The sequence below is a fragment of the Paenibacillus thermotolerans genome (genome assembly GCF_028745515.1).
GTDB lineage: Bacteria > Bacillota > Bacilli > Paenibacillales > YIM-B00363 > Paenibacillus_AE > Paenibacillus_AE thermotolerans.
On sequence record NZ_JAQZSG010000038.1, the window covers coordinates 1 to 42,957 of the forward strand.

The 42,957-nt window shown below is 48.5% G+C and carries 36 protein-coding genes and 1 riboswitch; of the genes, 10 read left to right on the forward strand and 26 right to left on the reverse strand.

Annotation, left to right across the window (positions count from 1 at the left end; translation table 11 throughout):
- Positions 1-118 precede the first annotated feature (118 nt).
- The 3 genes from thrS to PT964_RS22415 form a co-directional block, all read right to left on the reverse strand.
- A complete protein-coding gene (gene thrS / locus PT964_RS22405) occupies positions 119-2,032 on the reverse strand; it encodes a threonine--tRNA ligase (protein WP_274365589.1) in 1,914 nt (637 codons plus the stop codon).
- Between the two features lie 713 nt (positions 2,033-2,745).
- On the reverse strand, positions 2,746-3,294 hold the full coding sequence (locus tag PT964_RS22410; protein ID WP_274365590.1) for a histidine phosphatase family protein: 549 nt from the start codon (positions 3,292-3,294) through the stop codon (positions 2,746-2,748).
- Positions 3,295-3,307: 13 nt separating this feature from the next.
- The gene (locus PT964_RS22415) at positions 3,308-4,189 is read right to left on the reverse strand and encodes an aminoglycoside 6-adenylyltransferase (protein WP_274365591.1); all 882 of its coding nucleotides are present in this window, start codon (positions 4,187-4,189) and stop codon (positions 3,308-3,310) included.
- Between the two features lie 235 nt (positions 4,190-4,424).
- On the opposite strand from PT964_RS22415, the gene PT964_RS22420 reads away from it, so the two are divergent.
- Both PT964_RS22420 and PT964_RS22425 read left to right on the forward strand, forming a co-directional pair.
- A complete protein-coding gene (locus PT964_RS22420) occupies positions 4,425-6,203 on the forward strand; it encodes an ABC transporter ATP-binding protein (RefSeq protein ID WP_274365592.1) in 1,779 nt (592 codons plus the stop codon).
- Positions 6,196-7,971, forward strand: a complete 1,776-nt coding sequence (locus PT964_RS22425; RefSeq protein ID WP_274365593.1) for an ABC transporter ATP-binding protein — start codon at positions 6,196-6,198, stop codon at positions 7,969-7,971. Before PT964_RS22420 ends, PT964_RS22425 begins: the two co-directional genes overlap by 8 nt.
- Before the next feature lie 78 nt (positions 7,972-8,049).
- Here PT964_RS22425 and PT964_RS22430 read toward each other — a convergent pair whose 3' ends face one another.
- From PT964_RS22430 to PT964_RS22475, 10 genes are all read right to left on the reverse strand, one after another.
- Positions 8,050-10,818, reverse strand: coding sequence for a sulfatase-like hydrolase/transferase (locus PT964_RS22430; RefSeq protein ID WP_274365594.1), 2,769 nt, complete (start codon positions 10,816-10,818; stop codon positions 8,050-8,052).
- Positions 10,819-10,915: 97 nt separating this feature from the next.
- Entirely contained in the window at positions 10,916-12,475 is a 1,560-nt protein-coding gene (locus tag PT964_RS22435) for an extracellular solute-binding protein (protein WP_274365595.1), read from the reverse strand.
- A 58-nt stretch (positions 12,476-12,533) separates the two neighbouring features.
- Positions 12,534-13,412, reverse strand: a complete 879-nt coding sequence (locus tag PT964_RS22440) for a carbohydrate ABC transporter permease (protein ID WP_274365596.1) — start codon at positions 13,410-13,412, stop codon at positions 12,534-12,536.
- Positions 13,412-14,371 (reverse strand): ABC transporter permease, encoded by a 960-nt coding sequence (locus PT964_RS22445; protein ID WP_274365597.1) that lies wholly within the window; start codon positions 14,369-14,371, stop codon positions 13,412-13,414. Before PT964_RS22445 ends, PT964_RS22440 begins: the two co-directional genes overlap by 1 nt.
- Positions 14,372-14,565: 194 nt before the next feature.
- Positions 14,566-16,842, reverse strand: a complete 2,277-nt coding sequence (locus tag PT964_RS22450) for a helix-turn-helix domain-containing protein (protein ID WP_274365598.1) — start codon at positions 16,840-16,842, stop codon at positions 14,566-14,568.
- 165 nt (positions 16,843-17,007) lie between these two features.
- Complete coding sequence (locus tag PT964_RS22455) at positions 17,008-17,649, reverse strand: DUF2306 domain-containing protein (protein WP_274365599.1); 642 nt, start codon at positions 17,647-17,649, stop codon at positions 17,008-17,010.
- A 481-nt stretch (positions 17,650-18,130) separates the two neighbouring features.
- Positions 18,131-19,177 carry an AI-2E family transporter gene (locus PT964_RS22460; RefSeq protein WP_274365600.1) on the reverse strand — a complete coding sequence of 349 codons (1,047 nt, stop codon included), beginning with the start codon at positions 19,175-19,177 and terminating at the stop codon, positions 18,131-18,133.
- Between the two features lie 123 nt (positions 19,178-19,300).
- Positions 19,301-20,443, reverse strand: coding sequence for a hypothetical protein (locus tag PT964_RS22465; protein ID WP_274365601.1), 1,143 nt, complete (start codon positions 20,441-20,443; stop codon positions 19,301-19,303).
- 29 nt (positions 20,444-20,472) lie between these two features.
- Positions 20,473-20,556: riboswitch (cyclic di-GMP riboswitch) on the reverse strand.
- Between the two features lie 154 nt (positions 20,557-20,710).
- Complete coding sequence (locus tag PT964_RS22470; protein WP_274365602.1) at positions 20,711-21,868, reverse strand: DUF4317 domain-containing protein; 1,158 nt, start codon at positions 21,866-21,868, stop codon at positions 20,711-20,713.
- A gap of 135 nt (positions 21,869-22,003) precedes the next feature.
- Positions 22,004-22,711, reverse strand: coding sequence for a DNA alkylation repair protein (locus tag PT964_RS22475; RefSeq protein ID WP_274365603.1), 708 nt, complete (start codon positions 22,709-22,711; stop codon positions 22,004-22,006).
- Between the two features lie 125 nt (positions 22,712-22,836).
- On the opposite strand from PT964_RS22475, the gene PT964_RS22480 reads away from it, so the two are divergent.
- From PT964_RS22480 to PT964_RS22490, 3 genes are all read left to right on the forward strand, one after another.
- Positions 22,837-23,193, forward strand: coding sequence for a hypothetical protein (locus PT964_RS22480; RefSeq protein ID WP_274365604.1), 357 nt, complete (start codon positions 22,837-22,839; stop codon positions 23,191-23,193).
- A 209-nt stretch (positions 23,194-23,402) separates the two neighbouring features.
- Complete coding sequence (locus tag PT964_RS22485) at positions 23,403-24,176, forward strand: SDR family NAD(P)-dependent oxidoreductase (RefSeq protein WP_274365605.1); 774 nt, start codon at positions 23,403-23,405, stop codon at positions 24,174-24,176.
- Positions 24,177-24,262: 86 nt separating this feature from the next.
- Complete coding sequence (locus tag PT964_RS22490) at positions 24,263-24,619, forward strand: DsrE family protein (RefSeq protein ID WP_274365606.1); 357 nt, start codon at positions 24,263-24,265, stop codon at positions 24,617-24,619.
- Between the two features lie 22 nt (positions 24,620-24,641).
- On the opposite strand, the gene PT964_RS22495 is transcribed toward PT964_RS22490, so the two are convergent.
- The 8 genes from PT964_RS22495 to PT964_RS22530 form a co-directional block, all read right to left on the reverse strand.
- A complete protein-coding gene (locus PT964_RS22495) occupies positions 24,642-24,926 on the reverse strand; it encodes a hypothetical protein (RefSeq protein ID WP_274365607.1) in 285 nt (94 codons plus the stop codon).
- 434 nt (positions 24,927-25,360) lie between these two features.
- Positions 25,361-25,702, reverse strand: coding sequence for an endoribonuclease MazF (gene mazF / locus PT964_RS22500; RefSeq protein ID WP_274365608.1), 342 nt, complete (start codon positions 25,700-25,702; stop codon positions 25,361-25,363).
- Positions 25,696-25,926: an AbrB/MazE/SpoVT family DNA-binding domain-containing protein gene (locus PT964_RS22505; RefSeq protein ID WP_274365609.1), complete on the reverse strand. Its 231-nt coding sequence runs from the start codon at positions 25,924-25,926 to the stop codon at positions 25,696-25,698. Before PT964_RS22505 ends, mazF (PT964_RS22500) begins: the two co-directional genes overlap by 7 nt.
- Before the next feature lie 146 nt (positions 25,927-26,072).
- The gene (locus PT964_RS22510; RefSeq protein ID WP_274365610.1) at positions 26,073-27,455 is read right to left on the reverse strand and encodes a TIGR02679 domain-containing protein; all 1,383 of its coding nucleotides are present in this window, start codon (positions 27,453-27,455) and stop codon (positions 26,073-26,075) included.
- Positions 27,452-31,573, reverse strand: a complete 4,122-nt coding sequence (locus PT964_RS22515) for a TIGR02680 family protein (RefSeq protein ID WP_274365611.1) — start codon at positions 31,571-31,573, stop codon at positions 27,452-27,454. The genes PT964_RS22510 and PT964_RS22515 overlap by 4 nt, the downstream gene beginning before the upstream one ends.
- A 26-nt stretch (positions 31,574-31,599) precedes the next feature.
- Entirely contained in the window at positions 31,600-32,844 is a 1,245-nt protein-coding gene (locus PT964_RS22520) for a TIGR02678 family protein (RefSeq protein WP_274365612.1), read from the reverse strand.
- Positions 32,837-34,342, reverse strand: coding sequence for a TIGR02677 family protein (locus tag PT964_RS22525; protein WP_274365613.1), 1,506 nt, complete (start codon positions 34,340-34,342; stop codon positions 32,837-32,839). The genes PT964_RS22520 and PT964_RS22525 overlap by 8 nt, the downstream gene beginning before the upstream one ends.
- 61 nt (positions 34,343-34,403) lie before the next feature.
- A complete protein-coding gene (locus tag PT964_RS22530) occupies positions 34,404-34,913 on the reverse strand; it encodes a hypothetical protein (protein ID WP_274365614.1) in 510 nt (169 codons plus the stop codon).
- Between the two features lie 278 nt (positions 34,914-35,191).
- Between PT964_RS22530 and PT964_RS22535 the strand changes: the two genes are divergently transcribed.
- Positions 35,192-36,061: a hypothetical protein gene (locus PT964_RS22535; RefSeq protein ID WP_274365615.1), complete on the forward strand. Its 870-nt coding sequence runs from the start codon at positions 35,192-35,194 to the stop codon at positions 36,059-36,061.
- A gap of 304 nt (positions 36,062-36,365) precedes the next feature.
- Here PT964_RS22535 and PT964_RS22540 read toward each other — a convergent pair whose 3' ends face one another.
- Positions 36,366-36,947 (reverse strand): DUF4256 domain-containing protein, encoded by a 582-nt coding sequence (locus PT964_RS22540; RefSeq protein ID WP_425262786.1) that lies wholly within the window; start codon positions 36,945-36,947, stop codon positions 36,366-36,368.
- 269 nt (positions 36,948-37,216) lie between these two features.
- Between PT964_RS22540 and PT964_RS22545 the strand changes: the two genes are divergently transcribed.
- From PT964_RS22545 to PT964_RS22560, 4 genes are read left to right on the forward strand one after another with little or no spacing between them, the layout of a single operon-like run.
- Positions 37,217-37,996, forward strand: a complete 780-nt coding sequence (locus PT964_RS22545) for an ABC transporter permease subunit (protein WP_274365616.1) — start codon at positions 37,217-37,219, stop codon at positions 37,994-37,996.
- Positions 37,997-38,025: 29 nt separating this feature from the next.
- On the forward strand, positions 38,026-38,721 hold the full coding sequence (locus PT964_RS22550; RefSeq protein WP_274365617.1) for an ABC transporter ATP-binding protein: 696 nt from the start codon (positions 38,026-38,028) through the stop codon (positions 38,719-38,721).
- Positions 38,722-38,727: 6 nt separating this feature from the next.
- Positions 38,728-39,723, forward strand: a complete 996-nt coding sequence (locus PT964_RS22555; RefSeq protein WP_274365618.1) for an aliphatic sulfonate ABC transporter substrate-binding protein — start codon at positions 38,728-38,730, stop codon at positions 39,721-39,723.
- 13 nt (positions 39,724-39,736) lie between these two features.
- Positions 39,737-40,252: a thioredoxin domain-containing protein gene (locus tag PT964_RS22560; protein WP_274365619.1), complete on the forward strand. Its 516-nt coding sequence runs from the start codon at positions 39,737-39,739 to the stop codon at positions 40,250-40,252.
- A gap of 390 nt (positions 40,253-40,642) precedes the next feature.
- On the opposite strand, the gene mazF (PT964_RS22565) is transcribed toward PT964_RS22560, so the two are convergent.
- From mazF (PT964_RS22565) to PT964_RS22580, 4 genes are all read right to left on the reverse strand, one after another.
- Positions 40,643-40,984, reverse strand: coding sequence for an endoribonuclease MazF (gene mazF, locus PT964_RS22565; RefSeq protein ID WP_274365620.1), 342 nt, complete (start codon positions 40,982-40,984; stop codon positions 40,643-40,645).
- On the reverse strand, positions 40,978-41,208 hold the full coding sequence (locus PT964_RS22570) for an AbrB/MazE/SpoVT family DNA-binding domain-containing protein (RefSeq protein WP_274365621.1): 231 nt from the start codon (positions 41,206-41,208) through the stop codon (positions 40,978-40,980). The genes mazF (PT964_RS22565) and PT964_RS22570 overlap by 7 nt, the downstream gene beginning before the upstream one ends.
- 408 nt (positions 41,209-41,616) lie before the next feature.
- On the reverse strand, positions 41,617-42,165 hold the full coding sequence (locus PT964_RS22575) for a dihydrofolate reductase family protein (protein WP_274365622.1): 549 nt from the start codon (positions 42,163-42,165) through the stop codon (positions 41,617-41,619).
- Between the two features lie 470 nt (positions 42,166-42,635).
- Positions 42,636-42,957: ATP-binding cassette domain-containing protein (locus PT964_RS22580; protein WP_274365623.1), on the reverse strand; the 322-nt coding region annotated here is incomplete at its 5' end.

Here is a 42,957-nt window from a genome sequence, read left to right on the forward strand (position 1 = left end):
GATCCACCATCGTGCTCTCCCCAACTTTTATGCAAGGCTAGTGCTTGTAGTGTTGTTATTATTCCGATTCGTCCCGTTTCTGGCCCAATAGCAACTTGCAGTATGCTTATTTTCCGACTTACCTTTTTTCACGAATTTCATCGCAAATCCCGTCAATGATCTCCCGCAAATCTTTTGCCCCTAGATCCCCTTCGCCGCGCTTCCGTACCGACACCTTGCCGGAAGAAGCTTCGTTCTCGCCGAGTACAAACATATAAGGAACCTTCTCCAGCTGCGCTTCACGGATTTTGTACCCCAGCTTTTCGTTACGCTCGTCGATCTCCGCACGGATTCCGGCATCGCCGAGCGCCTGCTTTACCTGAAATGCATAATCAAGGTAGCGGTCCGACACCGGCAGCAGCTTCGCTTGAACCGGCGCAAGCCATAGCGGGAAAGCGCCGCTGTAATGCTCCGTCAATATACCGATGAAACGGTCGATCGAACCGTATACGGCGCGATGAATGACGACCGGCCGATATTTCCGGTTATCCTCTCCGATGTACGACAAGTCGAACTTCTCGGGCATTTGGAAATCCAGCTGGATCGTTGCGCATTGCCAGCTCCGTTTCAACGCGTCCAGGATGTGAAAATCTATTTTAGGTCCGTAGAAGGCGCCGTCTCCTTTATTCGTCCGATAAGAGATCCCCCTTCCGTCCAATACGTTCCGAAGCGCGCTTTCCGCTTGGTTCCAAAGCTCCTCGGAGCCCATCGATTTTTCGGGGCGCGTGGACAGCTCGATGTTATACTCGAAGCCGAAAACCTCGTAAATTTGGCCGACCAGCCCGATGACACGGCCGATTTCTTCTTCAATTTGGTCGGGACGGACAAAGATGTGAGCGTCATCCTGGCAAAACGTCCGTACGCGCATCAACCCGTTCAAAGCGCCCGAAAACTCGTGCCTGTGCACTTGGCCGAATTCGGCGATACGAAGCGGAAGCTCGCGGTATGAGCGAAGGCTGTTTTTGAAAATGAGCATGTGCCCCGGACAGTTCATCGGCTTCAGCGCAAATTTCGTCTCGTCAACCTCGGTAAAGTACATATTTTCGTGGTAATGGTCCCAATGGCCGGATCGCTCCCATAGCCGCTGATTCATCATGAACGGAGTGCGGACCTCTTCGTAATCGTTCTTTGTCTGCAGCTCGCGGGAGAAGCTTTCAAGCGCGGTCCGGACAAGCATTCCCTTCGGCAAATAAAACGGCATTCCCGGCGCCTCTTCCGAAAACATGAACAACCCTAACTCTTTGCCGAGCTTTCGGTGATCCCGCTTCTTCGCTTCTTCAAGCAGCCGCAAATGCTCATCGAGCTGACCTTTCTTCGGAAATGAAGTGCCGTAGATGCGCTGCAGCATCTTGTTGTTCGAGTCCCCGCGCCAATAGGCGCCGGCCACGCTCGTTAGCTTGAACGCTTTGATTCGGCCTGTGGACGGAAGATGCGGTCCGCGGCAAAGATCGACGAACTCCCCTTGACGGTAAACGGTAATGACGGCATCCTCGGGCAAAGCACGGATGAGCTCCAGCTTAAGCGGCTCTTGCAGCCGATCGAACAGCTGCAGCGCTTCCTCGCTGCTAACCGCGCTCCGAACGATCGGCAAATTTTCCTCAACGATGCTCTCCATTTCTTTCTCGATTGCGGCGAGGTCTTCGCCTGAGAGCGGCTTTTCGATATCGACGTCGTAATAAAAGCCGTCCTCAATCACCGGTCCGATTCCGAGCTTCACCGCCTCATTCCCGTAAATGCGCTTTATCGCTTGCGCCATCAGATGAGCCGTACTGTGACGGTACACCTCCAGCCCGTCCTTGCTGTCGAGAGTAATAACTTCTATTACGCTGTCTTCCTCAATCGGAGTATGGAGATCCGCCGGCTTCCCGTTCACTTTTCCCGCCACTGCTTCTTTCTTTAATTTGGCGCTGATGGTCTCCGCCACTTGTTCAATGGTCGTACCTCGCTCGAATTCCCGTACGTCGCCGTTCGTTAACGTCACTTTGATTGCCATGTCACAAGCCCTCCGTTCTTGGATTTGATTTGTATGTGAACACAAAAATACGCACTTATCCCGCAAGGGACGAGCGCGCTCGTGGTTCCACCCTAATTCGATTCGCACGAATCGCGAATCCTTAGCTCATTCTATAACGGGAACACCCGGCGACCTATACTTTCAAGACTGAGAAGCTTGATTTCCAGATCGCAGCTGCAAGGCGGTAAATCGATACGATTGCCGAAGGGGATTTCAGCCGGTTGTCCCCTCTCTCTGGACGGCGCTCGATAACGATCCATGTCCTTGGTCATCGCTTTTCATCGGTATTTGAAAACAAAAAAACGCGCTTATCCCGCAAGGGACGAGCGCGCTCGTGGTTCCACCCTAAATTCGATCCGCACGGATGGCGAATCCTCATCAAACTCGATAACGGGATTTCCCGGCGACATATACTCTCAAGGCTGTGAGGAGCTTGATTTCCACATCGCAGCTGCAAGGCGGTAAATTCTTATGATAACCGAAGAGGATTTCAGCCTGCTGTCCTCTCTCTCTGAACGGTCTCGATAAAGAATTGTTGTCCTTGGTCGTAGCTTTTGTTGAATCTGATTATAAGCACGGAATAAGAAAGGTGTCAAGAGATACAATTCAACCTAAATGATTGCGCAGAAAGTGTGTTAGTTTGGAGAAGAGGACATCCGGGGATTTCAGCCCGACTGCCGACCGCCCCTCATCTAATGAATATCCATCCATACCCGATGTATGCTGGGAATATCCTCGACGAACGAAAGACGGTACACATCCGGATTGGACAAAGCTTCCCACTCTGCGAACCCGATCCGGCTATCGTAATATTTAAGCAGCAGCGACATCAAATTCCCATGCGTAACGATGACGACGTTCTTATATCCGCTGTTCAAAACCTCCGTAACTGCGCTGACGGCACGGCCCATGGCCGTGCTGCTTGCTTCTCCGCCTACATAACGTAAATCCAAGTCATCGAACGTATTGCGAAGCAGCTCGCGCCAATCGGGACGGTTCCCGCCGGACAAGATTCTCTCCGTTAATCTTTCATCCATAGCGATTTCAAGACCAAGCCGATCCGCAAGCGGTTTTACGGTACGGTAGGCTCTATCAAACGGACTTGAAACGATATAATCGATCGGTTTGTCCGAGAAAAACTCGGCTAGCTTTTCCGCCTGACGGACGCCTTCCGCAGTTAAAGGTGCATCGGCCGCCTGCCCTTCCGCTTTGCAGTGGCGCACAATGTAAACATGTTTCACGTACGATACCTCCTTAATATATTCCTCTCGCGTCAGAAGGCAGCTCCTTTACCCGCTCAAGGTAGCTTGTCATGTTCACATCTTCACGAATTTCATACGTATATCCGAAACACTCCGCGACATCCTTGGCTGTAATTCGGAACAACTCGCACGCCGCGAAGACCGAATTCCACATGTTGTCGTAGTCGCTGTCAGAATACGTTGCCTTGTACATATTCCAATACGGCTCCGGTAAGTAGCGCTTAAAATATTTGCCCATCTTCCCCGGAGACACTTGAAAATCATGCTTCGTGCCGATCCACCATGACACCATTTCATCCAGCGGCTTCCTCACAATGGTATCGAACATGAGCTTGGCGTACGGCAATTCGTCGCGCCATATGCCTTTTGCGACATTTTGCAGACACCACCAAAATTCATTGCAGCTGCCCAAGTATAACGGCTCCGAAGGCTTTTTCACATGGTAGTCGACATCCGTAGGGGCAGGGATGCTCGGCAGGCAGTGATCTTTATCCAGTAAAGGAAGCGTCAGCTTATCGCTGACGTACCCATCCATCATCGATTGTTTCGTTTCAATGTGAAGGTCGATCCGATTTCCGTCCTTAAACAGCATGAGATACGTATAAGACCGCGAAAAATCCGCGTTTCTCCCTAACGCTCTGTCAATTTTATCGGGTTCTTGCTTGATGAGCAGCTCGCCGAATACGTTGATCCAATCTTCATCTTTAATAAAAGAGGCCGTCTCCGTTACCACATAAACAATATCATAGTCCTGAAAAATGTCCGCGAGGGCATTAGGGTTTGTGCGCGACCCGTTCATATAAACCGCACGAATCCGCTCATCCTTTTCAGCAACTCCTAAGATCAGATCGAACATTTCTTTCTCGCTTCTCATATTCCGTGACCTCCATATAAGCGGTAATGGGCCCTAAAAATTCGGATTTATTACCAAATATACAGGCCATTTACGCATCGAACAATATATCGCCCCACCGCGGTGACGAATTAACGGAATAATTTTTTTCCATGTAATCTTTCTTCTATCCCTGCCGTACATTGTGGTGTATAATTCACTTTGTTTGTTCATCGAATTAATGAAGTTGCAACAAAGACAGAACATACGGAAACAGGTGATTGAATTGTTCGAATTAAAATGGCTGTGGAAGAACCTGGCGGGAAACCGAATCCGGTATATCGCCGCTCTCTTCCTCTCGGTAGTGGTCTCATCAATGACGATCGTTAATCCGTACATCAGCCAGCGTATCGTCGATACGTTTATTGCAGGAGAGAACGCCCTGCAAAATTTGACTGAAGAGCGCGGGCTGCTAATCTGGCTCATCATGGGCATGATCGGCTTCACGCTTTTGCGCACGGGGCTTTCATACGCAACTTCGATGCAGTACGAAAAATCTTCGCAAAACATGCTCTACAACATTCGTATTTTTCTGTACAACAAGATTCAAGGGCAGGATATGGAATATTACGACCATAACCGCACCGGCGATCTGATGACCAAGATGACCGGCGACCTGGAGATGGTACGCCACTCCTTGGCGTGGATTATCCGGACGATCATTGAATCGGTGACGGTTTTTGCGGTCGCGCTCATCTACTTTTTCTCCATTGACGTCGAACTGACGCTCTGGATGCTGATCTTGGCGCCGCCGTTATTTATCGTTGCCTTTCTGTTCGCCAAGCGGGTACGCCCGATGTACGTCGACCTGCGCGAGCGGCTGTCGCAGCTGAATACAACGACTCAGGAAAATATTTCCGGAAACCGTGTCGTGAAAGCTTTCGCCCGCGAGGAATATGAGATCGAGAAATTCCAAGAGAAGAACATCAATTATTCGACGGCGAATAAGAAAGCCGCTCTCGTATGGCTCGATTATTTTCCTTATTTGGAAACGATCGCGCAGGGCTTCGTTGTGATTCTGATTCTGGTCGGCGGTTTGTTCGTCATGAACGGGCGGATTACCTTCGGTGAGTTTGCAGCGTTCAACGGGTTGATTTGGGCCATATCCAACCCGATGCGCAACATCGGCATCATTATTAACGATATCCAGCGGTTTTTCGCAAGCTTGGCCAAAATCATGGAGGTTTACTACGCCAAGCCGAACATCGTCAACGAGCATAACGCCGTGAACAAAAGCCGTTATAGCGGACGGGTACAATTCGATCACGTCACCTTCAAATACGACAATACGACCGTGCTTCACGATGTGAGCTTTACGGTTGAACCCGGAGAAACGGTTGCCATAATGGGCCCGACGGGCTCAGGCAAAACGACGATCATCAAGCTCATTCCGCGATTCTACGACGTTGCCGAAGGGCGCGTACTCGTCGACGGCGTCGACGTGCGCGAGCTGGAGCTTGACGAGCTGCGCGGAAACATCGGCATAGCGACGCAGGACGTTCTGTTGTTTTCCGATACGATCGACGGGAACATCGCGTACGGCGACCCCGACCTACCGGAAGAGGAAACCTTTAAAAATGCAAGGCTTGCCGCCGCACACGATTTCATCGTCAAAATGCCGGAAGGGTATGACACGATTATCGGTGAGCGCGGAGTCGGCCTCTCCGGCGGGCAAAAGCAGCGCATCGCTCTCGCGCGCGCGCTCGCCGTCCGGCGTCCGATCCTCATTCTGGACGATACGACGTCCGCCGTCGATCTCGAGACGGAGGAGCACATTCAAAAAAGCTTACGGGAGCTTGATCACCCCTGCACGAAGATCATCATCGCTCAGCGGGTATCCACTACGGCGCAAGCCGACCGCATTCTGATCGTTGACGGCGGCCGCATCATCGAGGAAGGCACCCACGCCGAGCTGCTGGCGAAGCGCGGTTACTATTACGAAGTGTTTATGCTGCAAAACGAGGGCATCGAAAGACAGGTGAGCACCAATGGCTAGGAATAAATTCGACATCGACGAAAATTTGGAGTCGCCCTTTGACATCAAGCATTTCCGACGGGCGATGGTGTACATCAGAAAGCAGCAAAAGCCGATGATTATCGCCTTTGTTCTTAGCGCTCTATCGGCGGGCATCGGGCTGACCGCTCCTCTCATCATGCAGCATGTCATCGATGTAATCATCCCTGAGAAAGCCGTCGCTTCGCTGATCGGATTCTCTGCGCTGATACTGCTCACCATCGTGGTCAGTGTCATTCTCGCCACGATCCGCTCGCGCATTATGACGAGCGTCGGGCAGGATATTATTTTTGACATCCGTTCCGATTTGTTCAAGCATTTGCAGGAGCTGCCGTTCAAATATTACGACGACCGCCCGCAAGGCAAAATTCTCATCCGCGTCGTCAACTACGTCAATTCGGTTTCGGATGTACTGTCTAACGGTATTATCAACTTCATTCTAGAAATCTTGAACTTGATTTTCATCGCCATCTTTATGTTCGCCGTGGACGTTCGGCTTTCGTTAGTCATCTTGGCAGGGCTGCCGCCCTTCCTCGGCATTATGCTGCTGATCAAAAATAAGCAGCGGCGGGCATGGCAGGCGGTTTCCAACAAAAGCTCCAATCTGAACGCCTATACGCAGGAAAGCATCACCGGCATCGGCGTGACGCAAATTTTTTCCCGAGAGCAGCGCAATGAAGGGATATTTACGCGACTTGCAACGAATTATCGAACGGAGTGGATACGGGCTCTAAGGCTCAACGCTCTAATACCGTTTTCGGTTGATAACTTAGCCACGATCGTATTAGCATTGATTTATCTTGTAGGTTTGCTTGCGCTGGAACCCGGTGAAGTAACCTTCGGGGTCATTATCGCCATGAGCGGCTACGCATGGAGATTTTGGCAGCCGATTCTGAACTTGTCGAACTTGTACAACAGCTTCATCAACGGCGTAGCTTATCTTGAGCGCATATTCGAGACGTTGGATGAGCCGGTTACCGTGAAGGACGCTCCGGGAGCGAAGCGGCTGCCGCCCGTTCAAGGCAATGTAACCTTCGAGAACGTAACCTTCGGTTACGATCCGGGGATCAACATTCTGGAGAACGTGACCTTCGAGGTCAAAGCGGGAGAAAGCATCGCCTTGGTAGGACCGACGGGTGCGGGGAAAACAACGATCGTAAACCTGATCTCGCGCTTTTACAACATTACCGGAGGCAAGATTCTTGTCGACGGCAACGATATTTCACAGGTAACGCTGCAGTCGCTGCGCAGCCAAATGGGCATTATGCTGCAGGACAGCTTCATATTCTCCGGGACGATTATGGACAATATTCGTTACGGCAAGCTTGACGCAACGGAGGAAGAAATTATCGCCGCCGCCAAAACGGTTCGTGCCGACGATTTCATCCGCGAGTTCGAGCAAGGCTACCAGACGGAAGTCAACGAGCGCGGCTCGAAGCTTTCGCAAGGCCAACGGCAGCTTATCTCTTTTGCTCGGACGCTCTTGGCTAACCCGCGCATTCTGATCTTGGACGAGGCCACCTCGTCGATCGACGCGAAGACCGAGCGGTTGCTCCAGCAGGGGTTGAACGAGCTGCTTAAAGGACGCACGTCGTTCATTATCGCGCACCGGCTGTCCACCGTGAAAAACTGCGACCGCATCATGTACGTGTCGGACAAAGGCATCGCGGAGGCCGGCTCGCACGATGAACTAATCGCGCGGCGCGGCTTGTATTATAAGCTGTATACGGCGCAAAAGATGGAAGCGTAATAAGGCAAGCCCCCGATTCCTTGTTGATGGAATCGGGGGCTTGCTTCTCATTATGGCACAACGGTGTTTGTAAAATTGTTATTCGGATTGATCGTCTCTCGTTCCTGATGTCTGAAACGCACAAAAAGGAGAAAATAACCCGTTAGGCAAATTCGGCAAGCTTTCCAGCAAGAGGCTTGTTTCGTTCTGCCAATCGATCATGACCGTCCTCCCGAACGGCGTCGTGACATATCTCATGCGCAGCTCCAGCAAACGATCGGATTTCCAAGAAAAACCGCAAGCGATTTCCAAATTCGCGCCGCGGAACGGCTGCGGCGAACGCTCATAATGCAAGTGTCCTCTCCCGAACCGGAACTCCTTCGGTCCGTCCGAAGTTATGATCCGGACAATCGCATATTGTTTATGAAAGGTGAAGCGGATTCGGCTCCAACCTTCCTCGTTGTCGCCGAGTCGGTACGCCGTATCCGAAACGCTATGCTCGAACGGCGATTCAAGAGAGCTCCAGGCCGGATCGACGGACCGCTCCAGCGTACCGTCTTGCATGGCTGCAATAGCGGAGAGAGGTTCGGATTCGTCTGCCGGAATCGGTGCCGAAGCCGTCATACTCGGAAGCAAATGCTCCCAAACTTCATTCAAGACCGCTTGCATTTCATTCGTGCCGGCGGTGCAGACAAACACGGCATCCTGAGCAGGCATCACAACGCAGAATTGTCCGAACGCCCCGTCTCCCCGATAGGCGCCGTGCCGGCAGCGCCAAAACTGATACCCGTACCCTTGCGTCCAGTCGCTGTCGCCTTCTTCCCCGTTGGATATTTGTTTGGATACCGCTTGCCCGATCCATTCCTCGGAAAGCAGGCATCTTCCTTCCCATACGCCGTTCTGGAGATAGAGCTGCCCGAATTTGGCGATATCTTCGACGGTTACGTACAGTCCCCATCCCCCCGTATCGACGCCTCTGGGACAGATCTCCCATGTCGGGTCGTTTATGCCTAAGGGCTCGAATAAGCGGGGCTGCAAATAGGTCAACAGCGATTGTCCCGTCACCCTGAGAAGGATTGCGGACAGCATGTAGGTTGCTCCGCTGTTATATACAAAATGCGTCCCCGGTTCATATTCGACGGGCAAGCTTAAGAAGGCCTTCGCCCAATTTCCGTTCGGATCGTTCAGCATCGCTTCCATTGTATCCTGAGCGTGCCCGGTGCCCATCATAAGCAGATCGCGCACGGTCATTTTCGATAAATTCGAACCCTTTTCCCCCGGCGCCAACTCCGGAAAAAAGGATACGACACGGTCATCCAAAGAAACGGTCCCTTCGTCTGCGGCCAATCCGATCGCTGTCGAAGTGAAGCTTTTGCTTAACGAAAACATCATATGCGGGAGGTCGTTGCGGTAAGGCAACCAGCTTTCCTCCGCTATGACATGGCCGTGCCTTAGCAGCATAAAGCCGTGCAGCTCCAGCCTCTTCTCATCAATTTTTTCGAGAAAACGCCGTATCCCCGACGGATCTACCCCTTGCGATTCCGGACGGCTGCGCGGCAAATCGGCGCGGTAGCCTTGCAGTATATCGATCGATTTAAAATATTGCGGAGACGGCACCGGCCCTTTCAGCAGCGGATCGTCCGTGCGATGCATCCAATCGTGCAATTTCCTTAGCAGCTCCTTCCGGATTTCGCGATATTCCGGAGCATCCGCCACGCTCCGCTTCTCTAACGGGTCTAGCTTCAAATCGTAAAGCTCGCAATAAGGATTAGGGACAACCCACTCATCTAAGAATTCACGGTAAGCGGGGCTCGCCTTCGCGTCGATCGGCACGTCCACCGTATCGTACGTATTGAAGTGCATGATCAGCTTGTAGCGCTCGGTACGTACGCAGCGAAGAGGGTCATAGGTCGTATGGTACGTCTTCTCGGCGAATATTTCGGTGCGTCGTTCATAATGCTTCCCCTCAAGCAAAGGGAGAAAGCTTCTGCCTTGAACGCCTTGCGGCTGGGGCAAACCGAGCGCCTCCAGAATGGACGGCATAATATCGATATGGCTGATCAACGGGTCGTAGACGCGTCCGCCGGTTAAGCCTCCGTTCGGCCAGTGAACAATCAGCGGCACCTCGATGCCGGGATCGTATAAGGTGCCCTTGGCTCTCGGAAAGTCAAGCCCATGGTCGGATGTGAATACGATCAACGTATTGTCCCGAAGGCCGAGCTCATCCACCTTATCGAGAACTTTCCGAATTGCTTTGTCCAATTCGAGGATGTCCCCTTGCAAGGCGGCCATCTCCCGTTCAACCCCCGGATAATCGGACAGCCAGCGCGGAGCCTTCGTTCCTTTGCTTGCGTCCGGTTCATTCAGGCCGTTCTGCGAATAATGGCGGTGCGCTTCCTCGAAGCCGATCTCGAGATAGAAGGGTCTTCGATCCGCCGGGCTCGTTCGCTTATATTTCTCTAGCCAGTCAACGGCGCTTGCCGAGGCGAATTTGCTTAGCGATCCCGGAATCGCTTCTTCAAACCCGATGTCCGACGGCTTTCGTGCGACATGCTGGGTGCCGATCAGAGCCGTCCGGTAGCCGTGCTTTTTGAGCCATTCCGGAAGCGGCGTTTCTTCCTGCGGCAAATACCAGGCAAACTCGGCGTGCGCAAGACCCATCACTCCGTTGGAATGGGGATATTTCCCCGTCATGATCGAGGACCGTGCCGGCGAGCATTGAGGGGCGGTCGTAAACGCGTTCGAAAACATAACGCCGGATCGGGCAAGAGCGTCCAGACAATCGGATCGTACGGAAGTCGCGCCGTAACTGTTCAGATGCCTTCCAAGATCGTGACTCGTAATAAACAACACGTTCGGTCTTTCCATTTGTTCAGCCTCCTTGCTTCCGCCGTTCACTTGTTTGCAGTTGTTGTATAAAGGATGAAGCCGCCCCGGAGTCCGGGACAGCTTCCTCTTGCCTCCATTATTTCGAAGCCTTGTATGCGTCCAATTGTTTCTGGTATTCGGCTAGAACTTTATCGATTCCCGCAGCCTTCAGCTTATCGAGCGCCGACTTAATATTCGAATCGAAATCAATGACACCGCGGTAAATCGGCGTTACGTCGGATGTAAATACGGCTTGTACGTTAGCCATTTCGGACTTGACCGGCGAAGGATCGAAGAAGAAATCTGCCGCAAAGAAGTTCGAAGCGGACGGATTCGATTTGAACAACTCTTTATTCGCCGACAACTTGCTCTCGTCGACGCGGATATAGTTCAAGTTGCCGACCATCCAATCCGGGTGCTCGTACAATGGCTGTTTCGTAGCCTCATCAAGAATCGTTTGCTTGCCTTTCTCCCCGTCCTTGTTGTACGTTTTGCCTTCGATTCCGTACAAGAACAGATCGTAGTTGTCTTGATTCTCGTACAACCAGTTGAGGAATTTCACGCAAGCTTCCGGATTTTTGCTGTTAGCCGCTACGACGTTAATATTTTTCGCGCCGACCATACGGTACGCTTGGCCGTCCGGGTTGAAGCGCATCAGCTCAATGTCGGAATCTTGGATGTCCGGGTACGTCTTTTGCAGTTCCGGCAGAGTGTTTGGCGGAGTGCCGAACAAGAAAACCCACTCGCCGGATTGAATTTGCTTGTCCATCTGCTCTTGTTTCACTGTCAATACGTCCGGATCCAACAATTTGCGCTTATATGCGTCGCGGAACCATTGCGCGTCTTGCTTGAACTCTTCGGTTTCGACCCAATTTTTTACGACGCCGTCTTGGCCGATGTACGCAATGTTGTCCCGTACGGTAAACGGATACGAATCATACAAGCGTTGGAAGATATCGGCAGGGCCGGCGGCGCCGCCGCGAATCGGGAACGTCATCTTCATGCCTAATGTTTTGTTAACCTGTTCGAACGCGTCCAGCATCTCTTCCCGGGTTTTAAACTCCGTCGGAGCGCCCGCCTTTTTCAACCAATACTTATTGACCGTGATCGATCCGTCGACCGACGACTCGTACCAATATGCCGGAACGCCGTAAATTTTGCCTTCTTTCGTCACGCCGCTCCATACCGATTCGGGAATGTACTTCTGCAAATTAGGCCCGAATTGCTCGATTTCCGCCGTAATATCCTTCAGCGCGCCGCGTGCGGCATAGTTCGCCAAAGATACTTGGTCGTTCATAACGTGGAACATGTCGAATTCGTCGCTCGTCGAAAGCTTGAGATTAATTTTTTGTTCCCATGCGCCCCAGTCGATGTACTCTTTTTCGATTTGGACGTTGACGCCGTCGGCAAGCAGCTTATTGTTAACTTCCGCTTGCACGGCTTTCCATTCTTTCGGCTCCGAGCCAGGAACGACATACTTGATCGTTACCGGTTTCTCGGCTGTCGCATCCGTTGCATCCGCGCTGCCGGAAGAATCCTCGCCTGTGGAAGCGCTAGGCGCGGTGTCGGAGTCGCCCGATTTTTGTCCATTGGAGCATGCTGCCGCAAATACGTCGAACAGCAATACGGCCAGTAAAACTAATGCGATCTTTCTCATTTTCGACCCTCTCCCCATAATGAGTTGTTTATATGTGAACCTCTCTCGAGGTAAACATCTATCCTTTCACCGAACCGATAACCAAGCCTTTGACGAAATATCGCTGCAAAAACGGATACAAAAACACGATAGGCCCGATCGTAATAATGACGGTCGCCATTTTCGTCGATTCCGCAGGAAGCGTATATTGGGAGCTGTCCCCATTCGGAAGCATTTCAAGCATCTGGATGTTGGAGCGAAGCTCGAACAAAATGTACTGCAGCGGCATTAAATTTTTATTGTCTATAAGCATGATTGCGTTGAACCAATCGTTCCAATAGCTGAGCGCGTAGAACAGAGTAACGGTGGCAAGAACCGGCGTGCACAGCGGCATATAAATCTGGAAGGCGATCCGCAGATCGTTGGCTCCGTCAATGTACGCCGATTCGCGCAAAGCTTCGGGCAGGCTCTCCATAAAGTTTTTCACAAGAAACATATTGAAAGCGTTAAACATCAAGGTCGGAATAATAAGCGCAAAAATATTGTTGACGAGTCCGAGCTTATAGCACATTAAATACCAGGGTACAAGCCCTCCGTGAAACAACATCGTTATAAAGAAGTAAAGCGCGAGCGGACCCCGATATTTCAGCCTCGGATTCGACATCGGATAGGCCGCGCAAGCCGTAATGATTAAAGCGGCCAGCGAACCGACCACCGTTATGAAAACCGATACGCCGTATCCCCGCAGAATGACCTCCGCATTCACGAAGATCATTCGGTATCCGTCGAGCGAAAAGCTATCCGGGAAGAAGCTGTAGCCTTTGGCCGTTATACTGCTCTCTGCGCTCAAGGAAACGATTAACGTCAGCAGCGTGGGCAATAAGCAGATCAGAGCGAACACAGCGAGAATGAAGTATATGAACATGGTGCCGATTTGCCACCGCGATTGTGCGTGCATTAGTACAATGCCCCCTCCTTAAAGAACCTGCGCGTTAACCAGTTCGCGACAAACACGAGCAGGAGTCCGACGGTCGATTGGAATAAACCGACGGCCGCCGCGTTGGACGGATCCCCGATTTGGCGGAGCGCCCGGAATACATAAGTATCGATTACGTCCGTTGTCGAATATAGAACGCCGTTATCGCCGATGATCGAATAAATCATGCCGAAATCGCCGTAGAAGATCTTGCCTAAATTAAGAAGCGTCAATATCGCTACGGTTGGGGCGATCAACGGAAGCGTAATGCGCATCATCTTCTGCCATCTGGATGCCCCGTCAATGTCCGCCGACTCGTACAACGCTTGATCGATGCCGGTAATCGCCGCCAAATAAATAATGGAGGCCATCCCGGCTTCCTTCCACACCTTCATTCCTACCAATATCCAAGGCCACGCTTCGGCTTTGGTGTACCAATTGACCGGCTCTCCGCCGAAATATTCGATAACCTGGTTAATGACGCCGTAATTCGTGTTAAAAAAGCTGTACATCATATAGCTCACGATGATCCAAGAAAGGAAGTTCGGAAAAATCATCGTCGTCTGTGCAAATTTTATAAAGAGGCGATGGCGTATTTCGTTAAACAGGATCGCCAGTGCAAGCGCAAAGAACGTAATGAATACGAGAAACAGGACGTTTAATTTGATCGTGTTCCATGTGACTACGACCGCATCGTTGGATTGAAAGAAAAACCTGAAATTCTCCAGCCCGACCCATTCGTTCTGAAAAAGACCTTTATTGTACTGAAATCTCTGAAAGGCAATCAGTAAATAAGGATAAGTGGCATATGAGAAAATAAATACGTACACGACGGCGGGAAGCAAAAGAAGGTAGGAATAACGATTTTTGATGATTTCGTGAAAAAAACCTTTCTTTGTCTTTAGAGCCGCCACCGATTGTTTGTCTATCGCGCTGCGCATCTTAAATCTCCTCTCCTATCGGTTGACACTTACTAATCATAGAGCCTTTCATGCATGCCGGTAAATTTCAAGTTTCCGCCTTTTCTTATAAAGAACCGCTTTCGCGGTTTTAAAAATTTAAACAAAAGACCGATTCTCTAAAATTGAAAGGCGCAGCATACTTTTAAATCAATAAAAAAAGCCCCTTTCGGAGCTTATTGGGATTCGGCTTTCGCCTCGTTCCGCAACCGGGATTGCTCCCGATATTGAGAAGGCGTAATGCCGAATTTTTTTTTGAACAACGTTGTAAAGTAAGGCACATTATAAATACCGACCATTTCCCCGACTTGGGCGATCGTCACGTGTTCTTCCGCAAGAATCGTCTTTGCCCTCTCCAGCCGGAGCTGCGACAAGTAATCGTTGAAGGAGGTGCCGGTAACCGTCTTGAACAGCTTTCCGGTATATCCGGCGGATAAGCCTACTTGGCCGGCCGCCTCCTCCAAGGATAACGTCGGCTGCGCGCAATTCTCATGCACGTATCGCTTGATCTGTTCGACTACCCCCGCGTTTTTCACGGCAACGGCGTTATTCTTATGATCTTCGATTATGGCAATGAGCTTCAAACAAAACTGTTCCGTCTCTTTTCGCAATTGCTCCATCGTTTCGACCTTTTGAATATTGTCCAGGTGCACATACAATTCGGAAGATTCAAGGTACCACCATTCAACGATATGCTCGAATTCCCGGATGATCGTCATGAGCAGGAAATAGGAATACTGTAACGCTTCGGTCGGCGTCATTTTCACGATTTGGCCGCACCATACAGCAATTTGCTTTTGAACCGCATTGCGGCTGCACCCTTTAATCGCTTCGATGATGCTTCGTTCCGTGGACAGCGGATATTTCCTCGTCCTCTCTTGCTCCAGTTCCCCGTTTGCGAAGTCGATGATCGCCTCGTGCCCTTGAAACAAGCGGAATGCCATCTGTTCCACGGCCGTCTCATAGGAATCCTTAATCCCGTACAACGAAGAACAAACATCCCCAATGCTTATCGAAACCGATATTTGATAATACTGTTTAACGGTATCCTGAATTTCCGGCAGCAGGAAATAAAGTTCCGAATCAAGGACATCCTCCTGTAAGCTTAGGATAAATACCGTTTCATCCTCCATTGGGATTAATTGACTGATATACACCTTGCTTAAAACCTCTTGCGCGATATTTCCGAGCGCGAATCGAATAAGCTCCCGTTCTTGGGGGCTGAATTTTGCCCGGAAAGAGCGGTTATCGTCAATGTCAAACAACAAAGCAACGAAATACGGGCCGGGTAATTTTTCTTCCCAGGCTTTCAGAATTTCAGGCCCGTACGATTGCCCGGTTCGATTGCCTTTGAGCAGATCGGACATATACCGGTTTTCCATAATTTCCGTAGTTTGATTCAAGGCCCTGGACAACAGATGGTATTCATCCAGACGGGGCGTCGATCCCTGCCTGCCGGCCGATCCGAATACGTTGGCCCGATCAACCAAAGCTTTGATCGGATTGTAAATATTGCCGCTTAAGTACAAGGAAATCCCCGAACCGAGCGCAAACAGCAGCAACCCCGCGACCATTGTCAAGTTTCTAAGCTCATAAATATTCGATAACAAGTCCGAATACGGTTGTACGCTGACGAAATATAAATCCAGCGTATTCGACTTCACGAATGTGACAAGCGACTTTTTACGATCGATCGTTTGCACGAAACTGCCTTTGGCTTGGTCCCCATAAATAATTTTTCGTATATAATCTTCCGCGCCGTAATTTTTCATGAACTGATCCCGGTTGCTGTGCGACAATACGGTACCGTTCGTGTCGATCACGAAGCTGTTGGCTTCTTGGGACGACGCGCTGATACTGCTCATCGTATTTTGGATATACGAAGCGTCTACATCAAGAACAATCATCGACCGTTTCGGTTCATCCGAACGAAACTCGGGGACGAACATGAAGGTAAGCAGCTGCAATGGCGGTTTGCCGCCTCCGATATCCAGCTTTCGGGGGACGAAATACATGTACTGTTTCGTATACAGATTCGCCAAGTTGTCCTGAAACGGCAAACCTGCCGTATCCAGCTTTGAACCGCTTACAAAATTGTATAAACTGACGTTAGCGATGAACGGGTAAACGCTCTGTACTTTCGATATCAACAAATACGCCGCATATTTGACCTGCTTGTCGTCCTCTTTCTCATATAAAAAGGAAATAATGCGGTTGTCATTGAGCAATTGATACGTAACCTCATGCATCTGGCTGTACACGACATTGGACGTATAGCTCACCTGAGACAGCATTTCGCTGGAGGAGCGGTCAATCTCCTTCACTGCTCTTACCGAAAACAGCGTATACAAAGTAGAACACAACAGAACGATTGTAACGGCTATAATTAATAAATAGGACAGCACAAGTCTCCGATATACGCGAAACCGTCCGATCCGCCGTAGTAGTGTCATAACGTACCACCTTCCGAGCATAATGCCATTACATGATGACATTACTTGTTCTTTGTTGTCAAATTATTTTACTCTCTTAAATACTTCCTTAATGACTCGGCACCTCGATTTGGAAACGCTTACAAAAATGCGCAGCCGATGCAGCTGTAACGGCAAACATTGGCGTCAGGAACCCAAACCTTTCAACCTCTCTACCTTTCCGGCCGAATACAATCGAATGAATACGGGCAATGCCAAATTGAATATTAAAGCCCCATAGACGCCGAAAGTATAGCCGGTCACATAATCGACACCCGCCAGCCTATGCAGCGCAGCGGCAATCAAGTGAATCACCAGGTTCGTAGAACAAAAGACGTAGCTCCGGATCATCCACATGCGATGCTTTTTAACGGATTTTCGCAAGATGGCTATGACAGCTGCCAACGTAAATGCGAACCAAAGCATATTCATTAGATTGAATGCGATGCTATTGATCTTTCCGCCGGTGGAAAAAGGGGCCATATACCCCGAAGTAACGATGACCGCAAGGACGCACAGCACATACAAGTAACCGGCAATTTTATGATAAGGACGCAGCTTTGAGGCTTTCGCAACGGAGAGGGCGAAGCCTCCCGCGAGCAATGCAGTGCATGCGGCAGCTACATGAACCTTCAGAACAACAAGCCAAATACCGGTATCGAGCTCTCTTGTCAGGTTCACCTTCTCGCTCAAAAAGGAGTTGGCCGTCGGATCGATATAGAAATTCAAAGTGATTACATAAAGTACGTACAAAAATAATGCAGACGCCGAAAACCATTTTATAAACAAGCGACAGTCACCTCTATCATCGTTTAAAAAACAATATTCCAAAATGTTCCTTATAGATCCCGCATGTACAATTATAAGGAATACATAAGGAAATTGCATGATCAACCGGGAAATGATTGTGAATAATTGTTGAATAATCGCACGAATCCCATAAAAAAACACCCCTTTCTCTCGACAAGGAGTGCGTTTGGCGTGCTCATCGCAACGTTATCAACAGCTTTATTAACAGCATGTGATTAATATGAAGTACTAAAATTCATAGCTTCGTTGCGTTTATCCACATATCCACAAAAACGAGCTATCCACAATCGTCTTTCGAATTGTCAGTCAAATAGACATATTCGTCAGCCGAGATTGACAAATTTGTCAGTTTGATTGACTAGAGAAGGGTGCAGTCAGCAATTTTGAAAAAATAGTCAGCGCTCGGTGACAAATTAGTCAGTAACGCTGACAAAGCGCCTCAAAAACTCCTTGGAAAGTGTTACGAGTGAAGCCGATCTTCCGAGGCTACTGCATCTTCACTCCGATGGTCCGATTGTTTGACGTCAAGCACATCCAACAAAAACATGAAGATCGGAATCCCGATAATTAATCCCCAAATGCCCATGTACTGCTGCGAGAAAATAAGAATAATAAACGTATAGAACATCGGGAGCTTCGTTTTGGAGGAGTACAGCCTCGGATTAAGGAAATAGGTTTCCAGCGCATGGATAACCAATATCATAATGACCGCCCACAGCACCATAGAGATACCGCCGGTCTGGTAACCGATTATGCCGATCGGAATGAAAGAAATGATAACACCGGCAACAGGAATGAGGCTTAACAGAAACACCATGATCGTGAGCGCGAATAAATACGGAAAACCCAAAATCCAGAGACCGACAATTGTCAACACGGTGTTAAAGACAGCGATCAATAGTTGCACTTCTATCACTTTGCCGAAAGAAGAAGTAAACTTTTGGCCAAAATAATGAAATTCCTTGTAAAGCCAGCTAATTTTGCTGTAACGAAATTTCTCGGTAAATTGGACGACCTTGCTTCTTTGCAGAAGATAGAAAAAACTAAGCATTATAACGAACAGTATGATTTCCAGCCATTTTCCCAGCTTCAAGATATACTCGACCACATTGCCCAAATAGTTTTGGAAATCAAACTTTCCAAGCAAAGCGGCTGTCATTTGGGCAACCTCATCCGTTTGGGATGTGTTTATAAACGCAGTGATATTATTGAACATGTCCACCGCTTGAACCACAAGCTTAGGCACATAATTCAATAGGCCGTAAACCAGCGAGGATACAAGCACCAGGTATAAAACCGTCGTTACCAACAGCGGAGAAACAGGGAAGAAGCGATTGAGGCTTTTCGTAATAAAACCTTCCAAACGTCCCATAACGAGAATAAACAGGAACAATAAAAGCAGCAAGTTCAGCATATTTCTAAGGCTATACAATAGCAGGACGACCAGAATTAGAAATAAAACTCTCTTTACAATCGGTTGTCCGAAAAATGCCCGTAAAAAATCCATTAGCTTCCCTCATTTATTTTTGCTTGATTGTTATACTACGTGAAAAGATAAATTCCGTTCCATGGACCGGCAGAACGAAAAATCCCCAAGCTCGCCTTTAAGCAAACTTGGGGATATTTTCATTTATGGCAACTGATCCACTACCTTACTAGGGTCAAACGTCAAGGACACGGAGTAATTGTCGATCGTCTTTGTTTTAGTTGACTTATCTCTAACGTTACTATCACTCCAGGTTGCCACTTTGATCCATTCTGTCGAATATTTGCGCGTGGAACCGTCGCTCATGGTATAGGCTAGCTTAACAAAACCGTCACAATAGTCTGCACCGGTATTATTTCTTAAGACAAACACGCCGTCCGTCACGACAAGTCCGGTAATGACAGGCTCGGCAACGACCGGAGCCGCAGGGGCAATCATGCTTGCGGTATGCGTTACGCCATCGACGGTAACTGAAATCGGATTTGCAATCCCCGGAATTAACCCGTCAAGCGTAATCGTTTCGGTTTTCGAATCCCCATTGCTCCATGTCTTGGTTACTTCAAAGCTGACACTGTAAGTCGGAGCATTGTATGTCCAAACGGGCGGATTCGAAGAAAACGCGAAGTCCCTGAAATATACAGGCGGTGTTATCGTTTTGCCGCTTTTCGGGTCGGTGTAGGTTTGCGTTCCTTCCACTTGAGCGGTTAATGCAGCTTCTGCGATTTCGCGCACTCCATCGTCCCATACGTTGACCTGATTGTATGAGAATGTAAACAAATTGCTGACACGATCGTAAGTAGTCCAATTCAGATTCACATAATCGTACGAGACGATATATGGAACGTGCACCTTTTGGCTAACTGCATTCGCAGCCCTGGTGTGAATCTCTCCGGCCGTTTTTCCGTTAACGTAAACGGTATAAGCATCAATGGAATAAGAAACGTCCCCTTTTAGACCATCGACGCTTGTATTGTATTCATAAGTCCACGTTTTATCTGCAACTTTGGTTAATTTTGCATTCGCGCTCACGTCAGTTCCGTTAATCAACAAAACCAATTGCGGTCCATCGATTACAACGGTACCTGTTAATGTTACATTTGTAGCATAATGCGCCAATGTCGGCACCGGATTAGACGTAATCATCCCGGTTGCGCGATTTTGTTCCGTTCTCCCCGTAATCGGAGCATCCGTCGATTTGGGGGCCGCCAACACGGAAGTTCCCATACTCATTGCCAATGAACATGCCAATACGGAAACGCCGACTTTACCCGCAATCTTCTTTGTCAAATCCATCTCTCCTCTTAGTAAAAAGTTTCTATTAAGAGGGACGGTTACACTAGTTGCTCCATATAACCCAAGTGTCCATATAAAGGCTATACTTCATTGCATCCCGCCTTAAATTAGGCCAAAGGTACTATTACAAATATCCATAAAATAGTAACTATGCACTAATTATAATTTGATTACATCGAAAATATCAACTTTAAAATTTGTATTAATTTTATTTAAAATTACGTGTTATCAGAGGGGGGCAGCAGCTGCCTGTCCCATCGATTACAACGTCTCCGTACTGAGCGTAAAGCCTTCGATCACGGCATCTTCATCGACCTCGATCAAGATGCAGCGTTTCCCTTGATAATTTACCTGTTTCACATACTTTAGATCTTGCGGGCTGATCGAAATCGAGGCTACCTTCGTATCGATCTTAATCGATTTCGAGTTGAACTTCGGAATGACGCTGGTCGCTTTGAGCTCATAATTTTTGTCGTCGACGACCGTTTGGAACGCTCGCTCCACCTTTTCCGCCGTCACATTCTCCACCCCGCTGACCGTCAGCACCCGTTCCACATCTTTATAATCCAGCTTCGGGGGTTCTTCCTCCTCGTTCGTTTCGATGACCCGGTGGATTTCCTCGTAAACATGCGCAATTGTTGCCGCTTCAAATTGGTCTCCCGCAACTTCTTTGACGATTTCTTCGAATATACTTCTCTCTTCCTGCGCCGTCGCCGCCTTCTCGGCATTCAACACTTGGTCGATGAAATGTTGATTTAGTTGTTTGCCCGCGCAATACAAAATACGGTTCACATCGGACGCGTTGTCCGTAACGCTCGGGTAGAAAAACCCGTGCTCCGGCGAGCTCAATTTGATGATCGGATCTACGATGACACTATACTTGAATTCCCGCTCGACATAATCGAATTGCAGCGTTTTCCGCTGCTGCTCCGTGGAATTGACGCTGCCCAGAATGAACGGATGCGCGAACATCTCGTCCCGCTCGCTTTCCTCGGCTTCTTCGTTCCTGCTCTTGGTCGGCCGAAAATACTCCCCGCGAACGAACGTGACGACCGTATCCTGTTCATATTTCGTATCCTTGAGCATTTTCTCCACCAAATGGAGCATCAAGTTCATCCAATCTTCCGTATGACCGGTCACGAGTCCTTGATGAAGCAGCACCCGCGCGGGCTCCTCGGCCTCCTCCTGGAACTTTAGCTCGAACAGCTTCTGACCCAATTCGCCGGTCAGCAGCTTTTTGAAATTGCCCATGTACAGCTCCTGCTTCTCTCGATCCACCAGGGCGAACGGCTGACACTCGTAATGATAAATTTCGCTGCTATCTTTCATAATATATACGTTGAGAATGTCGAAAACCTTGAGCAAATCATGGTCCAGCTTAAATTGCTTGCGTATGTGTGCGATTTCTTTTTTATTCATGGTCCGTCAGACAACTCCCGGGAAGTGATTTAGCCTTATCAGTATATACGATAGAAGAAGTAGAATGTAAGTTAAAAAAGCGGCAAAAACCCCTCCATCTTGTTCAGGAGGGGTTGCTCACCGATGCAAAGCCGATTAACACCTTACATATTTGCGCTTGAACCCGAGTTGTCCTTTTTCTACGGCTTTTTGAATGCTTTCGGCAGCGTGCAGCATCTTGCTTTCTTTCTTGCCTCGGTTCATTTCTACCGGTCCGACTGCCTTCGCGGTCTCGAACGCCTTGTCATGAAGCGGCACGTACGATATTGCTGCGGTGTACATAAAATTGTTCATCGCGGATTTCGCTCGATCGGGTGCATCGTGAATCGTCTTTTGCACCGTCTCCAGCATACCGGCGAGCTTGCTTTCGGAAAATTCACGGTCAGGCCGGCTCCCCAAGAGCCAGCAGTAACAGCTCCATCCTGCTGACATGCGCAGCTCTTCGCCGCTTGCAATCCAATTGTCGGCAACCTCTTGCGCAATATCGGCTTCCGCCAGCGTCACCGCAACTACGTAATCGGACAGCATGTAGAAGTATGCCCCGTCCACCCACCGATCGAAATCCGCAGCCGTCATCGCTTTCGGATCGGCAATGATGCCGGCGAAGTACATGGCGTCGTAGTTTCCTGTGGCGTACAGCTGCTCGGCCAGCGATTGATCGATTTTGATTTTTTTCGCGAGTGGCTTCATTGCGCCTGTAGCTACGCCGAAGAGCGGTTCGCGCGCTCCGTTGGACATATACATTTTCTTTAATCGTTCCTTGCCGAGCGCTTCAAGCTCCTGCATGACCGTTTCGACATTCATTGTTTATCGCTTCCTTTGGAGACGGATCAGGATAAGTAAATTATAACATAGCCTTTTTCACAGAGAGATTCAAAGAGATACTATTTGTTATAATAAAAATACGTCCAACATGAGGAGTCGATGTTATGAATTTGGTTTTCATTAACGAACGCCATTCTGATACGTTCCGGGAGCTGCGCGCGAAACTGCACGATCCGACGCACGAACATTGGCTGCCGATCATTTATATCGCCTCGTCCTCGGAGCCGCTGCAGCAGAAGATGTCGCCTTACATCCGTTACGACGAGCGTTCTTTCTACGGACACGACATGCTCGACAGCGAGGAATTTTCCAACGAGGAAACGATCTTAGCCACGCTTGCGGTGCACCTGTTCAACAATACGAAGAAGTTCGACGTCAGCCAGCTGTCCAAGCTTCCGAACGATCTCGTGCCCGTCGCGCTATCGGCGATCGCGTTGCGGTATCAAGCGGCGGACCTGTAATTTCGGCAATAAAAAAAAGTGAGGCCGTGCAGGCTTCGCTTTTTTTGTTTTCCAGAGGTATTCGCCGGCCAGTATACGTTGCTGCAGAACGAGGTGGGCGAGATCATTTATGTAAAAAAAGTGTTTGTGCGCCTTTGTCGGCACATATAAGAAACAATAATTGTAAATTCTACAGCATGGGAGTCATCACCAACCAATGGAGGTTTATTATGGGCAAATTTGATGGAAAAGTTATCGTTATTACAGGCGCCGCTGGCGGAATAGGCAAAGCAACTGCAAAGAAGCTGGCGGAACAAGGTGCTAATCTGGCGCTTGTTGATTTGAATCTGGATGCCGTAAAGCAAATGATCGCTGAACTAGCGCTTGATGATTCGAGAGCAATCGCATTGCAAGCCAATATAGCGAAAGAAGAGGAAGTTAAGGCTTATGTCGATGCCACAGTTAATAAGTTTGGCAAAATCGACGGTTTCTTTAACAATGCTGGCGTCGAAGGCATTACTGCGAATGTAGAAGATTATCCGACAGATACATTTGAACTAGTATTGAGCGTTAATGTTAAGGGCGCATTCTTTGGACTGAAATATGTTGTGCCTGTCATGAAAAAGCAAGGATACGGGAGCATCGTCAATACGGCCTCAGGAGCAGGCTTGATCGGGTCGCCAGGCTTTGTTGGCTACAACAGCTCTAAACATGCTGTAATCGGTATGACTAGAGTTGTTGCGTTGGAGGCCGCTCCACACGGAGTAAGAGTCAATGCGGTCGCGCCCGGTGTAATTAATACGCGTATGATGCGACAAATTGAAAAAAATACAGTACCTCAAGATGAAGAAGGAGCTAGAAAAGCGTTCAGCGCTGCGGTTCCAATGGGAAGATACGGCGAGCCGGAAGAAGTCGCCAATGTCGCTATATTTCTGCTGTCAGACGATGCTTCTTACGTATCGCAGTCCATATACACCGTTGATGGCGGACAAATCAACCAGTAATCAAATTTTGGGTCAGAAGCAGCGACAAGTGGGCAAAACGCTTCATTTATCGCTGCTTTAAAACAATATGATTCGGAGGGGTCCGAATGGGCAAAGTAGCTATATTTCTCCATGCAACAGAGAATGAATTAGGTAGAGCCATTCATTCCTTGGTATATACGCAGGATCTGCACAACGCAGGCCATAAAGTGAAGTTGATTTTTGACGGACAAGGCGTGCTTTGGATTAGTAAATTTCAGGATCCCAACCACCAAATGAATCCCCTTTTCAATGCGGTAAAGAAGCTTGGTGTTATCGAAGCATGCGGACATTGTGCCAGCTCCTTCAATGTGACGGACAATCTGAAACAAGCCGAAATCGTCTTTTCAGAAGGAATAGACTCGGAAGGACATACGAACATTGCCGTTTTAGTTACCGATGGTTGGCAGATTATCACTTTGTAAAATTTCATTTGACTAATCTGGCTCACAGCGATAAAGGATCAATGTGGGCCCGACTCTCAATTGCTTCGTGATCGTGAGTTCGAACCGCTGATCTTTGCACTGCTAGTGCGAAAGCAACGTTCACTTTTTGAAGAAAATGACCATCGTTTTCATCGCTACATCTTTCAGCATGGTCCGGAGAACAATCATCTAGCCGCTGATCCTCGCCCCCACCGGGCGTTTGCATACCCGCTGCCACCCACACATTATACTCGATTTTTTCCTCCATAAACTCGTTGATCGGGTTGATCCTCGGTTCGTAATTCATTTTCTCGCCTGCCTTTTGCGGACAAGCAGACCATAGATAACCGCCTTAAGCTCGCTTCCCCTTGGCACAACAGCATCGACCAACCGATCAAATAACTTCCTGATGCTGTCCAGCCTTTAGCTCGAACAGCTTATTTCATACTATTTATTTGGCACTTTTCCTAGTCCCCTTTGAGCGGCCGTGTTCGCAGAACATATCGACGTGACAGCTTCTTCTCCGTGTTACTATCATCCCGCTTACTTTTCGTCAAAGACAAAAAAGACCTCGGTTTTTTTGAACCGGGGTCTTTGGATTTGTTAATAACAACAATTTATCCAAAATATATGAAGCGTTGTATTCATCAAAGTCACACACTATACTGTGTTGAGCAAATACACTCAAATCGCAGCATAAAATGCCCTCAAGTAGTTCCTTGGAAGACTCATAATTATGTGTTAGCGAATTAACAGATCCATTTTTGAGATAACCTCAAGCAAGGTTTCTTGAGGCACTTTACTGATAAACGCTGCTTGTCTGGACTGCCAGTCGAGACTCTTGACCTGATCAGCAAGGATTGCCCCCTCGATAGGTAAATCCTTCGGAATCAACACTTCGAAAGGGTAACCTTTTCGCTTTGATGTTACCGGGCAGAGCAAAGAAAGTCCTACCTTCCCATTATACGTGGCAGGAGATATAACCAAAGCAGGCCGTTTGCCTGCCTGTTCATGACCCGCCTGGGGGTTGAACTGTAACCAGACCAAGTCACCGCGATCCGGTACGTACTCGTTAATTACCATGATTCCCTACCTTCCGGCTCGCCTGTCGATACCTCTCTATGAAGGTTATCGGGCGTTATCTGGGCAAGCAACTCCTCCAACGAAATCGACTTAGGTTTGATTACGAGATGGCCGTCTTCCACATCAAGGTCGATCTCGGAGCCTTCCTCCAGCCCAACCTTCAAGGCAAGTGATTTCGGGATGCGAATGCCTAAACTGTTTCCCCATTTTTGAACCTGAACCATGTTACCACCTCAGGAAAATGTTTAAACAAAGTATAAACAAAGTGAAAAGAACAGTCAAATCAAGGTTGACAAGGAAAAACTGAAGGCGCCTCATGTAACATTATCCTTCTTTGCGAAAAGAATTTTATCATAAAACGAAACAAACATCAGAAATTCCGTTCACCAAACTGACGTTCCAGATAATGTTCAACAAGCTCGTCCACCCACAATTCTTGATGCAGCTTTAAACACTTCTTAGCTATTACCTCAATTAAGTCAGCGTCCCACTCGCAGTGCATTTGAACGACTCTGTTCTTCTCCGCTTGCGTCATTGGAATGCCCCTGGAAACATGCTGAGAGTAAGTCCCCTTTCCCATGAACCAAGCGCGAAAAGCGATCGGATACCTAAATTGAAGTCCTTGTGCGATACTTAATCCTGCTGCATCCAAATCGCCGGCGTACCATAGCTCAGTATCTTTGCCGGCTCCGACCAGCCAATCCAATAATCGAAGAACAGACGCAGACGGCTGCCCGTTGCCGCAGACGATGACCGGCTCCTTCCCCGCAACTTCATCACGGCTTCGCCGCATATCGGCATCGACCAACTCAGCAAAAATGGAAGGATTCTCTACCATAAAGATGCAAACCCCGTTCGATCTTTCCTTTTCGGATAATGCTTCCACTTGCCTAAGCGTAAGGATTCGCTCTTCTCGTTGACCCAGTAGTCCTGGCGCATAAAGCATTACTTGCGACGAGATATCGTCGTCAGCAACGCCGCTTCGCCGATAAATGTCACGAATGAGAAGTGCTTGCGAGCCTGTTGGCGTAAAGGAAGTCGAAGCCTCATCTTCCCCCTGCTCCTCGAAGTCCGCATCGGTCGACAGCCCGCTTAAAGCTTGCAGCCCCCACCAAAACAATCGCCCCAACGAATATTTCCAATCAAATGCATGGGCATCCCCGGTAATTTGCGCAGATAAAATCGGCAATCGAATCGCTTTTTCCCGATGAATTGTCCTCACCATTTGCAAGCCTAGTAAACAATGCGTTAGGCATTGTGCGGCGTCTTCTGGCCCTTCCTTCGCAAACAAATGTCGAAGCGTTCGCGCCCCTTTGGCGGTCTCCTCGCGAATACCGGAGGCCCAGACTAAAAGCGGTTCATCCGTATCTGCCCTAATCCCAGAGTCTTGTATCGCTTGATCGACCAGAGCGCGCCACCGAGCATTAACGACTTCTGTCTGTTCCGTCCTCGTCAAGACCGTGTCTCCGCTCATGATTGCCAACAACTCCGGAATCGACAAGGCGAACCTGCTATCCTTAAGAATCGTTTCAAATTGTTTAATCGAGTATCTTTTCGTTAAACGTCCCTCGCTAGCCGTATACGTTCCATAATAATCATCCAAAGTTTCACGCTCTTCCTCCGTCACGTGCTGCAGCGTAACGAATCCGCGCGCCCCCGACTTTGACGATTCATAACGATTCTTAAGCTCTTCGAGGAACCTTTTAAACCCGATCCGTCCAAAATACTGCCTTATCGCAACCTCCCGATTCACGCGCCGACCTCTTCCTCATGAGGAGCAGCAGGCTCCAAAATTTTCCCGTTCCATCTGTAACGCATTACTGTTACGAAGTTGGCATCTTTAGGTCTGTAAATTTCACAGATCGCAAGTTTAGGAACCGTATCATAGCATCCCCACAGCACTTGCGAGGTCATCATATAATCGAAATCCATTTCCGTAAGCAACCCGAACAGGTCACGAATGTTCTCTTCGTCTACGCCGGCGAACGCTTCATCCAGCGATATGATCTTCGGTGCGTCAGGGCGGGCGTCCGCATAGCGGGAATAAGTTGCTGCGAACAACGGAATATACATCGACATTGCTTTCTCGCCGCCGCTCAGCACGTTGAATCGAGCATCCGTCAGCTCCCTGTATTGCGTCTCGTCACCCTTCTTATATCGAAGCGAAAACTGAAACCACGAACGATAATCCAACATGTCGTAAATATGCTTACGCAGCGCTTCCCGCTCCTCCACGGCTTCTTGTTTCGCCCACTGCACGCGCGAGCGGAAGTGCGCGACCAACTGCTCGATCTCATCGTCATGGAGCAGATGCGCATCCCTCCGCAACAACGTTACGAGCTCATCGGTGTTTAATTCCGATTCCGAATTCGCCGCCTTAGGAAGCCACTGCAGCTGAAGCTTCAAACCGCTCGAAGTATCCCGCTCCGCCATTAAACGATTCATGTCCTTCAGCCATTGCTCGGCACGTTGAATGCGTTGACGAATCGACTTGCCGACACTGCGCAAAATGATTTCTTCGAACAATTCCCGGTCCTTCTCGCTTAAATATCTCTCTTGCTCCGCAATCATCGCCTCGATTTCTGTAAAGAGAGCGGACGGCTTCTGCGGCCGATTACGATCCCGCATCGAAACGATCGTGATGCGCCCTTGCTCGTTAATTTCGGCTTCCAACACATATTCTGCCAAGAGGTGCTTGGAGGCGTTATAATAATCTTGGAGCGTACCGCTCAACTTTTCCCGGTTAGAGCGGGAAACTAACGGTTCCACCTTCGTTACGATCGCTTTGCACTCCGCCAACACTTCGCGCTCTGCATCCTCTTTCAGCTGTTGATCCATCGTTTCGGGTACCAACCGCAGCCGCCACTCCGTTAAGAAGGAGCGATACGCTCGGTAATACCGTTCGGCAGATTCGCGCCCTTGTTCTTCCGCATTCGTCTGACGTTCTTGCAACCGACCAATACGGCCCGCCAAACCGGTTATTTCGCCGATCAATCGATTCTCATCGTTTTTCAGTTGCTGCTTACTCCGTTTCAACTCGCTGATTCGTGCGTGCAAATCCCCGATACCAAGCTCGTCCATCAGCTTTCGCAGCTGCTTCGCTTTCTCGGCAAGCTCTCGTTGCTTTAGAAGAAGCTCGTCCCGATTGTCTTGTTCCGTCTCCGCCAACTCCGCTTGCAGCTTTGCTTCTTCTTCTAGGGATTGCGCCTCGATATTCTTTTGACGATACTCCCTCCAATCGGATTGAAGCTGCGAAATTCCTTCGAGATAACCGCCCATTGCACGCAACGCATCTTGTAAATCGACTAGCGTCTTGAGGCGAGTCCAACGAGATACGGCGACGATCAGTTGCTGCTTTAACTCCGACCAATACCGCTGCTTCTCCCGCAGTTCCTCAGCCTTCTTCTGCTCCTGTTCCAACAGAATCCGAAACCTGGACTCAGCTTCGTACTGCGACTTCCAGGCGGTGACCAACGTTTCATGAAACATGTCATGAAGCGGAAAGCGAGACAATTCTGCCTCAATGTCTTCAATGGACGACTCCGACGAACGGATCGCAGCATTCAATAGCTCAATCTGCTCCATGCAATCGTCTATCAAACGCTGAAGACGTGCAATCTCAGCGCGTTTAAACTGCTTTTGAGCCTCTTTCCCGATATATTGCGCCTGATGCTTCGCCCCGTCCATTTTTCCTACAAGCGGCCCAAGCTGATAAAAGTTTCTGCCAATTGCAGATCCAGTTGGCTCCATTGCCAAAGATGCGGGATCGAATACTTCTCCCCAAGCAAAGGAACGCAGCGCCGCTTCGATCTGTTGCTCCGTCAGCCCCGACTCGACGGAAGGAAGCGGCCGCAACACATCTGCTAATGTATAGCCCCACTCAAGGGGCTGCGACGCGATCCAAACTTCTTCATCGTTCGGCTGAACGCGGCCAATGTGCCCGTCCGGCCGAATCCACGCGTCAAGTACACCGCTTTGCAACAAAGCGTATTCAACGCTTGCTTGCTGTTCCGGACCGATATGCGGGTGAAATTCGCATACCTCGTAAAGCGGCGCGCCTTGCCCTTGGCCGTATCGCGCGCGTGTACCGACCCTTGACTCGGTTCGCGGCGGTTCAGGCTCGCGCGACTGCTCCCACGATTTCTTCTCCTCCGCCAATTGATCGAGATCGGCTTTCAGAGCTTGCACTTTCTGTTCTTGTTCCAGCTTCAAAATAAGAAACTCCTGCTTCTGTTGTTCCGCCGCTTGACGTGCCGGTCGAAGCACCGATTCGACGTCTTGTTGCTTGAACGACAAGACGCTGCTTGCCGAGAACATCGACTGCACCGCAGTTTCGTCCAATCGTAATTGCCGCAGCGACTGCTTCCATTCGAGTAATCGATCTTTCCAATGCTGCAGCGCCGACGCCGCGGCTTCTTCCTCGCTGCGCAACTGCACCTCCGCCTGATCCCGCTCGGCGCGAATCGAACCAAGCTGTTTATCGTATTCCGTAACGAGCAGACCCGCTTCCCTTTCTTGTTCCGCTTTCTTCTTTGCCTCTTCAATCGCTTGAACATGCTTGTCCACGTCATTACGCCATGCCGAAAGAAACGTCAGCTCCTCCGGGGGATGCGGACTCCAATATCTAGCGTAAATATAATGCTCCGAAAATTCGATATCGCCTGCCAAACCGTCGAGCTCTTCAAGGGTATCGCGCTGCGTCCTCAACAACTCGTTTTGCTTCTTTCTCGCTTGGTCTGCCGATATTTCCGCCTTCTCTTGCTTTTGAAGCGCTAACGTGAGCCGATTTTGCGCTTGAGTGACGTACTGCTCCGTTTCCGAAAGCAACTTCTCAGCTTGCTCCAGCTCCCGTTGTTTCTCCATCGCTTCGCTTCTTCCGATCAAATCCAACTCCGTCTCGACTGCCAATAACGCTTGCGCTGTTTCGTCTTGACGAATTTTCGTTTGTTCTTCTTCCTGCTGCGCCTGCATCAAATCCTTGCGAACCTCCGCAATTTGCCGCTCCGCCGCTTCTTGGTTCGCCCGGGTTTCAAGCAACGCCGTCCCGCTTTGATACAGCAAAAAACGGTTATATTGGTCATAGCTGCGACTGATCTTGTCCAGTTCGAGCTTATGAAGCTTTAACTCTTCGAGACGGTCCGCCAGCTGATCCATGTCCTCCATCACTTCGGACAACGGACGAAGCTCCTCCTCTTGAAGCGGCGGCAACGCTTGGTTAAGAATATCGTATATCGCCGTAGGTTTTACGTCTTTTGAAAGTTTCGGACTCCGCAGCTGGATAAGCAACTGAAGCAAGTCCCCGTATGCTTCTTTATCGTGGTACCCAAACAACGTGCGGTTCACAAGATCACGATATGCCCGCTGTTCTTGAACGACTTGACCTCCGGAACCGATCCGTTCTTCCAGAGCTTTGCGGTCAAGCGGAAATTTGCCTTGACCCTCAAGAAGCAACACGCGATCGTACAACCAGAAATCTTGATTCATACGGCGGCCGTCTTCCAGCACAAAACCCCAGAAACCGACCTGCGCCATACCGCGCCTCGCCCTAAGGCCAATACCGATCGTCTTGTAAATGTTCTTAGCCGGATGATAAAACTCTAACCATAGATATCCCGTTCGGTCCGAATGCTCATCCTTATCCCCGAGTAAGTAGTACTCGATTTTCCGATCTTTCGAGCCGAACGGATCAAGCCGGTGCGGCCGCTTATCTCCGTCGAGAACGAGCGGAATGAAGCTTTGCATCGTCACCGACTTGCCGGCGCCGTTCGTCCCGCGAAGCACAAGCCGGCCGTCCTCCAGGATGAACTCCTCATCCTCGTAAAACCAAAAATTAAGAATTCCGGCACGGTTCATCTGCCAACGATGGCTCATTTGTGCTTCTCCTATTTCTTCTATGCTCATATCTGACCCGCCTCCTCCTCATCCAACGAATAATCCGCATTCCAGCGCGACACGATCGCCGAAACGACAAACCGCGAGCCGCTTTCGCCTTTGTTCTTCCATGTGCCAAGCTTCCATTCGGCCATATGGTCGGTCAGCGCCACTGCCAGTTCGCTCAATCCCATCTCCCGATGTTCTTTGCTCCAGAAGTCGCCGTATTTTTGCTTTAATAAATAAATAATGGCTTCGACATCTGTTTGCGTCAGTTCGACGGTTCCTTGTTCGGTTACATACCAATCCCGGGTATCCAGACGTCTACGCAGTTCTCCTGCAAACAACAGGACGAGATCGGATACGCCGGCCGCTGTCGGAAACAGCGTGCATTCCGCCGTCAGTTCGGGATAGAAAAAAAACAATCCTTCGCGGTACCGACTTCCTTCCATTCCAAACATAAAGCGCAGATTGTCCATGATTGCTCGGCGTTGCGTCACCACATAGTATAAATCGTCCGCGCTCCACTCCCGATCGGCTACGACGGGTTCGATCAGCAGCCGCCGATACACCCGGTGACGCCGCTTGCGCTGTTCCCCGTCGCTCGTTTCCGGATACAGCAACTGTTCCTGATGATCGTCGATATTTCGGTATTGCTTGAGCTCCCTTGGAAAATTCCGCAATACGAACCGGGCCAACGGTGCGCACTCGTAAAGCACATTTTTCTGCGTGTTGTGCGCCCAATCCGCCTCCTCGCCGTCGATGTGAACAAGTACGCCTAACTGGCGCAGCTTCTTCAGCGCACGTACCATCGACAATCGATGCTGATAATTTTCCCAGTCCAACGAAATGTTCGTCGTCCTGACTTGCTCGCTCACTTGTTCGACGATATCGGTAAGTACGAATTGATCCAGTTCCGTCTTCGACTCCAAAAACCACAAACAATACGCAAACAGGGCGTAATCGCGAGGATCGCGAAATTCCGGAAAGCCCATCCACGGCTCCGCGATCAACGGCGATTTGTCGAGCTTGGCCATTGTCCGGGTTATAATCAATAAAAAACCCGTATATTCGGCAAACCAATCGCGCAACTCCGTATATTGATCCTTGATCCAATAAAACAGCTCCGGATCCTGTTCCTTCGTAATCCAAGGACGGTTAAGCAATGCGTGAGCGCACGTCCGACGCCGTTCGTTCCACTGCTCGGCATCCGCCCGCTTGTTCGTGCGCATTCTGCGGATGGCATAAGACGTAGTCCCTCCTCTAGCCACGAACGACGCCCCCCTCCGACACTTCGATTCGATAGTTCCGCATGTGCAAATCGCCGTCTTCCGAGCGAAGCACCGCCTCGTCCCGCGCATTCGGAATCTTCATCGAGATTCGTTGTCCGTCGGCTGTGACGAACGATCTCGAAGACGAAGCCGTACAGCGCCCGATCCATTGCAGCAGTTGCATTCGTTCCTTGCGCTTCAACACCGGCAGCTCTGATACCGGCACTTCGCCGTAGCTTTTCATTTTTTCAACGAATGCCCGCTCCTCCGCCAACTGCGCCTCGACCTGCGCCCGGTACGCCTCGCGTTTCGCCGCGTAACTCCGCATGGGCTCCGATACCGAGCGTGCCGTTCGTTTGCGGCTGCGTGTTCGAATGAGCCGAACGTTCGGCGGCTCCGTCCACGTTGAAGCGTCCGATCGTTCCGTATCACGGACGTCTTCCCCTTGCAGATGTCGAGTCGGGAACAAACCGAATACATATGCAGCGTAACAATGAGCTTCCTCTAAGCTTTCGATGGCGGCGAATCGTTCGGCGACCGCTTCAAGATCGTTGCGCCTGCTGACGCCTCCGCGCCTTCGCTCTTGAAGGCGAACTGCGCTGCGTACCACCTTGGCGATTGCTTCCTTGGTCGCTTTCTCGAGCAAGGTCAACTCGCTTAGCTCCACACCGTCCCCTACAAACCATCGTCTTACGTTCAACCAGCCCTGCAAATATTCCGCCTGCAGTACGTCCACTGGCTTTGCTTCTTCTAATCGCGGTCTCCGAAGTTCATCCTCCAGCACCCTTTCCAAATACAAGTCTCTTAGACCGTCGCCGATCTTCAGCAGCTGTCCTTCGATTTTGTATGCGCCTCGTTGGAGTCCTTTGACAAAGTACTGCAAATAATTGACGAGATTATCCTTTAACGCAAGAAAGCCGTCCGTCGCCATCATTTCTTCGGCTTGCATGGTATGCATGCTCGCGATGAAATCCGTCGCATTGTCGTGCATCGTTTTGAAGGCGACATATAGTTTCTCCCAAATTTGCAACGCTTCTCCGGGCTCCAGCAAGTCCGCCTTGCTCCGGATTTCCTGCAAACAAGCTGATATCGTATCGAAGTACGTCGTCTCAAGAGAACCGCCGAAGCCTTTCACCTTCTCCAGCGTCTCCAGCATCCGCTCAATCTCAATAGAGTATGGCGTCAGCAAATACTGACTTCTCTTTCGCATATACTCCTCGAGCGACAGCGCACGTCCGCCGTCATGGCGAGACGTCACATTTCCCCAGCCCTTCAAGCTTTCGAGATCCGACTGGCACTGATCCAATGTGTAATCCGCTAGAACGCCGAGGTCTCGGACACCTTCGTAAATTTCTTCCGGACGGAGCCAATACCGTAAACGTTGATACTCTACATACATGTATCGCATAATGGCGCGATATCTCGATACATTTTGCGCTGTCAAATAACTCAATTCCGTAACCGCCCGCAAGCTGGCAGGAGATATAATTTCGTCCACCCGACACTCCCTCCCTCAATGATTCTATTTTATCAACTGACGACGCGCGCGACGACTGCTACTAGTTGGGAGAGGCGAGGTACATTTTGCCTTTCAACTGAATGTACTTTTGTGCGACGGCGACAACTTTTTCACGAGGCGCAAAAGCAAGATGATTCATCGGTACCCACCTTGTGTCGCCCTTTAATAAGTCCCAGTACACAACTTCTCGATATTGAGGCAGTGGAGCTTCAAGTCGGAAGGTAGATAAAGTGTTGAACACCGGCGGCCACTGATGTACCGTGTCCAATCTGCCGTATTCGAAGAAAACAATTCTGCTTCGCTTAGCCTCGTACGCATAGGTGAAAGGAATTTCCAACGATACCCTTGTATTTAATTCGTTTTTTCCCAACACAAAGAGGTTTTGGTGATATGTGAGTATTTCAAAGACATCCGAGTAGTTGTGTTGCGCGATTTGGATGAAATGATTCAGAAACTGCTTTGTTAATTGTCTAGCGTAGGGTTGATCTGCATATCGTTCATACTGGTAAAATCCGGAGCCTCCAAACATGAGTTTCAATTGCTGCTGCATGTCCCTAATCGCCAATGCAAAATGTAGCTTCCCTGTGCTTGGAATCCCAAAATAAGCACGATAAAAATTGTAAATTGACGGACATCTCACCCACAATTCCTCCCTGCCTCCGAGCCAAGCTCGTTATTAACTAAAGCGTAGACCGATCAACCAAAAGTTTTCAATCCCCCCTCAGTTTTATGGTTTAAATAACAACAGTTAATGGTTGATAGAGAACGAATGTTCCGTTATATTTATAGGTAAGAACTGCAAATTATAAAGCAAGGCGGAGGATAATAATGAATCGAGTCGAGAGTGCACTCTGTGAGAACGGCGATAAACAGGAACAAATCGTTCAAGGTTTGCTTGAAGAAGCTGACTTTCTTACCCGAATAAACCACGCAGAAATTCGAAGAGAGCGGTTCATTAAAGGTCAGACATGCCCAAACTGCTTTCAAACTTTCGGAAAATACTGTTCCAACATCGTGAAGTACGGGAATGTCACAGGAACCCAATGGCAGAGATACCGATGCCAGGAGTGCAAACATACATATAGCGACTTAACGAATACGTTTTTTCATCGAAGCAGAAACGTCCACAAATGGCCTGAGTTTATTAAATATGCGATGGTCGATAGACTTCCGATAAAACAAATTGCCAAACTCATCAAGGTTCATCCGAATACAGCTTATGCTTGGCAAAAGAAGTTAATGGAATTTGTGCAACGTTTCCTGCCGAACAAACAATACCAATCCAATGATACAAACACCCACGAACAAACAACGGTCTTGGTCCGATGCAGTAATAAGGGCATCTCCGTAAAATCATCTAACTCAGCACAACAACCGACTGTTCCGGTTCTTGTCTCCATGCACAAAGAAAATCCAAGTCATGTCCTTCTAAGTACCCCTTTGTTACATCAAGGGGATCAATTTTCCCTTTCTACTTCTTCTACACAAATACAGAGCATCGAAAAGAAATTTCACGAATATTTGAAGAATAAACGTGGTATTTCCACACGTAATCTTCCTCTCTATTTAACTTGGTTTCGAATGCTGACCCTTGTAGAGACTATAAATCCTGAGATTTTACCGAATGAGATGATAAAAATATGTTTAGATAAATGGAATTTATCAAAGTCTAACAGGCTATTAAAAAGATTGATCTAGGATTTTACAAACAACCGTTAACTGTGATTGTTTTTTTAATATAAACGGCTGAACGAAGGGGATACCGTCCAAAAGGATAAGACGACTGCACGGCTCAAGCGCCAAAAACTGTCAGCTAATAAAATACGCTTTAAATTTCGATTACCTGAAAAAAAGGAAAAACACCCGAAATAAAGCTCCGGGTGTTGTCTTTTCTTAACCTCTATTCACAATCCTCTGTCAGACTATATTTAAACTTTAGTACGACTTATTAAGCTTTGGGTAAACATTTCTCTTGATCCGACAGGCGGCCTAGTGCATTTTGTTAAACCCTAAGCGAGCCACGAAACCCTCTTGCAGCATAATAGGATTCTGCTCCATTGTGATACACAAAGACAGTGTCGTAGCGGCGGTCACAAAAGATAGCTCCGCCGAGTTTTCTAATATTGGCAGGTGTTTGAACCCAGCTCGATGTTTTTGTATCGAAATTTCCCAGTTTTTGCAGCTCCCGGTATTCTTCTTCCGTTAACAGCTCAATGCCCATGGCAGCCGCCATATCCATTGCATTATTTTCCGGCTTATGTTCTTTCCTTGACTCCAATGCTTCACGGTCGTAACAAATACTTCGGCGGCCTTTGGGACTTTCCGCTGAACAATCGTAAAAAATGTATTCGCCCGTATTTTTATCATAACCGACAACATCCGGCTCGCCGCCGGTTCTTTCCATTTCATTGAGCGACCACAGCTTTTCAGGATTCGCTTCGAGCTTAGCTTGTACTTCAGCCCATTCAAGACCTTGATGCCGGTTCATGTTTTTCTCAAAACGGGTTTTCAAAGTTATGAGTATTTCTTCACGTTGTTCCGGTGGCAACTCCTTGTTATTGCTCATATCAATTCGGTTAGCCATGTAAGTTCCTCCCTCAAATGCTACTTTCTCACGAGCAACGCACAGCACTCCACAAACTGTTACCTTGGAACGAACCGCCCCCAAGAAACGTTTATCCAAAGTATAAATAGGAAGAGAACTCAAATCAAATCAAGGAACAAACAACCTGAAACATGTGTTGAGTGAATTCATATTGATTCAATGTTGACAAAACCCATCGGAATTCTCTATAATCAAGTTCATTCTGTAATCATATTCATTACTTTCTTCCAGAATCGGGTGATAAGAGAATGAAAACAACGAATAAGCGGGTCGGAGAGCAATTCATACCTTGGATTTTCCCTTTCATAGCGATTGTACTTTGGCAAATACTCGGACAATCCGGGATCATCAGCTCTTCCATACTGCCTACCCCACTAAAAGTCGTAGACGCGGCGATTCAATTAACGAAGTCCGGTAAATTGCAAGAGCATGTGTTGATTAGCACACAACGGGCTCTTATCGGATTTTTCATTGGCGGCGTCATCGGTTTTGTTCTTGGCCTATTAAACGGGACGATTAAGTTTTTTGAAAGAACAACGGATACCACGATGCAAATGATCCGTACCATCCCCCATTTGGCGCTGATTCCGCTTGTCATCCTGTGGTTCGGAATCGGCGAATCCGCCAAAATATTTCTCGTTGCACTCGGCGTCATGTTTCCGGTCTACATAAACACTTTTAGCGGCATTCAAAATGTGGACCGCAAACTCATTGAGATGGGAACCGTTTATGGACTATCCAAGTGGAAATTGTTTGTGAACATTATTTTGCCCGGCGCCTTATCTTCCATATTGGTAGGTATTCGTTACGCACTTGGCGTCATGTGGATGTCTTTGATTGTGGCGGAGACGATCGGCGCAGATTCGGGAATTGGCTTTATGGCGACGAGCGCCCGTGAATTCATGCAAATGGACATTGTCGTGTTAACCATTGTTCTATACGCGATCCTAGGGAAGCTGTCCGATGTCATTGCGAAAATGTTTGAAATCCGCTTTTTGCAATGGAATCCTGTATTCCGTAAGAAGTAACTGCCGGAAGCATCTGTGGGGGTGATGCCATGTTTACTATTCAACTGAAGAACGTTAGCAAAAGCTACGGTGATAATGAGGTATTACATAATATTGATTTATCGATCGAGCAAGGAAGCTTTACGGCCATTGTCGGGCGAAGCGGATGCGGAAAAAGCACGTTGCTGCGAATTATCGCAAAGCTGGAGCAAATCACCAAAGGCAGCATGCATTTTTCCGGTAAAGATGCGAACGATCCGAAGATCCGGATCATGTTCCAAGATGACAGACTTTTGCCCTGGAAAAATATTATCAAAAATATTGAACTTGGGGCGGTCAATCCGACTGTGGCGAAAGAATCCCTCGAAAAAGTCGGTCTCATCATGAAACAAAAGGATTGGCCCGATCAGCTGTCCGGCGGACAAAAACAACGTGTTGCCCTGGCCCGTGCATTAGCAAGCAATCCGGATATTTTGCTTTTTGATGAGCCGCTTGGCGCACTTGACGCGCTAACCCGGATTGAAATGCAGAACTTAATCGAAGAGCTCTGGCAGCAACAAAAGTTCACCTCTCTTCTCGTTACCCACGATGTAACGGAAGCCGTGCGTTTGGCGGACCGCGTGATCGTGATTGACAAAGGTGTCATTCAGTTAGATGAACGGATTGACTTGCCGAGGCCTCGGGAACGGAATGATAAGTTTACCTTTTATGAGAAAAAAATCTTACATCAAATTTTAGGAGAGTAGAACAACATGAAAAAATCATTATTATTTACTTTAGTTGCCGTATTCGCTTTGGTGTTAGCTGCTTGCGGAAACGGTTCTGCCGGCAAATCTGCCAGCGGATCAAGCGATCAAAAAGGCGTCATTACGATTGGGTATCAAAAAGGAAATACGTTAAACATTTTGAAAGAGCACGGTAATTTAGATAAAGCGTTAAGTGAAAAAGGCTATAAAGTAGAATGGAAAGTGTTCCCTACCGGTACGGTTTTATTGGAAGCTTTAAATACGAACAATATCGACTTCGGCCATGCTTCTGACGGTAATGCCGTATTTATGCAAGCCGGCGGGCATCCTTTGAACTATGTTGCATCCGAATCTCCTTATCCGGAAGGCGTCGCATTGGTTGTCAAAGCAGATTCCGAGATTCAAAGCGTAAACGACTTGAAAGGAAAAACGATCGGAGTAACCAAAGGCGGCAACCAGCATTATTTGCTCTTAGTTACCTTAGAGAAGGCCGGTATTGCTTTGGACGAAGTAAACATTAAGTTTTACAAAGATGCCGCGGAAGGCTTGGCTGCCTTTACGAAAGGCGAGTTTGACGTATACGGTACATGGGATCCATACTTATCCATCGTAGAGAACACAGTGGAAACGCGCACCATCGTCAATGGCACCGGCAATTCGGAAAATCGAACGTTCTATTTTGCAACGAAAGACATGTTGGATAAAAATCCGGAAGTCGTGTCGATCATTTTGCAAGAATTGCAAAATGCCGATCAATGGGCCAACGAAAATAAACAAGAGATTTCGAACATTTTATCCGCCGAATTAGGGCTCGACGTGGCACCGATTCAAAAAGCCAATGATCGCCGTACGTTCGGTGTTCAGCAGATCGATGATGCGATCATTACAAGCCAGCAAAAGTTGGCCGACAAATTCGTTGAAGCAGGACTGCTGGATACTAAAATTAACATCAAAGACGCAGTTCATATCGACGAATCCATCATTCCAAGCAACATCAAGTAAAGGAGGATTAAACATGACACAAGTGATCGAAAACGCATTTTTAAGCTATGGTAAGGAAGATGCGCCAGTAAAAGTAGAAGTATTTTTGAATCTGGCTTGCCCGTATTGCGCAACATTTTTTCAAGCCGCCGACGATACATTAACCCCCTATATTGAGAACGGGCAAGTTCAATATGTGGTCAAACATTATGACAAGCCGCGCGAAATGCTTTTATATGGTACACTGGCAAACGCATTTTTAGATTATAAAGATCCGCAGCGAGTCTACGATTTAATGAAGGATTTATTCGCAAAACAGAGCCGGTGGAGCGAGTCCGACAGCCATTCGATTAAGAAGATGTTAACGGAAGAGTATGGTTTGCAAGAACAGCCTGATAATATCGACTTAAGCTTGCAAATTACGGCAGAAGCCATTAAACGTCATGTGAAGATGGTGCCGACCGTATTCATTAACGGAAAAGAGTTCCAATATCCTGTAGAAATTGATGCGAGCGGGTTGAAAGAGGAAGTTGAACAAGCTTTGTCTTAAGGCTTCGCTACAGATTGCACACAACCTCCCTTGTTTCCGTTGGAAACTTGGGAGGTTGTTTTGTTTACGTTAAGCATTGTTTGGCTTTTCCGGAATGCAAGGACAAAGGTGTATAGCCATAACAGCGAATTAAACGTAAGTCTCAACCAAGCATCCAGCAGAATGTTGAAATTGTGAGTACCTGATGTATTCCTACGATTTTCCGGCCGAGGCGATGATTGACGTCGCTCTCATGGAGGAGATGCCCCGCGGTCGCAGGATAAACGGCGAAGCGACGGATCAAGTCGCAAGGGGCCATTTTAAAGCTCAAGCGTCAGTAAGGGATGCTCGGCGCTTGGGCTATTATAAGCGATTGTTTCCGCATATTCTTGGAGGACTCATGATTATGTGTTAGCGAATTAACAAATCCATTTTTGAGATAACTTCCAGCAAGGTTTCTTGCGGCACTTTACTAATAAACGCTGCTTGTGTGGACTGCCAGTCGAGACTCTTGACCTGATCGGCGAGGATTACCCCCTCGATAGGTAAATCCTGCGGAATCAACACTTCGAAGGGGTAGCCTTTTCGCTTTGATGTTACCGGGCAAAGCAAAGATAGTCCTACCTTCCCATTATACGCTGCAGGAGATATAACCAAAGCAGGCCGCTTGCCTGCCTGCTCATGACCTGCCTGGGGGTTGAACTGTAACCAGACCAAGTCACCGCGATCCGGTACATACTCGTTAATTACCATGATTCCCTACCTTCCGGCTCGCCTGTCGATACCTCTTTATGAAGGTTATCGGGCGTTACCTGGGCAAGCAACTCCTCCAACGAAGTCGACTTAGGTTTGATTACGAGATGGCCGTCTTCCACATCAAGGTCAATCTCGGAGCCTTCCTCCAGCCCAACCTTCAAGGCAAGTGATTTCGGGATGCGAATGCCTAAGCTGTTACCCCATTTTTGAACCTGAACCATGGAACCGCCCCCTAAAAACGTTTATACAAAGTATAAACAAAATGCGAGAAACATTCAAACCAAATCAAGGTTCCGATCAGTAGGTAATGCTGGAACCCTTCCGCTCTAACCCCTTGTGCAANTGCCTAAGCTGTTACCCCATTTTTGAACCTGAACCATGGAACCGCCCCCTAAAAACGTTTATACAAAGTATAAACAAAATGCGAGAAACATTCAAACCAAATCAAGGTTCCGATCAGTAGGTAATGCTGGAACCCTTCCGCTCTAACCCCTTGTGCAATAAGATGTAGTATTTTGTTGTCGAAGCAATATATTGTAGGGAAAACCCGTTGGTATGTTATCGTAATAGGCGTTCACGAAGAAACCGCCCCTTATTCCTCGGGAGCGGTTTTCGAAGCCTTATGACATTTAGCGCAAGACGCTGTAGGTATGAGTGACGACACCTGTGGGGAACGTCTCGGTTGCTTCAAGTTTCAGCTTGATCTTGTTCAACCCTTCCGGGAACAAGCGCTGCCCGCTTCCAAGCACCACCGGGTAAGTCATCAGGCGGTATTCATCGATAAGATCAAGTTGGATAAGGGTTTTGATGAGATCGAGGCTGCCGAACACCAGAATGTCTTTGCCCGGCTGCTCTTTCAGTTTGTTGATTTCCTCCGCGATGTTGTCCCTGATCACGTGGGAATCGGGCCCCCAATCCGCCTTATCCAAGGTACGGGAGACAACGTACTTGGGACAGTTGTTCATCCATACGCCATATTCGCCGGTTTGTTCGATCATGTTCGGCCAAGCTTCGGCAAATCCTTCATACGTTTTGCGGCCGAGCAGTAGTCCTTCGCCGTTTTTCATTTCGTTGAACTTGAAGTTGTTTTGCTCATCGGTACCGAACTCGAACGTCCACATCGGGGCTTCACACACGCCGTCAAGCGAAATAAATTCCGATACGACAACTTTTCTCATTTTCCAGTCTCCTCTTCGTTTTTTTTGTATTTCAGCTTTTGTCTGACTTAAATATACACTTTCGGGAATATTCTTGTAAAGGCATATTTTGATTTTTTTCGCTTTATCATTATCAAAAGGAAGTATTGTCCAAAGTCCAATTTCACTTTCAGGACTGGCCGATAAGGTTACATTCGTGCCGACTTCGCAAGGGAGCAAGACGCGGTCATGATTGTGTTTGTCAAGGTACCGATATTGGAAAAATTGGCAGAGCGATTTGGGATGTTTTCTCGCTCTGATAAGTAGGCGCATGTATATAGCTTTATCGATTATTTGTTGTTTTTCACGGTTATTGCAGGGGTTTATTTGGAGTTGAGAAAAAGAAAGGGGTATGTATAAAAGACATATTGATGCAGCTGTTTGCTAGAGAAGACCATTATCAATTATTAGCTGAATCATGGTCTTCTACTCCCCGTTAAATATTACTCGAATTATCTAAACTGCAGTTGATGCAATTTCGCCAGAATACCATTCTCTTCAATGAGAGAATCATAGGTGCCTTCTTCTTCAATCCCGTTCTTTGTGACAACCATAACGCGATCCGCATCCATAATCGTTGCAAGACGATGTGCAATCACTATCGTTGTCCGGTTTTTCGCAAGATCTGCGAGGGAGGCTTGAATGATTTTCTCCGTTTCGATATCTAAGGCCGATGTTGCTTCATCCAAAATTAATATAGGCGGATTTTTTAAGAACATGCGTGCAATGGACAGCCTCTGCTTCTGCCCGCCGGACAGCTTCAATCCACGCTCT

Coding starts and splice junctions, on each gene's coding strand:
- PT964_RS22540 (WP_425262786.1), bottom strand. CDS start 36,947: ATGGCTAACCGAATTGATATGAGCAATAACAAGGAGTTGCCACCGGAA.
- PT964_RS22445 (WP_274365597.1), bottom strand. CDS start 14,371: ATGCGCAGCGCGATAGACAAACAATCGGTGGCGGCTCTAAAGACAAAG.
- PT964_RS22490 (WP_274365606.1), top strand. CDS start 24,263: ATGGGCAAAGTAGCTATATTTCTCCATGCAACAGAGAATGAATTAGGT.
- PT964_RS22415 (WP_274365591.1), bottom strand. CDS start 4,189: ATGAGAAGCGAGAAAGAAATGTTCGATCTGATCTTAGGAGTTGCTGAA.
- PT964_RS22470 (WP_274365602.1), bottom strand. CDS start 21,868: ATGAATAAAAAAGAAATCGCACACATACGCAAGCAATTTAAGCTGGAC.
- PT964_RS22430 (WP_274365594.1), bottom strand. CDS start 10,818: ATGGAAAGACCGAACGTGTTGTTTATTACGAGTCACGATCTTGGAAGG.
- mazF (WP_274365608.1), bottom strand. CDS start 25,702: ATGGTAATTAACGAGTACGTACCGGATCGCGGTGACTTGGTCTGGTTA.
- PT964_RS22425 (WP_274365593.1), top strand. CDS start 6,196: ATGGCTAGGAATAAATTCGACATCGACGAAAATTTGGAGTCGCCCTTT.
- thrS (WP_274365589.1), bottom strand. CDS start 2,032: ATGGCAATCAAAGTGACGTTAACGAACGGCGACGTACGGGAATTCGAG.
- mazF (WP_274365620.1), bottom strand. CDS start 40,984: ATGGTAATTAACGAGTATGTACCGGATCGCGGTGACTTGGTCTGGTTA.
- PT964_RS22530 (WP_274365614.1), bottom strand. CDS start 34,913: ATGCAGCAGCAATTGAAACTCATGTTTGGAGGCTCCGGATTTTACCAG.
- PT964_RS22570 (WP_274365621.1), bottom strand. CDS start 41,208: ATGGTTCAGGTTCAAAAATGGGGTAACAGCTTAGGCATTCGCATCCCG.
- PT964_RS22560 (WP_274365619.1), top strand. CDS start 39,737: ATGACACAAGTGATCGAAAACGCATTTTTAAGCTATGGTAAGGAAGAT.
- PT964_RS22555 (WP_274365618.1), top strand. CDS start 38,728: ATGAAAAAATCATTATTATTTACTTTAGTTGCCGTATTCGCTTTGGTG.
- PT964_RS22435 (WP_274365595.1), bottom strand. CDS start 12,475: ATGAGAAAGATCGCATTAGTTTTACTGGCCGTATTGCTGTTCGACGTA.
- PT964_RS22575 (WP_274365622.1), bottom strand. CDS start 42,165: ATGAGAAAAGTTGTCGTATCGGAATTTATTTCGCTTGACGGCGTGTGT.
- PT964_RS22515 (WP_274365611.1), bottom strand. CDS start 31,573: ATGAGCCATCGTTGGCAGATGAACCGTGCCGGAATTCTTAATTTTTGG.
- PT964_RS22495 (WP_274365607.1), bottom strand. CDS start 24,926: ATGAATTACGAACCGAGGATCAACCCGATCAACGAGTTTATGGAGGAA.
- PT964_RS22545 (WP_274365616.1), top strand. CDS start 37,217: ATGAAAACAACGAATAAGCGGGTCGGAGAGCAATTCATACCTTGGATT.
- PT964_RS22440 (WP_274365596.1), bottom strand. CDS start 13,412: ATGCACGCACAATCGCGGTGGCAAATCGGCACCATGTTCATATACTTC.
- PT964_RS22460 (WP_274365600.1), bottom strand. CDS start 19,177: ATGGATTTTTTACGGGCATTTTTCGGACAACCGATTGTAAAGAGAGTT.
- PT964_RS22480 (WP_274365604.1), top strand. CDS start 22,837: ATGAATTTGGTTTTCATTAACGAACGCCATTCTGATACGTTCCGGGAG.
- PT964_RS22505 (WP_274365609.1), bottom strand. CDS start 25,926: ATGGTTCAGGTTCAAAAATGGGGAAACAGTTTAGGCATTCGCATCCCG.
- PT964_RS22475 (WP_274365603.1), bottom strand. CDS start 22,711: ATGAATGTCGAAACGGTCATGCAGGAGCTTGAAGCGCTCGGCAAGGAA.
- PT964_RS22485 (WP_274365605.1), top strand. CDS start 23,403: ATGGGCAAATTTGATGGAAAAGTTATCGTTATTACAGGCGCCGCTGGC.
- PT964_RS22550 (WP_274365617.1), top strand. CDS start 38,026: ATGTTTACTATTCAACTGAAGAACGTTAGCAAAAGCTACGGTGATAAT.
- PT964_RS22450 (WP_274365598.1), bottom strand. CDS start 16,842: ATGACACTACTACGGCGGATCGGACGGTTTCGCGTATATCGGAGACTT.
- PT964_RS22535 (WP_274365615.1), top strand. CDS start 35,192: ATGAATCGAGTCGAGAGTGCACTCTGTGAGAACGGCGATAAACAGGAA.